We start from the raw sequence: 57,671 nt of genomic DNA on the forward strand, positions 1-57,671 counted from the left end.
CATTTAACGCTTTAGCCGAACCGAACCGTTTTCGTATTGTGAATCTCCTGTTGAAGGGTTCTTTAACGGTAGGAGAAATCGCTGAACGTCTTGACATTCGGCAGCCACAAGCCTCCAAGCATCTGAAGGTGCTGCTGGAAGCCGGTTTGGTAGAGGTAAGGGCGGAGGCGAACCGACGGAGCTACAAGCTGCGGTCGGAGCCGTTTCAGGAATTGGACCGTTGGCTTGATAATTACCGGAGTATATGGAACGAACGGTTTGACAACTTGGATGACTACTTGGAGAAGCTGCAATCGGAGATGAAGAAACGGGATTAAACACCATCTAATTCGAGGAGGAATATATAATGACAAATAAAATGATTACACGGGTAGAAGGTCAAGTGATCGTACTGGAGCGCGTATTTAATGCACCAAGAGAGCTGGTATTCAAGGTGCTCACCGATGGAGAGCATCTGAAGCAGTGGTGGGGACCTCGCGGATGGGAAGTTACCGTATCCGACATGGATTTCCGTCCTGGCGGCCAATGGCATTACTGCATGAAGTGTTTGGATCAGAATCAAGGGGATTTCTACGGTATGGAATCCTGGGGCAAATCGGTTTACCAGGAAATTGATGAGCCCGAGAAAATCGTCTACATCGACTATTTCTCGGATGCGGAAGGTAATATTGCGGAGGGGATGCCCGCAACCACGGTGACGATGACGTTTGAGGAATTGGATGGCAAGACCAAGCTGGTCAATCGAGGGGTATATGAATCAGCGGAAGCTCTTCAATCCGTAATAGATATGGGAATGGAAGAAGGCATTACCCAAACCTGGGATCGCCTGGAGGAATACTTGGCATCGAAACAATAAACCAATTTCAAATGTATCGCTAAATGGGTAGAATGAATGGCCGGAATCCGCGTGGATCCCGGCCATTGTTGTATTTTTTATGTATGGAATCCGCTGAATTCCAGTTATCAGTTAACTTGTAACTTGAAAAACCCGAGCTAAAAGTTCAATATAAAGATAATTGAATGATAGATAACGATGTTGACTGCCCGATGGCATGAAACACGATAACCTTTTTTGCCACGGTTCTGCCTCGCGGCAAAGCATAATAGGAGGAAATTATGATGGAAATTGGGGTTAGCTCGTTCGTAGAGACTTGGCCGGATGTGAAGACAGGCGAAGTGATAAGCCACGCGCAGCGGCTGCGCGAGGTTGTTGAGGAAATCGTCCTGGCTGATCAGGTGGGATTGGATGTGTATGGGGTAGGTGAGCATCATCGTAAGGATTATGCGGCATCATCGCCTGCGGTTGTGCTCGCCGCGGCTGCGTCCCAGACGAAGTGGATTCGGCTGACGAGTGCGGTTACGGTGCTGTCCTCCGCTGATCCGGTGCGGGTGTTTCAGGATTTTGCCACCTTGGATGCCATCTCGAACGGACGTGCCGAGATTATGGCGGGCAGAGGTTCATTCATCGAATCATTCCCGTTATTCGGCTACGATCTGAGCCATTATGATGAGCTGTTCGAGGAGAAGCTGGAGCTGCTGCTCAAAATCCGCGAGTCGGAAAAAGTAACCTGGCAGGGCGGGCATCGCCCTGCGATTCATAACTTAGGCGTCTATCCGCGCCCGGTTCAGAATCCGCTGCCGGTATGGATTGGCAGCGGAGGCAATTCGGAATCGGTTGTGCGCGCTGGCCTGCTCGGTCTGCCGCTGGTACTGGCGATTATCGGCGGAAGTCCCCTGCAGTTCGCGCCGCTGGTTAAGCTGTATAAAGAGGCGGCCGCTCACGCGGGACATGATGTATCAAAGCTGCCGATCGGCTCGCATTCCCATGGATTTATTGCGGAAGATACGGAGATGGCAGCGGACAAGTTCTTCCCATCCACCCAAGCCAGCATGAATGTATTGGGACGGGAGCGGGGCTGGGGATTCTATGACCGCGCAAGATTCGATGCGGCTCGAAGCTTCGAAGGTGCGCTCTATGTCGGAGACCCGGAGACGGTCGCCCAAAAAATTATTCATCTGCGCAAGCATGTGGGCATTACCCGCTTCATGCTTCACGTGCCTGTGGGAACAATGCCTCACGACGAAGTCATGAGAGCCATTGAACTGCTGGGAACCGAAGTCGCCCCTCGGGTGCGCAAGGAAATCGACCGCTGGGAAGCCGCGGGTGAACCTGCGGAGTAAGCTAGCAGCGCTTTTATTCATATGGAATGGAATTACACACGCAACTTTTTTCGGCCCGCATCGTTTATGACGTAAACGGACAAGGCGGTGTACACCTTGCGGGTTGCTAGATATTTTGTGCTGTGGTTCGTCTTTATATTTCTGTTTACCGGTGCGATCGTAGGCATGGAGTATATCGAAGGGTATAAGATTGCAACGACGGAATATTACGGCCTTCGTAATTTGGGTTTCGTGTTGGTGATCATCCCGATCTTACTGTCATCGCTCGTATATCCGGTGATCGTGCTCCCGTTATCGTGGCTAATCGGCAGCATGCGATGGGTTAGAGATTCACTTCTCCTGTATGCTCTGCTGTATGCCGTGATGTGGGCTGGGGTAGGGGGGGTTCTGTTCTACGAATGCTATGATGCTCGATTCATACAGGAATATGAACTCCATGTCAGTACCGCCGTTATTCTGTTCGGTACGGTCGGCTTGGTCTATGCTGGGATCGAGTGGAGATTATTGCGTAGATCCGTTACGACGGTTTAAAGGTCAAGAGACCGCTTCAGGGCCCAGATGGCTGCCCTGGCGGTCTCTTGTTTTCATTCTCATCACTCTTAAACTGTAACTCGACGGACTCGCTTGCCGGAGGCAGCCCCATGCCTTGTTCCCAGATCAGAATTCGGTCATCGGGCGTTCCCAGATAAAGGGCCCTGATCTGAACACCATCGCCAAAGCTCTTCTCATAGGCATTCCGCTCTTCAAGATCATGGGAATAGTACATGTTGGATAGCCCCATACCCGCGAACCTCTTGGATTTGATGATGGGGCGCTTGGGTGTTACATAGAAGTTTCCTTCCGCATCCGTGTCGTAGCTAGCCTGATTGACGTTGAAACCGTCGGTCATCTTCACATGATAGACAATGCTCCCATCCTTCAGCTGGCTAATATCGGATACTTGCATAACACGGGTAGGCACGTTGGTTATGTTCCATTTGAACAGGCCAGCATACACCAGGAACAGTAGTCCAACGGCTAGACAAGTGAGCAACAAACCTTTGGTAAACGCGATCCACTTGGTGCGCGACCATTGGGCGGCAACTTGCCGCAATCCGGCTCCCTCATCATGGTTTTGATCAATCGTTTGGGCTGGCAGCGGCATAGGGGAGCTCATATGGCTTAGCACCTCCCGGCAATCCGGGCAATCGGCTAGATGCTCTTCTACCAGGGCCTTGGTGTCTGCGCTGCACACATGATCATAGTACAAGGGCAGCAAATCCTGAATAATATCACATGAAACTCGGTTCACGGTCGATTCTCCTCCTTGTACAGGCTTTGAATTTTTTGCTTGGCTCGAAAGAAGGTGACTCTTGCCCAGCTCTCGGTTTTTTCGAACAGCTGGCTGATTTCGCCAAAAGACAACTCTCCGAACACCCGCAGCGTGAACACCTCTTTATACGGCTCGTCCATCAAGTGCAGAATCTGGTGGATTCGGAAAGCCTCTGCTTTATCGACGGTTTGCCATTCGATCTCCAGACCGCTGCTGTGCTCGACCTGCGAGGCCGGCTCATACCGCTTTTGTTTATCAAGATAGGAGAAGTATGTATGTTTAGCGATTTGGCAGAGCCAAACGCTTAGTTTGCACGTACCTTGAAACGAATCGATATGCTTCAGCGCTTTGAAAAACGTCTCCTGTGCGAGTTCTTCCGCAACATGCTCATCTCTGCTAAGCGACAGCAGGAACCGATACACGTCTTGAAAGTGCTGATGATAGATCTGGTGCAAATCCGTCACATATTCACCTCCTTGCCTATATGACCGGGTCAGGGCCGATTCGTTACAAGAACTTGAGAAAAAAGTTTCGGCCGGGCGATCTACTCATAGCGGATCCCATTCGATGCCGTCTCCATCGCGTTCCAGTCCAGAATGCGGATGGTCTGTCCGTTTCGCTCCAGAAACCCTTTTTGTGCAAAAGCATGCATGACCCGGTTCAAATGTCGGTGCGTGGTACCAAGCAAGCTGGCGATCTCCCTGATATGGTCGGTCTTCAGCTCCATTCCGAAGGAAGGGCTGGACCCCGGCGACATGGTGGACATAAGATAGCTGGCAAACCGGTTCTCGACCGATGCCAACAGATTGACGCGGGAAGCGGTCGTGCACGTCTGGAGTTTGTAGCTCAGGTGATCCAGCAAGGTGGATGTAAAGCGGGCGTTTGTCATTTCATGCAGCTTAATATAGTCAAAGGGCAGCCCGATAAAGAGGCATTCGTTAACGGCTTCAATCTGCGATTGGACCGGAACGTTTCGAATCAATTCAATATCCCCGATGATGGAAAAAGGATGGCCAAAGCGCAGAAGAAGCGATTTGCCGGTTTCGATGCTGGAGGTCACCTTAATCTTCCCTTGCACGAGGAACAGAAGGGAATTCATGGCGAAGCCTTCATACAGAATGATCTCGCCGGGCTCGTATTGCTGCAATGTAAAAGGCACAGGCCTGCTCAGGTCCAGCATGTTCTCGAATTGAAATTGTTCCAGCTTGGCTTTCAGCAATGGTGCGTCATGAAGTAGTTTCATGGGTCTTGGGGTTGCTCCTTTCTCTCCTGGACAAATGTCCTTCTCATTATACGATCAACTGCTATGATAAGAGCAATGAGAAGATACAGGAGGGCAAGGGCATGAAATTTGTATTCGATCTGGACGGAACGATCTGTTTTAAAGGGCAGCCGGTTTCGGACGAGTTGCTGAAGGCATTGGAGGAGCTGGTGGCGCAAGGGCATGAGGTTATTTTTGCTTCCGCCCGGCCGATTCGCGACTTGCTTCCCGTCCTTCATGAGCGCGTTCATCACTACCCGATGATCGGAGGCAACGGTTCGATGGTGGCGGCAGGGGGAAAGCGGGTCTCCACGACGGGCTTTGACAGCGAGGTGCTTCCGAGCCTTCTTCATCTGTTAACAACGTATAACGTGAGCTATTTGATCGATGGAGAATGGGACTATGCCTATACGGGTCCTGCAGATCATCCGATTCTGCTGAACTTAGACCCGCACAAGCTGGCCAAGAACGTGGCGCTCCAGGAGCTGAATTCGGTTGTGAAAATATTGATGCTGACCTCGGACCATATGGCGGAAGTCGAGGAGAGGCTGAGACAACTGGATGTCGTTGTTCACGTGCATGGAGGGGAAAATGTGCTGGATATCAGCCCTAAGGGGATACATAAATGGAGCGGGCTTCAGCAGCTGGGTGTGAAGGAGGGCGAGTATGTTGCCTTCGGCAACGATGCCAACGATATTACGATGTTCCAGCATGCGCTGCACGCGGTAATGATCGGTGATCATCCGCTGCTGGCACCGTATTCCTCGGAGCACCTTCCGCTGGATCGCGATATCGAGCATGCGATTGCGGAACGGCTGCAGGCGCTCGGGCGTCAATATGCTGCGACAAGTGTGTAGGTCCTGTAAGCTCCTTCGAGAAATAGGATTGGCCTATTTTTTGTTAAATGCTTGACAGAGCATAGTCGAGTGGAATATGATGGGTTCAATAAATGACAGTAAGTACTGACATTCCTAAGGGAAGAGGGAGAGCCTTCATGGAGCATAGTGACAACCTGAGCACGGATGATAAGCTGCTGCTGGCCGCGATCGACCTCATCTCTCGGAAGGGCTACAACGGGGTAACCACGCTGGAAATCGCTACGGCTGCCGGCTTAAGCGAGAAAACCTTGTTTCGTAAATTCGGGAGCAAGCAGAACCTCTTGGAAACAGCCTTTGAGCGCTATCATTATGGTGAAGAAATGACAAAGCTGTTTGAAGAGAAGCTGATAGGAGATTTAAGCGAAGACTTGCTTCTTATCAGCCGGACGTACCATGAGCTGATGATTCGGAATCGGAAGCTGATCACGATCAGCGTGAAGGAGAACGATAACTTACCGGGCCTGCGGGAGATCACCAGTAAACATCCCAAGCAATACATGGATGTATTGACGAAGTATTTTACCGTGATGACCGAGAAGGGCAAAGTGATCGCAGGCGATCCGGAGGTGCGGGCCATTTCGTTCATGATGATGAACTTCGGGGCGTTTATGAATGAGCTGGACTCGGAGGAACTCTTCTCTTCGGTGACGCTTGATGCCTTTATCGAGGAAAGCGTGCGGATTTTTGCTAGGGCATTAACCCCCTAGTATTTTTTTCAAACAGAATGACAGTAAGTACTGACGGTCATAACTGCTGTGTACCGAATTTACAAAAGAAGCCAATGAGAGGTGGTTCAGGAGATGGAAACACAGAGATTAATGCGCGTTGTGATGTTCACCTTATGTCTGTCCGCGATGAGCGGCTTGATGTTTAACTTCGTGCTGCCGGACATGCGGGAGGAATTCGGCCTGACGACGGCTCAAGTCAGCTGGGTCAGTTCTTCATATTCCTTGATCTACGGCGTCGGAACAGTCCTCTATGGGAAGCTCACCGAACGGATTCAACTTCGAAATCTGATTACGATCGGACTGCTCCTGTTCGCGGTCGGATCGCTCGTCGGCCTGTTCTCGCAGGTGTTCTGGATGGTGCTGGTCAGCAGATGTCTGCAGGCCGTCGGAGCCGCGGCGATTCCGGCAACAGCGATGTTAATTCCGATACGCTACATTGCACCCGAGCGAAGGGGATCGGCTATGGCCACGGCATTCGTGGGATTGTCCATCGGCAGTGCGCTCGGTCCCATCGTGTCTTCACTTGTAGCCAGTATTGCGGATTGGCGCTGGTTATTCTGTATTCCGCTGCTGATCTTAATCACGATTCCTTTATATCGAAAATACTTGAAGGAAGAAGAACTTCAGTCCTCCGGCCAATTCGATTGGTTGGGAGGCGGACTGTTAGCGGCTGCAGTCACCTTTCTCCTGCTCGGCGTCACGAACGGATCCTGGTGGCAGCCTCTTCTTGGGCTGTTGGCTATGGGGCTGCTTATCATACGTATTCGTACGGCCTCCGTACCGTTTGTAGATCCGGGATTATTCCGGAACAAAAGCTATACCCTCCGATTAATCGTGATGTTTATCGTTAGCGGCATCGGGTTCTCTCTGCATTTTCTAAGTCCGTTGTTGTTGTCGGAGGTACAGGGGCTCTCGCCAGGGTGGGTTGGTTTTGTCATGGTACCGGCCGCAATCGCGTCGGCCTTGCTAGGTAAAGCAGGCGGAAGGCTTGCGGATGGGAGGGGGAATACGTATCTCTTCCTTGTGGCTGTCGGATTATTGCTGGCATGCTTTGCGCTGTTATCTACTTTCATTGGCATATCGCCTGTTCTGATCGCGATCTTTTTGATTCTCGGACATGTGGGGCAGACGTTTGTCATGATTGCGTTATCCAATTCCGTTTCCCTTAGCCTGCACAAGGAACAAGCGGGAGTCGGAATGGGACTGATGCAGATGCTGAATTTTATATCGGCGGGCATGGCCTCGGGTGTGTACGGCAAGATGCTGGATATCCAGTCCGGCATCCACTGGAATCCGGTCCACTTCTATACGGAAGGGAACCTCTATAGCAATATCTACCTAGCTTTGGCTGTGCTGCTGATAGCCATCATGCTGTTCTATTATGTTCAGTTCGGTCAAAGAGAGTCCAAGGGGATTGTGTTGGAAAGCCCAAATTAAGCATTTCATGTAACATCATCATACATTATGGAGGAGATTTATATGACAACAACCTTATTTATCAAAGCCAATAACCGCCAAGGGTCTGTAACGGGAAGACTATATGACGCGTTTCTGGAGAGCTATCGGGTGGCCCAACCGAAGGATACCGTAATTGAAGTGGATCTGTATAAGGAGCAGATTCCTTATCTGGATGAAGTGATGATTAACGGAAATTTTAAGTCTGCTATGGGCATGGAACTCACACCGGAAGAAAAGGCTATGAGTGATATAGTCACCAAACATCTGGAGCAGTTCATAGCCGCAGACAAGGTGGTGTTTGCGTTCCCGCTATGGAACCTGACCGTCCCGGCTGTATTGCATTCGTACCTGGACTACATGCACCATCCGCGCAAAACCTTCCAGTACACGGAGCAAGGATTGGTGGGGCTCTTATCCGACAAAAAGGCGGCCTTATTGAATGCCAGAGGCGGCGTATATGCGGAAGGAGACACGTCGGAGATGGCGGTGAGCTTCGTTAAGAATCACCTGAACGTATTCGGCATTACGAATGTGACAACCCTTGTGATTGAAGGGCATAATCAATTCCGCGACCGGAGTGAGGAGATCATTGAGCAGGGATTGCGGCAAGCTGCAGAGGCAGCTCAAGGATTTTGAGATAGGGTGTTGCAGAAGGAGGGCCCAGCCAACCATCGGCTGGGCTTTTTTTATTTGCGTGGATGGTGGTGTGCAGAAGGATAATCCGTCACCTTCGAGAATATCAAGTGGCATAGATGTGAGGGGAAACGGGAAGGTGTTGATAGTGGGATGTCGACATACGAGTACTATAAAGAGATTATCGCGGAGATTCCAGGCCGTTCGGAGGAAAGACTGCTTTTGGGGCAGGCTTTTTTTGAATAGTGATGAACCCATATATATGGCGGACTAAATATGTTGAGAAAGGAAATCCTAAGTAGAAAACGAAAAAGGTGAACTCGCATGAAGTCACGATTCTTCTTCTGCCTGCTGCTCGCAGGCGGGCTCCTTCTATCAGCCCCTGGAAGCTCAGCGTATGCAGGACCGGAAGGAAAGCCTAGAGAGCAGCAGCTCGAGAAGGCCTTGCTGCAGCAGTTATACCCGGTTATCCGATCGTCCCTTCAGGACATATATAGGGAGACGTATCCTGCTTTTGGCTGCGAACGAATTGTATCAATCAATGAGCGGACGACGATGGCGAAGGATAACCAACAGGCCCGTCCGGTTGACGCGATGCATGGGGCAAGCTATTTTGAGATTACGGTGGGCCTGTGCAAGGAAAGCGGGGAGAAGATCGAGCTGCGTTTCAAGAATGATACGCCAACAGCGCAGTATTATTTGGACTTGTTCCATGTGAGGTAGACGCCTTTTGCTGACAGGCTAGTCGAGAAAGAATGATTTTAATCATTTTCTGCGAATCACAGGACTTCATCCTATAGTAAAATTAGTCATGATTTGTGATGCTGCTTATTACAAGACTCATGAAGGAGTGAATGACCCATGGCGCATGCAAATGATGTTCTAATGAATCAGCTGTTAGCGAATGCAAATGATCCCAGCTGGCATATCCCGTTCCAGCAATCCGTGGAGCATCTGACCGAGGATGAAGCGTTCTGGACACCTGCCAACGATAGTCACAGCATTGTCGAGATCATACAGCATCTGCTGTATTGGAATGAAACGTGGCAGACGCGGTACCGCGAATCGCGGGTCGACGCCGTTCCTTCTATTGGAGACAACCATAAAAGCTTTATCATTCCGGATAACGCAACCTTTGCCGAGCTAAGAGACCGATTGCTGCAGGTCCTATTGCGTTGGCAGGACCTGCTGTCAGCGACCAAGCTGGAGCAGGAAGTGAATGGATTCCCGGTACCGGCCAAGTGGTGGGAGATTGTGAGCAATGCTGCTACGCATAATGCCTATCATATCGGTCAGATTGCGTATATCCGCAAGCTGCAGAAGAGCTGTACCCCCTTAGAATGGTAACCGATGGTTTTTATCACCCCTTAGAGTGTTCCATGGTTGAAATCTCGTACAGCTTCGTTGCTCTCAGGTTGCTAATGACATCTCCCTGCACACGCAAAATGCATGGATGGTACCCGAATTTTCCCTGGGCCCACCCATGCACCTCGTTTATAACGCTTCTTTAATTACCCGTTTATAGAACATGACCGATAACAACCCGAATATGGAATACAGTGCCGTATACAGCAGCATAACCATGACCATGGGCAGCCAGAGCTCGGTTCCGAAGAAGAACCAGCCGGATTTAACGGCGAAGTAACTGTGGGACAACCCGACAACCAGCGGAATGCCGAAGTTGAACAGCTGCTTGATCTGAATCCCCTTCAGCAGGTTTCCTTGCGTGAAGCCCAGCTTCCGGAGAATGGTATAATTCGGCTTCTCCTCTTCACCTTCATCCATCTGCTTAAAGTACAGGATACATCCTGAAGTAATCAGGAAGGTAAGTCCCAGGAATCCTACGATGAACATGATTAAGCCCATGTTGCTCTTCTGGTTGAAAATCAGTTCCGGCTGTGAGAGGTTCCCTGTTTGCTCGCTAATGCCGAGACTCTTTAAGATCTGATTGGCCTGATCCACAGAGATCGGATCCACAATATCGATGCCGTGATAGACATTGGTCTTCTTCTGGATCTTCGGGTCCAGATCCTGAACCAGCTTATCAAATACGGTCTGGTCCACGATCGCCGTCGGGAGCCCGCCGCTTGCAAAATAAAAGGATACGTAAGCTTCCTTGTCCAAGCCGATTAGCTTCTGCTTAAAGCTTTGTTTAGAGCTTATGAATTCAATTTCCCCTGTGGTCTGAATCGCCATAAATTGCTGGATCGCGTCACTGTATCCCGTGAACAGCGTCTCCTCGGGCGAAACATCCACGCCCTCTACGCTGGCATCGCTGATCACCGGGATGATCATGGAGCTGGAATCCACTTGCCCAGAGATCTCCAGGCTGGCGCCGATAATATTGGATAGGTCGGCATTCACTTGAATCACGTCGCGGTTCGTCTGCTTAAATTCGATGTCTTCATCGGTAAGCGCCTGCATGAAAGCCCCAAGATCCTTCTGGTCCGCAACCGCAAAGTGGTTGGGCACGCTCTGCTCGGCTGATTTCTCCGCAGAATAGTACGAGATATAGCTGAGTGACAATAGTCCGATCGCGAGTGCGGATACGGTCGTGATGATCGTTAACAGCAGCGCATTGGATTTCATGCGGAACATGATCGAGGAGAGGGACAGCACATCGTTCAGGGATAAGTAACCGCCTTTGCTCTTCCGGATTGCGTTGAATAGAAAGCTGACCGACCCTTTATAGAACAGATATGTCCCGATGATAACCGATCCCAAAATCAGGATCATGGCCATGAACAGCTCATTCATGGTGGTGAAATCTCCACTGAACAGCTTGGTCGATACATAATAACCGAGAAGGATGAGTCCGATGCCGAGCAGTCCGAATAACATTTCGGCGAAGGACATTTTCTTAATTTGGTTCTCGGTTGTGGATACGGCTCGGAAGAGGGACAGAATGCTCTGTCTTTTGATGAATGTATAATTCATGATCATAATCAGAACGTAGATGACGGCAAATACAATCACGGTCTGGATCATCGCCTCGGTGGAGAAGGATAGAGCCGCTTCGGTATCTACGCCGGTCACCTTGAACAGAATCATAAGGATTAAGCGCGAAGCCGCGAAGCCGACAAAGATGCCGATGACCATGGAGCCGAAATACAGAATCAGGTTCTCCGCACTGAGGATCCGGAATATCTTGCCTTTGGTCAATCCGATGAGCTGAAACAGCCCGATCTCTTTACTGCGCCGTTTAATAAAAATCGTGTTGGCATACAGCAGGAAGATGGCAACGATCGCCACAAGCAGCACGGAGGCGGCTCCAAGCCCGGCTGCACCCTTGACCGAGCCTTTGACTTCATTCATGGCCGGATCATATTGCAGCGTGACAAACGAGAAATACAGACCCACGCTGAAGATGAGCGCAAATACGTACAGATAATAATTCTTAATATTCTTCTTCAGATTCCGGTAGATCAGATAATTAATGTTCATTCTGAACACCGCCTAGCACGCCCTGAGTTTTGATGATGTCATTGAAGAAGGCCTGCCGGGACTGCTCACCCTTGTTCAGCTGGGTATAAATCTGTCCATCCTTAATGAAGACGACCCGGGTGCAATAACTGGCGGCCACGGGATCATGGGTAACCATGATGATCGTGGAATCGATCTTCTGATTTAATTCGCTTAGCTTGTTCAACAGATCGGAAGCGGACTTCGAGTCCAGCGCCCCTGTCGGCTCATCGGCAAAAATAATGCTGGGATCATGGATAAATGCGCGAGCCGCGGAGGTTCGCTGCTTCTGTCCCCCGGAGATTTGGTTCGGATATTTATCCTTGAGTTCGTAGATGCCAAGCTCGGTCGCGATGCGTTGGAATTTCTGATCCGCTTCCTTTTTCGATACTTTCTTAATGGAGAGCGGCAGCAGCACGTTTTCCTTGACGGTCAATGTATCCAGCAGGTTGTACTCCTGAAAAATAAAACCCAGATGGTGCTTCCGGAACTCCGCCAGCTCCTTCTCCTTCAGGCCCGTAAACTCCTTACCCTCGATCTTGATGCTGCCGAGGCTCACTTTATCGATCGAGGAGAGTACGTTCAGCAGCGTGGTTTTTCCCGAGCCCGATGCGCCCATGATGCTGACAAACTCGCCTTTATCCACGCGGATATCGATACCCTTCAGCACTTCCTGTTTATTGAATTTGTTGCCGTAGCTTTTATGAATTTGGTTTGCTTCAAGAATTGCCAATTTCACTCACTCCTTCGTTATCTGTCCTTATCATAAAGGAGTCGCAGCGCCTTTTCCTTCGATTCGCCGAACAAAGTGCAAAAGCATGTGACATTGTTGTCACATGCCGGTCATGCTAACAAAATCATTCCGTCTCGGAAAGATCAAGGTGAAGGTGGTGCCTGTGCCCGGCTTCGATTCCACCTGAATGCGAATCAGCAGGGCATCGGCTACTTTTTGCGTCAAATAGAGCCCCATGCCGGTTGCGGCACTGTCCTGATGTGAGGTGGTCGAGGTGAAGCCTTTGTCGAAAATACGAGGCATGTCCTTCGGATCAATGCCGCGTCCGGCATCCTGGATGGTAAGTCTGACATGGTCATCCCTGAGATCGCTCTCGATGAGGATGTCCGAAGCGTTGCTGTATTTGACCGCGTTGGTCAGCAGCTGGCGGATGATAAAGCCCAGCCACTTGGCATCGCTGAGCACTTCCGTTACCTCAAGGGAAACGTCGAATCCGATCCCTTTCTGCATGCACCAGGACTTGAGCGCACGTATTTCCTGGAAGATGATCGGCTCGAGCGCGGATTCTTCGATTAGCAGATCATTCCGGATAAAGGGGATGCGCTTCTGGTGCAGCTGCTGGTCAAGCAGCAGGTGGATGCGGAGCCACTCATACTGGAGCTGAGCTTTTAACGTCTCATCTTCCATGCGCTCGATCATCAATTGCATCGTGGTGAGCGGCGTTTTCACTTCGTGAATCCAGGATAACAGCTCGTCCTTCTCCCCTTGTATCTCCATTAGACGCATGGAGGATTCCTTCTTGAAGCGCTCCGTTTGAAGGGAGAGGATATCCATGGCAATCGCCTCAAAGGGGTGCTCCGGCTCGCTGATGGCGGCTAAATCGTAGGTGTCATCCCACGTCTGAAGGCTTTTGTAGAACTTGGTTTCCCGGTTGTACCTCACGAACAGAAACACCAGGAAGAACAGCATCGACAGAAAAACGATATAAAGGATGGGTAAGAACGGGATCTGGGAGTCCACGGCGGCTATGAACAGAAACAGCAGCTGCAGAAACACGAAGAACAGAATCCAGCTTAGTCGTTCCCGGATGTAGGCGATCATCATGCATGCGCCTCTTCCGTGGCGATATAACCTTGTCCCACCTTGGTTTCGATGTAGGGATCAAGCCCGAGGGGCTCCAGCTTCTTGCGCAGCCGATTGACGTTGACCGTTAACGTATTATCGCTGACAAAATGCTCGTTGTCCCATAAGCTCTTGATCAGATCCTCCCGGCTGACGATTTGATTCTTTCGCTCCATGAGGATTTTCAGAATGAACATCTCATTCTTTGTCAGTTCAGCGGTGCCCTGAGGGCTGCTAATGGTATTTTTACCGAATTCGACGGTGGCTCCGCGCCAAGTTCTCAGCTCGGCCCGTTCGGTATTGTAATTGTATACCCGGCGCAGAGTGGCCTGGATTTTGGCAATCAGGACATCAAAGTGGAACGGCTTCTGAATGAAATCGTCGGCTCCAAGCTGCATGGACATCACCATATCGGTCGGATGATCGCGGGAAGACAGGAAGATAATCGGCACGTTCGAGTGGGAGCGAATCATTCGGCACCAATGGAACCCGTCAAACTTCGGCAGCTGGATGTCGATGATGACCAGATCGGGTTGAACCGCTGTAAACTCCTGAAGTACGGCGCTGAAATCGCGTACGCCATAAACGTTATACGACCATTGAGACAGTCGCTCCTGCACTTCATGGAATAGGGTCACATCGTCTTCGATTAACATAATTTTAAACAAGAGATTCACCACGCTTTATAAGGTTGTTCAAAGCCCTTCAGCAAGCTTTCCCGGTGCTAAAAAAGCTGACTATTGCTTGCAAATTACTACAGTTTTCATTCCCAGTGTATAGCAAAATGTCGATATGTGCTATCTGTGGGACCCATCCGCGTGTGCGTATATGACGAGGCTTAAATACCTATTTACAAACATTTCCTACCTTCCCATAATAGAAATGAGCCTATGACCTGGGAGGGGACAAATATCGTTATGTATAAGAAGTTCAAGTGGTTGACTGTACTCATTGCAGCTGTGCTGGTTGTTATGACAGGATGTCAGGCCGTCGGGGGACTGGATATCAACAAGGCGTTGCTTACCAGTCTCGATGTTAAATCCAGCGAATCCAAGGCAAGTATTCGATTCGAGGTGGTGCCATCGGACAAGGCCCTATCGACTGAAGATAAAGAAGCGATTGATCTCATTAATTCGTTATCTCTGAATATGGACCATGCCATCGTGCAGGATAGCAAAACGGTGTCTATTCAGGGCAGTATCCAATATTCGGACAAGAAGATTCCGCTTCATGTGTCCATGGATTCCAAAGGAATGGCGATTCAATTAGAAGGCGCCAAGCAGCCGTTCTATTTATCGATGGATACGACCGTTCCCGGATTGCCTGATACCAGCCAATACGAACAGGCGATTCAGGATGTCGTGAAGAAGGCTGCAGGACTTGTGCTGAAGCATTTTCCAAATCCATCAACCATTGCGGTGAAGTCCGCTCAGGAGAAGGTGAACGGGGAAAGCCTGAACCTGACGCATCTCCACATGGAGCTGACCGGTGAAGAGATCTTGAACATGGTTAAGCCTTTCGCCGAAAGTCTGCTTAAGGATGAAGCCGGCTTGAAGCAAGTGATCGGCGATGCGTATGATGCCATTTATCCGATGATAACCAGCATCGGCGAGGCCTATGGCGAAGACGTAGAACTCCTGCCACAGGAATCCAAGGAGGAGGTCGTCGCATCGCTCTACGAGATCGTGCATGGCGCACTGATCGAATTCACGGAGAACTATGATGAACAGAAGGAACAGTTATTGGAGGTGCTACCGGGATCCGAAACCGTCTTTGGTAAGGATACGATCCTCAAGCTGGACTACTACTTCGATGAGCAGCTGAATACACGCAAGAATGCGCTGGAGCTGACTGTCGCGCTACCGGCTTCCGAGGACCTGCCATTGAAAGCATTCAAGGTGTATTCCGAAGGTGAGGTCTGGAATATCGGCGGCGCAGTGAAGGCCAATCAGGTGGACACGTCCAAAGGCGTGCTGGACGTTCTGAACGATTCGGTGACACCGGGTCAAGTGCTGCGGAACTTTGAGAAGGACTCCCTCATCTATAATGTGTTGAAGGATGATCTGAAGATCACACACAAAACGATGTTTCTTAGTCCCGTAAGCGATGATTATGGATATGGTGTAATCAAGAAGAACAATCAGAGCTTCGTTCCGCTTCGTTACTTGACAGACCAATTGGATGCCGAAGTGAAGTGGAGCAAAGGCTCCAAGAAAATTACAGTCATTAATGATCTGACAGGGGAAGAAATCGTATTGACCGTGGGCTCCAAAACAGCCAGCGTCGGCGGTAAAAACGTGACGCTGCAGGAAGCTCCATTCGTTCATACCAACGGATCTACCTTCGTTCCGCTCCGGTTTATGGCAGAATCGCTCGGTGCGACGCTTCACCTGGAGGGTGATGGCTGGATTTCGATTAAACGTGATTAGCGCTGATTGTTATGGATAACGGGCTGGCCTGGGTATGCCTGTTATGAAACGTATACAAGTTAAAGTATAGCGGGGCTGTTTCCTATCATCTTGGAATGGTGGGAAACAGCCTTTTTGTCATTCCTTCCTTCATCGTATGAACTGTACCGGTACAGTTGCAGTTATTTCAAATCGTAATGGGGTTCTCCCTGCCGTAAGATAAGTAGCAAATGCATCAACCTTCTGGTTGTCCTGCAAAAGAGAAGATGAAGGAGAACACATATTATGAATATACCGCATACAAGCCGTGCCTATGCCGCCGCGTTAGGATATACGGCCATCATTGGTTTTTCGTTTATGTTTGTAAAGCTGGCGCTGATCCATGCTAACCCGCTGGACACGCTGGCACACCGATTCACCATTTCGTTCATTGCCGCATCGCTCGCGCTACTCATAGCCCGTAGAAAGGTCCCGCTGGATCTGAAAAGGCTGCTGACCATCGTGCCGCTGGCGATATTCTATCCGTTCCTGTTCTTTACGCTGCAAACCTTCGGTTTGGTCTACACCTCTTCGGCCGAGGCCGGAATCATTCACGCTACGGTACCGATCTTTACGATGCTCTTGGCATCGCTGCTATTAAAGGAACGCTCCAGCTGGGCACAGAAGCTGTTTACCGTGTTGTCGGTGACAGGGATCATCTCTATCTTCGTGTTGAAGGGGGTTTCCTTCGAGGCCTCGAGTACACTCGGGATTGTGCTAATTCTGCTGTCGGCGCTATCCAACGCCATTTACAGTGTGATGGCCCGCAAGCTGACGCAGAAGCAGCCGGTACTGGATATAACGTTCATCATGTCGATGATCGGATTCGTGCTGTTTAACCTGATGTCGGCCGCTCAACATGCTGCGCAGGGGACGCTTGTACATTATTTTGACCCGTTCATGCATCCGTCCTTCGTATGGGCCGTTTTGTATCTTGGCATTCTGTCCTCTCTCGGGACATCGCTACTGTCGAATTATTCCTTATCCAAGATGGAGGCATCCCGCATGGGCATCTTTAACAATCTGGCTACCGTGGTCACGATCTTTGGAGGTGTCGCCTTCTTGAATGAAGAGCTGGCTTATTATCATGTCATCGGCGCAGCACTCGTCATTGTCGGGGTGATCGGGACCAGCCTTGCCGGGAGATCCAAGAGCGCTAGTCGTAAAACGCTTGGGCGGAATGAATCCAAACCTGCTTAATCTGGTTTGTTGTCGAGACGACTCTCGTTAGCTCCTAAACAAAATTAGGCTTGAGATATTAGGTAGCACCTAATAAAATAAGGTGTGAGCTAATATTTTTCATGGAACGGGAGGGGGACCCTTTGCTCGAATGGATGCTTCGTAATGTGATGGCGGAGAGAGGGATATGGTCGGGAGCGGCTTTGGCGCGGCTGATGAAAGAGAAGGCGAATTACAGCTTATCAGCTGCTTCCATTAGTGCCTTGCTGACGAACCAGCCCAGGCAGATGAAGGCAGAGACGTTAGATGCCCTTTGCACAACCTTAGAGTGTACTCCAGGTGACTTATGGGTGCATACACCTCCTTCTAGAATTAAGGGGGCTTAAGTGAATGACGGTTAAAGCTATTGTGCCATTCGGTGATCCGATCTTACGAAAGAGCGCCCGGCCAGTCGATTCCGTAAACGCCAGAGCATTGAAGATTCTGGATGATATGGCAGAGACGCTGTATGACAGTGAAGGGCGCGCTGGTCTTGCCGCACCCCAAATCGGTATATTACGAAGGCTTATTGTCATGGACTGCGGAGAAGGGTTGATCGAGCTGATTAATCCGGAAATCGTAGAGATGGACGGGGAACAGATGGGCCCCGAAGCTTGTCTGTCTTATCCGGGGTATTACGGATATGTGAAGAGGGCCAATAAGGTTAAAGTAAAGACATTGAATCGTCAAGGCCAGACGGTGATCCTGGAAGGCGAAGATTATCTGGCCAGATGTATGCAGCACGAAATTGATCACCTGAACGGCATATTGTTTGTGGACCATGTTCGGGATGGATGGTTGTATCACGAGGAGACCCATCAACGCATCGAGCTGTTTCCTGTCATTGGATTATCCAATACTGGCGTATAACGGACATGAGGAGACTCTTATAAGGATAGAAATAGAACGGCCGGATGTTTTTATGTCCGACCGTTTTTTTAATATCATTCACGACCTCAATAAGATATTGCATTTAGAAGGTTGACGGCACAGAATTCTCATGATACTATTATCTTAAATTAAAGATGTTTTAAATCAAAATAATAATTTTTGAAGGTCGGGCAAACACTTTCTAAATAGAAGAGACGGAGGAATTTAACCATGAACGGTTTAAAAGGAATTCACCACGTAACAGCCATTACGAGCAGTGCCGAGAAGAACTACGAGTTTTTCACCTATGTGCTCGGCATGCGACTTGTGAAGAAAACAGTTAATCAGGACGATATTCAGACATACCACCTGTTTTTTGCGGATGACAAGGGCAGTGCAGGCACCGATATGACCTTCTTCGATTTTCCGGGTATCCCGCAGGGCAGACACGGTACAGACGAGATTTACAGAACCTCGTTCCGTGTTCCTAACGATGCGGCGCTCGAATATTGGGTCAAGCGATTTGACCGGCTGGATGTAAAGCATCAAGGCATTCAAGAGCTGTTTGGCAAAAAAACACTCGCTTTTGTTGATTTTGACGATCAGCAGTATCAGCTCATCTCGGATGAGAACAATGAGGGTGTGGCTTCAGGAACTCCTTGGCAGAAGGGACCGATTCCGCTGGAGCATGCGATTACAGGACTTGGTCCGGTGTTTGTACGGGTATCCAACTTCGATTATTTCAAGGAAATGATGGAGAAAGTGCTCGAATTCAAGGAGATCGGCAAGGAAGGCTCGCTCCATCTGTTTGAGGTTGGTGAAGGCGGCAATGGCGCCCAGGTGGTTGTCGAATACAACGCCGTGCTTCCAAGAGCTCAGCAGGGCTTCGGCACTGTTCACCACGCGGCTTTCCGTGTCGAGGACCGCTCGGTGCTGGAACATTGGATCAAGCGTCTTGACGACTTCCAATTCCATACGTCGGGCTTTGTAGACCGCTATTTCTTCCAGTCCTTGTATGCGCGAGTTGCACCGCAAATTCTGTTTGAGTTTGCAACCGACGGTCCAGGCTTCATGGGTGATGAGCCATATGAAACACTGGGCGAGAAATTGTCCCTGCCTCCATTCCTGGAGCCAAAGCGCGAACAGATTGAGAGTATGGTTCGTCCAATCGATACCGTGCGCAGCACGAAGGAATTCGTTAAGGAATAATGCAATGAATCTGAAGAAGCAATTCGGCTGTTTAGGACACAGCTGGATTGCTTTTTTCGTTCCGTAGTAAAGGTGTGTGACAGGCAGGGCACGACATATTCTGGATTATTGTACCTTCCTTTCTTTATCCGCATAAACTGAAGTACCGCGATAACCTAAGGGTTATCGACTTTTAGGCAGGGGCAGGTATCGTATAATCCCATGATCATTATGATGGATGCCACCGAGGAAGATACAGCGTTTTTATATGAGCTGTACCGCAGCACACGCCTTAGTGAAGTTTCCTCCTGGGGATGGGGAGACCAGGAAATGGAGGTGTTTCTGCGCATGCAGTTTGATCTCCAGCAGCGCTCCTATGCACTGCAGTTCCCTCAAGCATCGCACCTGATTCTTATGAATAACCAGCTACAGGCTGGGCGAGTCATTGTACATGAGACACCTGCCGAAATTCGCCTGGTCGACATCTCGATTTTGCCTGAATTCGGGAATCAAGGTATAGGAACGGCAGCCCTGGTTCATTTACAGGATATGGCCAGGACAGACTCTAAGCCCATCCGTCTCCATGTTATCCGCTCAAATCCTGCTATAACATTCTATGAACGCATAGGATTCCGGATAAGAGGGGGAGATGATGTTTATGTACACATGGAGTGGAGCGCTTCGACAGAGAGGACAGGAGGTAACATATAATGGCAGATCCGTTCTTAGGTGAAATTCGCTTATTCGCTTTTAATTTTGCTCCCGATGGGTGGGCGTTTTGTGACGGGCAGTTATTGCCGATTGCTCAGAATACAGCCTTGTTTTCTCTGCTGGGGACAACATACGGGGGGAACGGCACGACCCATTTTGCGCTCCCGGATTTAAGGGGGAGAGTTGCTGTTCATCGAGGCACCGACTTCCCGATAGGAGAGAATGGTGGAGAGGAGTTCCATACCCTATCGGACGCGGAGCTTCCCAGCCATACGCATCAAGCAATGGGAAGCGCCAATCCAGCTAATAGCGTGTTACCTGTGGATCGAACATGGGCGCTCTCTGACAGCTTGACGTATCACGAAGTCACTAATTCATTCATGAGCCCGGGCGCTATTGCTGCTGCTGGAGGAAATCAACCGCATAATAACATGCAGCCTTATCTTGTTTTAAATTACTGCATTGCTATAGAAGGGATATTCCCTCCGATTCCATGAAGAACATCCACAAGTAAAATAGGCCGCTTGTTAGTCACCTGACCACCTCTTGTCTGGTCTTGAGTGCATACACTGTGTTGAACGACGGAGGGAGGTAGTGGTCATTTGTTAAGATGTAAAGTTAAACCTGTTTATTCAAGAGGTGTACCCTTACCAAGGGAATATAGTCATAACCGTAATCATTTAAAGAAACGATATTTTCAGTGCAAGAAATCCAAGGTAAGGGTAATCCGGCAACGTGGTCTCCGGGGATTTCGGGGAAGGCCAGGAGCGGTCGGGCCGATTGGTCCCGTAGGGCCTGTTGGCCCTCAGGGTCCTCAAGGTCCTCAAGGGATTCAGGGTATATCGGAAACAGCGGTAGGTTTGATTGGCCCGGCAGGACCACAAGGGCCGCTTGGGCCGCAGGGGATAGATGGTTTGCTTGCTGTTTATGGGGATGGCTCAGCGGGTGAATTGCTCATAAACAGCGGCCAGGTTGTGGATTTAAGTGTTCCAGGCTCTCTTGCAGCATTGCCTTCTGGAACCAATCTGCAGTTCTCCAGAGTGGAAATTGCGGGGACACTTATCATTCCAAGCGGCATCACGATCCAATCATCGGGGGATCTCATGATAAGTGGTGTAGTTACGGTTCTTCCCGGAGCGGCAGACTCTGGCAATGGCTCACCAAACGAGGGAATATCCGCTGCTGCTGCAGGACCATATAACGGCGGAATTGGACTCGGTTCACTGCAAGCAGCACAGGTCATTCCTACAGCAGCTGGTGGTGGGGCTGGAAGCCGACCTTTGTTAGGCAGTGGCGGAGAAGGCGGAGGTAGTTTGATTTTGGCTGCCCAGGGCCAAGTCGTAATTGCCAATGGGGCTCTGATTACTGCTAACGGAAATCATGGAGTAAACCCACTCTCTGCGGGTAGCGGTATAGTCGGTAGCGGGGGCGGTGCTGGGGGCTTTATATTGATTGCTGCTAAGAATAGCATAACCATTGCGGGAACCCTTGCGGCGGCTGGAGGGAACGGGGCTATCGGTTGGGATGGTAATGGCGGAGATGGCGAAGGTGGCGGCGGAGGCGGAAGTGGTGGTGTTATCCACCTTATATCAACCGTTTCTCCTACAGTTACGGGGACACTCCAGCTGAATGGTGGTATAGGCGGAGTGAATGCAATGGGTGTAACAGGCATTGTTACCGTTGGCGGTGGAGGTGGGGCCAACGGCGGAAACGGTGGTAACGGGGGAGGAACTCCTGTTGCCGGACAACCTGCGGTTGATCCGCAGCCAGGCCAAGTTGGCCAAGTGCTTGTGACCATAACACCTGAGCCAGAAAATTGGTTTGTAGCTAGATAGCATAACATGGCTGGTGATCCCTTGATGAATTACCAGCCCGGTTACTAAGGTAATTGTATAATTACCTTCATTCCATAACATCCGAACCAAACGGATGGTCCACAATGTACATCCAGCTTCCATCAGGCTGCTGCCTCACGATCTCGGAGGTATAACCTTGCAGCACCAGAGGTTTGCCATCCGGGTCCACGGTATGCAAGATGAAATGGGCACGCAGCATAGCGATATTTTCAAAGGGGATGCAGTATAGATTGGTGGAGACCATCTTGCCTTGAAGCAGCAGCAGTTCCTCCAGAGTATGGCGGAAGGAATGAATTCCGATCTCCAAGCTTCCATTGCTGTGGACATGAATACTGTTCGGTTCATACAACGCCAGCACTTGATCGATGTCCCCTGAGTTATACGCATCAGCAAATGCGGCATTCATCTCCTCCGGCTTCCAGACTCGGCTTGCGGGTATGGATGGTTTCATTGAATCTCCTCTTTCTGTATGATGATAGCAATAGCCTATCTGAAAATAAAAGCTGTGGTAAGTACGCAGAATTTTATGACATAGTCATCTATTTATGACCAATGACTTAAAGGGGGTTCAGCAATACATATGCCATATCAGGATGAGCGGAATGGGTGCCCGGCTGAAGTAGGCTTGCACATGATTAGTGGAAAGTGGAAGCCTCGAGTACTGTATGAACTGTTTCAGGAAACGCTGCGATTTGGTGAGCTGCATCGGAGAATACCGGAAGTATCAAGGCATGTGCTTACCGTTCAATTGCGGGAGTTAGAGGAGAACGGCATCGTGAAACGGACGGTGTATCAAGAGGTACCCCCCAAGGTGGAATACTCCATAACGGAGTTCGGTATCCATTTCAAAGCAGTGCTCGAGCAAATGGTCATTCTAGGACAACAGTATATCAATACGAAACAGGTTCCTAACGAATAGCACTTCAAGTTGGCCTTGATCTGAAGAATACCCCCTTGCTGCACACATTTACCGATTAAGTACATCAATTCTGGTTTAAATACAGATACTGTATAGGAATGGATGACTTAATAGCCTGAGGTGGAGCATATGAAAGGGAGTTTATTCAAGAATATCGTGTTCACGGTTTCGGCCGTTATCATTGCCATTCTTGCTATTCTAGGGGCTGCTATGCCTGGAGCATTCGGTGAAGTGGCAGGGTATTTGTACAGATTTACGACGAATACGTTCGGCTGGTTCTATCTGCTCTCGATCTTTGTGATTATTATCTTTTTGATCTGGGTGGCAGCCAGTAAATACGGAACGATTCGCCTTGGCGGAGATAAGGAGAAGCCCGAGTATCCGTTCTTCACCTGGATTGGAATGCTGTTCTCTGCGGGGTTTGGTGTAGGGCTGGTGTTTTGGGGCGTGGCTGAACCCATGAGCCATTTTTTTAAGACGCCGTTCGGAGGCGTCGAAGCACAAGGTGTGGACGCGGCGCGTGTGGCTATGGGCTATTCTTTTTTTCATTGGGGGATTAGTCAGTGGTCGGTGTTTGCCCTTGTCGGACTTGTGATCGCGTTTCTTCAGTACCGTAAGCAGAAGGATGGGCTGGTGTCGACAGCGCTGGAGCCTGTCACCGGCTCGAAGCCCGCAGTGAAGAATACGATTGATATCCTTGCGGTGATTGCAACGGTCATGGGCATCGCGACTTCCATTGGACTTGGCGTTCTGCAGATGAGCGGTGGTTTGAACACGATTATGGGAGTGAACAATGGTGTCGGGTTGCAGTTAATGATGCTGGGGCTTATTTTTGTCGCTTATATGATCTCATCCACAACGGGATTGGATAAAGGGATTAAATACTTAAGCAACCTGAACCTCGCGTTGGCGCTCATTTTTTTATTGTTTGTGTTTGTTAGTGGTCCCACTGTTTTCATCTTGGAGACCTTTACATTGGCGCTGGGCGATTACATTACGAATTTCGTATCGTACAGCCTGAGGCTTCAACCCTACGCTGAAGGCACGTGGGTACGGGAATGGACGATCTTTTACTGGGCCTGGGCGATTGCTTGGTCTCCGTATGTGGGAGCTTTCGTGGCGAGGGTGTCCAAGGGAAGAACGATTCGTGAATTCATTGTGGGTGTGATGGTTGTGCCGCCGGTCATTGCCTGTCTATGGATCGCGGTATTCGGCGGGACGGCGATCTGGTTTGATCTGCACGAGAGCACCGGGATTGCTGCAGCCGTTAATGCAGATGTGACATCTGCTCTGTTTCAGCTCTTTAACCAATTACCCTTCTCCATGGTCATGAATGTGCTGGCGATTTTACTCATTCTGACGTTCCTGGTAACATCAGCGGACTCAGCAACCTACATCTTATCCAGCATGACCACCTATGGCAGCCTGAACCCTCCGCACATTGCAAAAATCGTGTGGGGCACGCTCATGGCAGCGATAGCCGGTGTACTGCTGTATGCGGGCGGGCTGGAAGCCTTACAGACGGCTTCATTGATTGCGGCATTGCCGTTTACGGTGCTGCTGCTGTTGTTGGTCATTGCCGTGGTGAAGCTGCTTAGCCGAGAGCCGATTCCGATTCGGAAGGCTGATCTGAAACGGTTCCGGCGTCTGGAAGAGGCGGCCAACAGGGGGAAGAAGTAAAGGGCAAACGCTTAGTGGAACTAGGTTGTTTACTCCCTGCGCGATAAAGAGGGCATCCATGCGGTGCCCTCTTTATTTTGTGAGGAGATAAGCTCGGAAAAGGCGGCAACCATAGCCGAACCAGTCAAAAAAGCCCCTATTACACCTGAAAGAGTGCAATAGGGGCTTAGGCATTCAGTTAAAAAAGAGAATAACGGTTATTTTTTCTTCAGCAGCAAATATACAAAATACGGCGCGCCGATGATGGCGACCATAATGCCTGCGGCGATGCCGTCGGGATCCACGAGGTTGCGTCCGATCGTGTCCGCGAGGAGCAGCAGCCAGCCCCCGATCAATACGGCAATCGGAATGTACATCTGATTCCGCGGGCCGACCAGCGCTTTGGCAATGTGTGGGCCCATGAGTCCGATGAATGTAATCCCGCCCGTAACGGACACCGCGGATGCTGCAAGCGCTACGGCAGCCAGAAGCAGCACGATGCGCTCCTTCTCAATGGATACGCCTACGCCGATGCCCACAGGATCGCTTAATCCCAGCAGATTCATGCGCTGCGCTTTGTACAGGGTGAATGGAATCAGAATGATCAGCCAGGGCAGCAGCGCCACAATGAAGGGCCAATCGGTTCCCCATATCCCGCCCGCCAGCCACTTGGCGATAAAATCGACCTTGGTCCGCTCGGCAGACGACGTGAGCACAATCATGACACCCGAGAGCGCCATGGAGAACCCGACACCGGTAAGCACCAATTTAACGGGCTGCAGGCCTTCGCCTTTTCGGAAAGAGAACAGGTAGATGCCCACGGATGTTAGCACAGCTCCGATAAATGCCGCCAAAGGCAGCATGTAAATAAAGGAGCCGGCTTCGATCGGGAAGAACAGGAAAAATACGGCTACGCCGACCCCGGCCCCCGAGTTAATGCCGATAATACCGGGATCCGCAAGATCATTTCGGGTAATGCTCTGCAGAATGGCACCCGATAAGGCAAGCGCCATTCCGGCCAGCAAAGTAATAAGCATGCGCGGCAGGCGCACATCGAAGATAATGAATTTCTCCTTGAAGCTGCCTTGCCCCAGCAGGGTTGGAATAATCCGGTCATAGCTAACGGATGAATAACCGAGACCCAGACCAACGAGGATAGTAACTACTGTAAGGATCAACAAGACCAGAAATGTAATGCGTTGTTTTCTTATTAACGATGGATGAATCATGACAGTCCCCGCCCTCCTTTGCGTACGATAAACAGGAAGAAGGGCAACCCCATGATGGCGATCAGAGCGGCTACGGGTGTTTCGTAAGGAGCATGCAGCGTTCGTCCGACCGTGTCGGCAAACAGCATGAAGATGGCTCCGACGAGGGCGGACATCGGAATGACATGGCGGTAGTCGGTTCCAACGATCCCGCGTACGATATGGGGAATCATCAGGCCGAGGAAGGCCAGATTTCCCACCAAGGCCACAGAGGTTCCAGCCAGGAGGACAATCACGACAAACAGGATGCCTTTGATAGCGGCAATGTTCTGTCCCAAACCGACGGCGACCTCTTCACTTAGGCTAAGGATGGTCAGCTGTCTTGATAACACGATGGCAATTATAATTCCAATGAGAATAAACGGAAATATTGTCTGTAGCTGTCCCCATGATGTGCCGATCACACCGCCTGCCGTCCACATGGACACATCCTTGGATATTTTAAAATAAATGCCGATTCCTTCAGCGATGGCGTACAGGAATGCGGATACGGCTGAGCCAGCCAGCACCATCTGCAAGGGAGAGAAGCCGCCTTTTCGCATGGCTCCGATGCCAAAGACCATCACGGCGCCGATCGCCGCTCCGATGAAGCAGGCCACCATAATGCCAAAATAATTGGCAGCCGGCATGAAAGCCAGCGTGAAGGCAAGCGCCGCATTCGCCCCGCTGGTAAGGCCGAGCAGGCCGGGATCCGCCAGCGGATTGCGGGTAATGCCCTGCATGATGGCGCCGGAGACCGCAAGCGCGGCTCCGACCAGAATAGCTGCAACCTCACGGGGCAGGCGGATTTCGCGAAGGAGGGATAATTTTTCGCCCTCCATCGAGGTGGTAAGGGCAAACCATACATCCTTGATGCTGGTTTCAGCTGCACCGAACACCATCGCAACAACAAACATGCCCATAAATACGATGATGCCTGCAATCAATTTGATGGAAATAGGAATGGATCGTTTCGTAGGCATTGTCATGGAATCATCTTCTCATCTTAAAGTTGGAATATGCAATCGAAATAAGTCTGAGCAAAGGCAGCCTAAATGCTAGTTGCCCAAAAAGTGTTCCGTAATGAACTCTAGCTGGTACTCCAGCGTGGTGGCATCATTAAAATAAATCCGGTTTCCGTCTGCTTCGTATACGCGGCCATTCTTCACCGCCGGGATTTGCTTATACGTCTCGGTTTGCTGGAAGGACGTATCGGCATCGGCAAATTTGCTTAGAATAACATAGTCGCCGGCATACTCCGGCAGCACTTCCGCGGAAAGGGCATAGTAACCGTCCTTCAATGCCATTTCTTTCACTTTCTCCGGCATTTTCAGCTTCATTTCCTGATACAGGATTTCAGTGCCGCGGCCCCAGTTATCGCCGTATACATAAAGCTGTTTATCAAAGCTCTCAATAACGGATACGGTGGCGTCTTCTCCAATTTTGGCACGGATGTCCTCGCCGGCTTTTTGCGCCCGTTGCTTGAAATCATCGATCCAGGCCTGGGCTTCCTTTTCTTTGTTCACAAGCTTGCCGATTTCAAGATGCTGCGTCAAATAATCGACTTTTCCGTAGGTGAAGGTCACGGTTGGGGCAATCTCTTTCAGCTTATCCACGTTCTTGATAGTGGACAGGCCGATGATGAGGTCGGGGTCCAACTCGATGATTTTCTCCAGGCTTTCATCCGTGACTTCTTCGGCATCCTTGATTTTGTCCGCAAATGCGGGGTTGGCCTTGGACCAGGAATCAACGCCCACCATGTTGACGCCGAGTGCAAGCAGGTCGCCTACATAGGAAGACAGCACAATCACGCGCTGCGGTTTGGCAGGCACTTCGACGGGTCCGTTCTCGGACTCATATGTAATGGTCCCGGATGGAGTTTCGCTTTGTTCCGTTTTAGGTGATTCGGCCGTTCCTGTATTATTGCTGTTTGTCTCCGCAGGCTTGCTGCTGCAAGCGCTAAGAATGAGCAGCAGCGCTATAAACGGGATGAGTAGTTTCTTCGTAGTTGTCGTTTTGCTCCGTTTTGAGTACATCCTCTTTTTCCCCTTTTAATAGATTGTATGTGATACAGATCGGTTTCGCCGTGCGCGGATCGCGGCCGATCTCGGCGTCGATATGGAATACTTTCTTTAATACGTCGTGTGAAATGACGGCTTCCGGATCACCGGCCTGAATGATATCTCCATCCTTCATCGCGATAATGTAATCAGCGAATCTGGCGGCTTGGTTTAAATCATGCAGGACCATAACAATGGTACGTTCTTGCTCGATGTTAAGCCTCTCCAGCAGTTCCAGGATCTCAAGCTGATGCGCCATGTCCAGATACGTGGTCGGTTCGTCAAGGAAGATCATTTCGGTCTCCTGAGCAAGTGCCATCGCAATCCACACCCGCTGTCTTTGTCCCCCGGATAGAGCATCCACCGAGCGATATTTGTAATCCTGGGTTCCGGTAACCTCCAGCGCCCAGTCGATCACTTCCATATCCTGCTTGGTCAAGCGGCCAAAACCGCGTTGATGAGGATATCGGCCATAGGAGACAAGCTCGCCAACCGTTAAACCGCCCGGTCCTTCCGGAGTTTGGGGCAGAATGGCCAGCTTCTTCGCCAGCAGTTTGGTGTTCATCTTGGCGATTTCTTCTCCATCGAGAATGGCAGCACCGGACTGGTAAGGAATAATGCGGGTAACAGCCTTCAAAAGAGTGGATTTGCCGCAGCCGTTCGGCCCAATGATGGTTGTGATTCTTTTATCGGGAATATCTACGTTAAGACGATTCAATATCAGATTCTCGCCGTAACCGACGCTTATTCGATCTGTACTTAGGCGAATCATCATTTCACCTCCAGAGTAGTTAGCTATCAAACGATAATGATTCTCAATTTCATCCATAAATATAATGTGGGGCCGCGTCGTTGTCAATAAATATCTTAATGGAAATTTTAAATAATATTCATGTTTCAGCCGAATAATATCCATATATAGATTGGCAGAGTGATACATGCCTATATGTAGGCGAAATTGTGACAATATGAATTTTTTCTAAATGATTGATTGTAAAACGGTGAAAGGCAACGTATACTAATTGATAATGATAATCATTTACGTTACAAGGTAATCACAAACAGCCTTTTAATTTATAGACCGGGAGTGAAATGCATGAGTGGGAAAGAGATATTTGATGTAACGGTTATTGGTGGAGGACCAGCAGGATTATATTCTGCTTTTTATAGTGGACTGCGCGGCATGAAAACCAAGATTATAGAATATCAACCCATGCTTGGCGGAAAGGTTCACGTCTATCCGGAAAAAATGATATGGGACGTTGGCGGACTGACACCCGTTCCGGGCGCGAAGCTGATCGAGCAGATGGTTCAGCAAGGTCTGACGTTTAATCCCGAAGTGCTGTTAAACGAGAAGGTTGAATCGATCGCCCGCAATGAGGAAGGGCTGTTCGAATTACATACGGCGAATTCCGGCGTGCATCTGTCCAAAACGGTCATCGTGGCGGTCGGCGGAGGTATCCTGAATCCGCAGAAACTGGATATTGAAGGAGCCGAGCGGTTTGAGGTGTCGAACCTGAACTACACGGTGAAGTCCCTGCAGCATTTCAAGGGCAAAACGGTGATTGTGTCCGGCGGAGGAAATTCGGCCGTGGATTGGGCGAATGAGCTGGAGCCTGTGGCGAAGAAGGTGTACCTGGCCTATCGCAAAGGCGAATTGTCAGGCCATGAAGCCCAAGTCGATCAGTTGATGAACAGCAAGGCCACTTGCCATCTCAATACATCGATCACGAAGCTTATTGCTTCGGATAATCATGAGGTGATCGAGCGGGTGGAATTGACCAATAATGAGACGGGGGAAGTTTCCTATCTGGCCGTAGACGAAGTGATCATTAACCATGGCTATGAACGGGATATGTCGCTCTTGGAGAACAGCAAGCTCGATATTCATCGGGTGGATGATTACTATATCGCGGGCAACGCAAGCTGCAACTCTTCCATACCGGGATTGTATGCCGCGGGCGACATCCTGCATTTTGACGGGAAGCTGCACCTGATTGCGGGCGCCTTCCAGGATGCCGCGAACGCGGTGAACAGCGCGAAGCAGTTCATTGAGCCGGATGCCAAAAAGTACGCGATGGTCTCCTCGCATAACGAGGTATTCAAGGAGCGAAACCGCGAATTAGTAAAGCAATTGATCAATTAGCGAAGCAGGCAAAGTGCCTATGTGCCATTAAGCATAGAAGAGAAGCGAGGGAATTCCCCGCTTCTCTTCTTTTGCATTACCTACTGTTTTGGGATGATCCCTGAAGTAATCAACGGGCCGTAGTTGATCAGCTGGGTCATCATGATCGCCATTTCTCTTGCGGACTTATTCATGCCGGACTCGATCCAGTGTATGACCAGGCCGATATTGGCGGAGGTCATATACGCAATCAGGTAATCGCTCGGAATGATTTGATTCTCTGCTACGGGCATTCTGAACGCATGCTTAGCAAACATATGCTCCTTCATGAATTCCCTGAATTGTCGCACGAAGGATATGTCCCCGTTCGGGCCGACAACGGCACGGAAGAAGGAAGCATGACGGATGAGCTCCTCGAATATTTGCTCTGACGCCGGATAAGGCTCGCCCTTTTCCGCATAGTCTCTGGAATCCCTGGGGTCAATATGAACGACGATGTCCTTAATCTTCTGGAGCACCTCTTCTTTGAGTTTATCCAGCATATCCGGCACATCCCGATAATGCAGATAGAAGGTACCTCGGTTGATATTGGCGCGATTGGCGATATCGGTGACGGTAATCGCGTTTATGCTTTTTTCGTCCATGAGCTCAAACAAGGTCTGCCGCAACAGCTGATTCGTCCGAATTTGCCGGCGATCCGTCTTTTTGATCAAGGAATTCCCCTCCAGTATAATTTTGAACACTTAATCAACAGAATGCTTGAACACTGATGAGTAATGAACACTCCGCCGAAAGCTGATGATTGAACAAAAATCTCTCTTCATTATAATTAACGCTGTGATCTTTAATCAACAGTATGTTCATTAATGACGAGGAGTGGTAGATATGGGTTTCTTAAAACAAAACATGCTGTGGATCGGCGCATTGGTTGTCATTCTGGCCCTGTCGGTCTTCGGCGTGGCCATGATGGGATCGATCGCGGGAGCGAAGCCGAAGTCGCTGCCCGTTGCATTGGTCGTCTTGGATCAGCCGGCGGAGTTACCGAACGGCGAACCCCTTGCTGTTGGCGATATGATGAAGGGGATGCTGCAGGGCAACTCACAGCTGCCCATTCAGTGGAAGATCGTGAATTCGGAAGCGGAGGCACGGGAAGGGCTTGACAGCCAGAAGTATTATGGAGCCCTTGTGCTGCCTGAGGACTTAAGCGCGAGCATCTTGTCGCTGCAATCGCCTGCTCCCAAGCCGGCTGTGGTGCAGGTGCTGGTGAACGAGGGGATGAGCACGCAGGCATCCACAGCGGTGAAACAGATGCTCGGGCAAGCGATGAAGATGGCGGGAGGGCAGCTCTCCAACCAGGCATTGACGATGATCAGCACGCAGACGGATATGCTGCCTGTAACAACCGCACAGGCTCTCCTTACCCCGTTTGAGGTTCAGGAGGAGGTTGTACATCCTGTCGGGATTAATCACGCAAGCGGCAATGCGCCGGGCATGCTGGTACAGATTTTATGGATTGGATGTCTGATCATTAGCGTGTTCATGTTCCAGGCGCTGCAGAAAGCCGTAGCTGACGGCAGCGGCAGGGGAACCTCGATTGTGCTGCAAGGCGCTGCCGGTTTGCTGCTGGCGGGTCTGGCTTCCGGTTTCCTAGTATGGATGGCATCCTCCTGGTATGGCATGGAGTTTACCAACGGGGGCCGCGTTTGGCTGATGCTGTGGCTGGCAGGTTCTGCCTTTTTCCTCTTTCAGTCGACCCTGCTCAACTGGATGGGAATCCCGGCTATGGGGATCTTGGTGCTCCTGATGTTCTTCTCGATGCCGCTTCTTAATATGGCGCCGGAGTTTCTGCCGCAGGCAACACAGGATTGGCTGTACTCGTGGACGCCGCTCCGCTTTGCTGCTTCGGCTCTAAGAGATGTGATGTATTTTGACGGCGTTTCCGAATCTTCCGTGAATACTGCCGTACTATGGTCTATCGCTGGAGGTTTCCTTGTTCTGCTGCTTGCCTCGGTGCTGAAGAAGGGGAGCCTTTCCGATAAAAGAAAGTCGATGACCGCTTCTTAATAGAATAGGTTGGCGAATGGGCAGTGTGGGGTGTGTACCCGCACTGCTTTTTTACTTTGCTTAAGCGGGTTGGTCCCTGCGGCTGGGAACATGACATGGCAAAGGTTAGCATCGTGATGGTCCCCCTTTTATTAGGTGAATAAAAATACTGTCGTTCTTCAAGATGACAGCCTGTATAATCCTGAATAAGGGAGTGTGAGCGTAAGTTGAAGATTAAAGTGATCATAGCGGACGATAATTCGTTTATCAGGGAAGGTATGAAAATCATTCTGACTACGTTTGATGAGTTCGACGTCGTGGCGACCGTTGAAGACGGCCAGGAAGCGGTAGCCTATTGCGAAGCGCATGAAGTGGATGTGGCGCTGATGGACGTCCGGATGCCGAATCTGAACGGCGTTGAGGCCGCGAAACAGCTCACGGAGCGTACCAGGACCAAGACGCTGATCTTAACGACCTTCGACGACGATGAATACATTACCGATGCGATCCTGAATGGCGCCAAGGGTTATCTGCTGAAGAATAATGATCCGGAACGGATTCGCGATGCGATCAAAACCGTGTACCATGGCCATCATGTGCTGCAGGACATCGTACTGGATAAAATCAAATCCGGGCTGTCTCCCGGAAAGCCTGACAAGGAAGATAAGGCAGACAAGTTCGACCGGAGTCTATTTACCGAAAGGGAACTGGATATTATGGCGCTCATCGCCAAAGGGCTGGCTAACAAGGAAATCTCGAAGAAGCTGTTTATTTCCGAAGGCACGATTGCCAATCACATCACTTCGGTTCTCAGCAAGACAGGTCTTGAGCATCGAACCCAGATTGCGATTTACTATCTGACGGGGGAAGTGAATAAGTGAGCGAACGCCGAAATTATGCCGAACTGTGGGTCATCGGGTTCAAAAGCATGCTGTTCCTGTATGTGATCAGCCAGTCGTATGCCTCTGATCTTGCAATTACGCCATGGTATATACTGGTCATGCTTCTCTACCTTTCCGTGAGTGTATCCGTCTATATTTTCAAGAGTCGCAATACACAGCCATACTTCATGGTACTGGCTATTCTTGTTGTCGTGGCGTCCTCATTCTACATCCATCCGCTGTTCTTCATGCTGCTTCCCGCGAATCTGTACGAGCTGCTGTCTTTATATCTTCGCAGGAGCTGGATGACCCTGATCCCCCTGCTGGTTCCAGCGCTTATAGTGCCTCACGAGCTTGGCATGACCTATGTCTTTATATCCGTTCTATCCTATATTTATCTCACGATGCTGAGGACTTTTATAAGCCGAGTCACATCCTATCAGGAGCAGAACGAGCAGATGCATCGTGAACTGGATCGGTTGACCCAGCGGCTGAGCGAAAATAATGAGTACATCCGGCAGTTTGAATATATGTTCAAGCTGGAAGAGCGAAATCGGCTGTCCCAGGAAATTCATGATAAGATCGGACATTCCATGACGGGCGCATTGATTCAGATGGAAGCGGCCAAGCGCTTGATGACAACGAATCCGGACAAGTCCGCCGAGCTGCTGCAGAATGCCATATCGATATCGAAAGAAGGTATTGAGAGCATCAGGCTGGTTCTGAAGAACGTAAAGCCTCCGACGGAGCAGCTCGGCATTAACCGAATGCGTTTATTCCTTGAGGAGTTCTCCGCCCAGCACCCGATCAAGACCGTATTAACGCATGAGGGCAATATGGATGTGATTACACCGCTTCAGTGGAAAATCATTCAGGATAACACCCAGGAAGCGTTAACCAATACGATGAAGTATGCGAATGCAACGGCAGTCTCGTTACATATCGAAGTTCTGGGCACCATGATCAAAGCCAAGGTCAGCGACAACGGCAAGGGCATGCAGAAGGTCATCAAGGGTCTTGGGATCATAGGCATGGAGGAGCGCGCCGCGGTTGTGAATGGTACCGTGATCGTGGATGGCTCCGCCGGCTTCTCGGTGACCACTTTAATTCCTTATAGCTAAAACCCGGTAAGCGCATTTGGCGAATTAGGGATATCGGGTCAAAAATGACATTCCCCGCAAGGGTGAAGATTTGGATCGTCAACAACATGAAGATTCTCATGGGTAAGGATGAACTTGTGCACTATCGCAAGGGCATCCTTTTTTCGTACGATAAATGCAGATCAAGTCCACCGGTTGAAGCGTGGATGGAATATGGAGGCGAAAAACGTATGAACGTGCTGGAGATCAAAGGGCTCACGAAGAAGTTTGGGGATTTCATAGCGGTAGACCAGTTGTCGTTGAACATACGGGAAGGCGAGATTTTCGGCTTCCTGGGCGCGAACGGAGCAGGCAAGAGCACAACCATTAATATCATATCGTCGCTCATGCCCATGACCAAGGGAGAGGTCCATGTCCTGGGCAAGAATCTGATGAAGTTTCGAAAGTTCGCGAAGCAGCAGATCGGCATGGTTCCGCAAGAGGTCGCGATATATGAGGATCTGACCGCCTATGAGAATGTTCATTTTTTTGCCGGATTGTATGGACTGAGAGGATCGGAGCTTAGGAGCAGGGCCGAAGAGGCGCTTGCCTTCGTCGGACTTAGCGACAAACATAAGATGTACCCGAAAAGCTTCTCCGGAGGCATGAAGAGACGACTGAATATCGCTTGCGCGATTGCCCACAGACCGAAGCTGATCATCATGGATGAGCCGACCGTCGGCATCGATCCCCAATCGAGGAACTATATCCTGAACTCGGTCAGGAAGCTGAACGAGATGGGCAGCACGATCCTGTACACGAGCCATTATATGGAGGAAGTGGAGGAGCTCTGCACCCGGATTGCCATTATCGACCACGGCAAGATCATAGCGGAGGGCACGAAGGCACAGCTGAAGTCCATTATTACGGACCAGAAGGATATCGGGATCGAGGTGCAAACGGCCGCCTATCTTGAAGCGAACAAGCTGAAGGAGATCTCAGGCGTCAAATCGGTTGAAGTGAAGGAGAATGTCGTGCACATCAGCTCCGACGCAGGAGTCAATAACCTGAATAAAATCATTCAGCAATTCATGGCGCAAGGCATTGAAATTCGTTCCGTTCAAGCGTCCGAGCCGAATTTGGAAACGGTGTTCCTGACGTTGACCGGCCGGAGCCTTCGGGATTAGCGGACCTAGGAAGAGGGAGGTGGAAGTACATGAACGTACTGAGAATCGCGCTGAAGGAGATGAAGATCGCCCGGGAGCCGCAGATGCTGGTATTCATGCTGGCAACCCCGGTGCTGCTCATTCTGATCCTAGGGACGGCGCTTTCGAATGCTTTTAACGGCAGTACCACGATTGGAGACATTCGGGTGTTATACCATAACGACGGAGCAGAACCCGCGCTTACGGAGCAATGGCAGGTTTTCATGCAGGAGGCGGAGCGTTCATCGGGCATGGTCTTTGAGCAAGTCGAGGAAGGCATGGACGGAGGGCAGGAAGTGAGAAACAACCGGTACACCGGTTACGTGGAAATGGACGGCCAAGGCATCCGATATGATGGAAACAGCCGCAACAGTATGGAGAACGGGATTGTGCAAGGGATGCTGTCCGCATTTGCCGACCGGTACCGGCTGTCAGCCGAAGCCGCGAAGATCGATCTGGAATATGAGAGCAAGCCGCTTGTTGATGATGGAGGGAGCTATGTGCTGGAGTCTTCCATTCAAGGAGCGAGGCAGCCGGGTTCGCTTGATTATTTTTCGATTGCAGTCACGACGATGATCATCCTGTATAGCGCCTTGACGGCAGGCGGACTCATCGATAGTGAGCGAAAGCGAAACACCGCAAAGCGCCTATTGGCCTCACCGGTGACGAAAGCCGAGATTTTTGCCGGAAAAATAACGGGCACGCTCGCGATCAATGCCGTATTTGTCATCATCGTTGTGCTGATCAGCAAATATATGTTCAATGCCTATTGGGGGGAGAACCCCATCATGGTATTCCTGGTTTTGTTCACCGAGATCCTATTTGCGCTCAGCCTGGGGCTTGGCATCAGTTACGTGCTGAAGGGAAATGCAGCCGGAGCTGTCATCATGGTCATTATTCAACTGGCTGCGTTCTTTGGCGGAGGATATACGCCGGTTGCAAGCACAACGGGATTCATGAGGGAGGCTGCAACGTATTCTCCCTTGCATTGGTCCAATGAAGCGCTGCTGCAGCTCATCTATTCTGGCAGTGGGTCGGCAGCCATGCATGCAATGATGCTGAATATCGGTTTTTCCATCCTGCTGCTGGCCGTAGCCATGATTTCGATGCGAAGAAGGGAGGGGCTGTAATGTTGAAGGATATGCTCTGGCTCATTCGAAAGACGATGCTGACCTCGTTGAAGGATTATAAAAATCTGCTGCTCGTTATTGCGCTTCCCATTGTCGGCATTTTGCTATCCACCTTAATCTACAAGGGTTCCGGAGAGACTTCCGTTAACATTGGGATCGTGAACCACGATATCGAACAGAAGATCACGCAAGATACGATCGATTTTGTTGCTCAATTGGAGCATACCGAGGCATCGGTCATTAGGGAATCGGAAGCGGATGACTTGGTTGTGTCGGGTGAGCTGGATGCGGTGCTAATCTTCCCCGAGGGGTTTGCGAAAGGCGTAATTCAGGGGACACCCGAGCCGGTCCGGATCGAATCGATTAAGGGCGCTCAAGTTACGGGGTATGTCAAATCGTATCTAAACGCGTACGTCCAGAATATTTCATCCATGGGGGTTATAGCGGGTGGCGATGCCGCCGCGTTTAACGAATTATACAGCGGTTATCGGAGTTCTACGTTTCAATTGTCCACGACCACGGTTGCGGACCAATCGGCCAATCATGATATGACCAACCGGACGATCGGTTACTTGGTTGTGTTCATGTTATTCTCCGCCGTGAATTTATCGGCATTGACGATCCGGGATCGCGAGAATCGTACGTACTATAGACTCTTATCGTCGCCTATTACGGCCCGCAGCTACGTCTTCTCGAATGCCATCGTGAATATCGTTCTGATGATGATCCAGATTGCGGCCACCTTGTTTGTCATGACCCGGTTCTTTCATATCGAGCCTGGCATTCCGCTCTGGCAGATGTTCCTGATTCTGTCGCTGTTCGCTCTGGTCGCGGTCAGTTTATCACAGGTCATTGTCGCGTTCTCGGACAGCACCATGATGGCGAACGGAATCCAGACGATGGTGATCATGCCGACTTCGCTGCTGGCGGGGTGCGTATTCCCGCTTACCGTGATGCCCGAAGCGATTCAGCGAATCGCCGATTTCCTGCCGCAGTATTGGCTGCTCGATACGTTCGGCAAGCTTCAGCAAGGAAGCGGCCTGAACGAGGTGATTCTGAATATGGCGATTCTGATGGCTTTTGCCTTGGCCTTATCGCTGATTGCAACCTACAAGTTCGGACGGAATCGGGATACACAGAGTTATGTATAAAATATAAAGCGGGGGCGTCCCTTGACCTGATTCCTGAGGCAGGATGCAGATATTAAGGGGACGCCCTCTCGGTTCTTTCAGAACGTGACCAATCCCATCGCTTTCTTGGCGGCAAGCAGTGTTGGGCCTGCGGTTTCGGAAGCCCGCTTCGCTCCGTCCATCAAGATGCGATCAAGCTCGGAGGAATTCACGATTTGATGGAACCTCTCCTGGATCGGTTGTAGTTTCTCGATGACCACTTCGGCCAATTCCTTCTTGAACGTGCCGTATCCCTGGCCTTCATACCGTTTCTCGATGACGGAGATGGCTTCCTCGGAGAATACCGAGTAAATCTCGATCAGATTGCTGACCGCCGGCTTCTGCTCCCAGTCATGCCGGACCTCGCCGTCTGAGTCGGTAACGGCTTTCGAGAATTTCTTGCGGATATCCTCCGGCGAATCCATCATGTGGACGCAGCTGTTTTTGTTCGGATTGCTCTTGCTCATCTTCTTGGACGGATCGTCAAGGCCCATGATGCGGGAGCCAATATCCTGAATGATCGGCTCAGGCACCGTAAACGTGCGGCCATACCGGTTGTTGAAGCGTTCAGCCACATCGCGGGTCAGTTCCAGATGCTGCTTCTGGTCGTCCCCGACGGGCACATGCGTTGCCTGATAGAGCAGCACATCGGCAGCCATCAGGACGGGATACGTGAAGAGCGCCGAGCTTACCGTTTCTTGACCTTCGGATTTCTCCTTGAATTGGGTCATCCGTTTTAATTCACCGAAATGCGCCTGCGTCTCCAGCAACCACCCGAGCTCTGCATGCGCGGGGACCTGGGATTGCAGAAAGATCGTCGCTTTATCGGGGTCAATGCCCGACGCGATGTACAGCGCGGCAATGTCTCGCGTGCGCTGGTGCAGCTCCTTTGGATCCTGATAGACCGTGACCGCATGCAGATCCGGCACGAAAAAATAGGACTCGTAATCATGCTGCATTTTCACATATTGACGGAGAGCCCCTCCGTAACCACCGATATTCAAATCTCCGCTCGGCTTAATGCCTGACAATAATCGCTGCATAACACACCTCCTAATTGTTTTGCGAACAACACAAAAACACCTCATCCCACTATGGGACGAAGTGTAACTCCGCGGTACCACCCGAATTCGACTGTACAGTCGCGCTTTAGCATGACGTGGAAATGGGAAAAAGCACCATGATTCCTGCCATATCTCCATAATAACGGTGGAGAACCGTCAAGGCCTACTGCTCCGGCACAGCCGAAAGGTTCGGGTTGAAGCGAGAAGATCCATTCACTTATTCCGGGGTACCGGCCTCGCACCATTCGCCGGTTCGCTTGGACCTCGAGAGATAAGCTACTATTTCTTCTCATAGCCGTGTGGTATGTTGTTCTTAAATTCATCTAACGCAGCTCTTTTCGGATGTGAAGAGAGAACAAGATGATTTGGTGAGTATCATCACACAGGTGTTAGGTGAATGTCAAGAGGAATCGGGTGTCTGAACCGTGCCTGGGAGGCGCCGACGAAGGCAATGGGGAATTTTTGATATATCATCCATCCGGTGCAGAATTCCTGAAGAGAGGTAACCTTTTTCGTTCAGATCGGCACTTAAGGGATAGAGACACCGGGAAGGGAGGTTTAGGTGAACGTGTTCCAGTGGATTGAGGAAGCCCGGCGGGGCAGTGCGGAGGCACAGGGAAGCTTGGTTCGACATTTTACCGGCATGGCGCTGGCCGTGGCCTACGATAAATTGCAGGATCCCCATTTAGCGGAAGATGCCGTGCAGGAGGCCTTTACGGAGGCCTTTGCGAATCTGCATAAGCTGCAGGATCCCCGGCGTTTTCCCGGATGGTTCAAAGTGATCGTGGAGCGGCAGTGTTACAGGGACTTGCGCCGCAAGCAATTTCAGACATTACCGCTGCATGAGGTTGAGCTGCCGGCTGGAGATCAGCGAAGTTTAGATTCGGTCGTGGAAAAGAGAGAGATGATCGGTCAGCTGCATGCCACGATCGCGGATTTGCCAACGAGCATGAGGATTGCAGTCCAGCTCTATTATTTTCAAGGCTACAGCCTGCGGGAGATCTCGCAATATTTGGATATATCCTTGCCCGCTTTGAAGAAGAGGCTCTTTGATGCCCGGCGGAAGCTGAAGAACACGCTTCATGTAGCCGACTTTGTATCAGTGTTCACCGATCTGTATGAGGGAGGCAGGCGTATGTTGCATATTGTTAACGGGGATTCGGTAGGGGATAAGCTGAAACAAGGGAACGTTCAAGGAGATATCCTGGTGTGGAGGGAGCTTTATTCGTTTGGTCCGGTCTTCACGAAGATGGACGAGCCGGATCATCGGAGAACAAGAGCTCGGTATTTGGAGCAAACGCTCGGGATTCCGGAGAAGGAATATATCGAGACCTGCGAATCGCAGGAGAGGAAGCTACAGGATTTTCGTAAATATAATGAAATCGTGTTCTGGTTTGAGCATGATCTGTTTGACCAGACCATGCTGGCCTATTTGCTGCATTGGTTTAAGGAACAGTCACTGGGAAATACGAAGCTTAGTCTGCTGTGCATTGGCGCATACCCGGGCATCGAGCTTTTTCGGGGGCTGGGGCAGCTTAGCACGGAGCAGCTCGAGACGTTATCGGGCACATGGCACACGATTGGAGAAGAGGAACTTATGCTGGGCAGCATGTTGTGGGAAGGCTATACCTCGGATCGGCCGGAGAAACACCAGCGCATGCTGGAGGTGGATTCCTCGGCACTGCCTTTTGCGAGGGCAGCATTCGAAGCCCATCTGGCCCGGCTGCCCTCTGTGAGCAATGGACTCGGGATCATCGAGCAGACGACGTTGGAGGCTATAGCGGGCGGAATCCATAAGCCGTATGAGTTGTTCCGCAAGGTAGGTGACCAACTCCATACACTCGGAATGGGAGATCTGGAGTTCTGGTATTACCTGGCGAAGATGACGGAGGGCCCGGATTCGTTGCTGGTTATTAATGGTACAGCGTCGTTTCCGGACTTTAAACTGGCTGTACCCCATTTCCAAGATCAGCTGCTGCAAGTGACGAGCCTGGGGCATGAGGTATTAGCCGGGAAGACCGACTATGCCTGCTCCGGAACGATCGATAAATGGGTAGGAGGCCTGCATGTGCGGGGCAAGGCTCCGTCATGGCGCTGGGACCCGGAGCGAAAGTCGGTTGTGCGGATGGCTGAATCCGATTAAACAGCAGATACAAGAAAAAGGGCGATCCTGCTTGGCGTTGATGCCAGACACGGATCGCCTCTTTTTAAGATATCAGAAAGCATAAATTTCGGAGGATCTGCTGCCTGATATTGCAAGAAAAACTACCGCTAAACGCGGTCTGTCTTCTTTGAGAGTACGTCGATCGACGTTTTTCTTATCGTTACAGATGAGAGCCTCCGGTAGCGTCAATCATTTGTCCCGTGACCCAGCGCCCGTCGCTTGATGCGAGAAACGCTACGACATCGGCAATATCGGACGGCTGTCCGATTCGGCCAAGCGCGGACATCTCCGCAGCATGCTGCTGTCCTTCCGACGTATGCAGCCAAGATGCGTTCACATCGGTGTCCACGATCCCTGGTAGCACCGCGTTCACCGTAATTCCGCGGGGGCCCAGCAGCTTGGCGAGATGCAAGGTGAACGTATTAATGGCTCCCTTGGTGATGTTGTAAGCCATAATATGCGGATAGGCGATACGCGTAACACCGGAAGAGATGTTGACGATGCGTCCGCTGTCACGCAGGAGCGGCAGCGCCTGTTGGACCAGGAAGAACGGTGCTTTTACATTGACGGCAAGCAGCTCATCGAAGCTTTCCTCGGTCGTCTCTTCAAAGGTGTTGGAGGTTCCGATGCCTGCGTTATTCACCAGAATATCGAAATGGTTGTCCCCCGTTACGCGAAGAAGTTCCTCCTCCAGTGAATGAATGAGTCCTTTTGCTCCGTCTACTGATTCCAGTTTGGCACCTAAAGCGATAGCTCGACCACCCTGATCTTGTATGGTCTGGACAACCTCATCCGCAGCATCCCGGCGGGTTCCGTAATGGACAATGACCAGAGCCCCTTCTTCCGCTAACCGAAGCGCGATTCCTTTGCCGATTCCTCGGCTTCCGCCTGTAACCAATGCGATTTTGTCTTCCAATCGTTTCATGAAATCCCACTCCTCTTGTTCGATTTAACGCTACTGTACACTCTCCTGTTAAGGGGAGAGTCAAGAGGGCGGTTTAGAATTATTCTAGCGTTTTTCATGAACATAAAGGACATCCGGAGTTACTGCTTCTGCAAGTACGGATAGAGACTGAGTCGAGGTTCGTTTCGGTAGCCCTCACGGCAAGGAAGGGTTAATCCGCGTTACCTTGTAGGGGGATAAGCAATTCCGCAGGGCGCTTCTTGCCATAGATATCTTTATCCGAGGTGAGATAGATCTCGCGGATCGGTTCCGATTCCGACTGAACGAGGCCTTGGGACGAAATCCATGCCTTGAGCTCGGGTATGACGGGGCAGGTATAGGCGCACGGATCACAACGATGTACAAGAGATGCGGCAGATATCAGCTGCGGCAGAAAGTCCACACGAACGCGCCCATTAGCAGGTATGTCCCTAGTTATGGGGACTGCGACTTCGATATCGGCGATGTCGGCATTCCCGCTGCCGTGGTCATGCCAAAGAATGGCTAGCTGCCTGGCTTCCTCTTCTCCATAAGAGGCAGCGTATTTCGTAATCTCATCCAGCAAGAGACATAGCTGGCTGCGGGGGACTTGGTCACGAATGAAAGCGGCACGCTGGGATGGGACTTCCCGGATAATGGGGCCACTTGGATTCCCTCCTTCGGCTCGTTCCAAGCGCGTTATCCTGCTGTTCACTTCATCCAACTGCAGCTGGAGGCTCCGCATTGCATGCTGAAGCTCCGTCATTTTATCCGCAAGTTTGTTCTTAACGACATCGGTTCCTATATCCTCTTCAAAAAAAGGCTTGAGCTGTTCCAAGGTAAACCCCTGCTCCTTGTAAGCGGCAATCCGCTTGACGGTCAGAAGCTGCTCCTCGGAATAGTAACGGTATCCGCTTTGTTCATCAATATGGGCCGGCTTCAATAGGCCCAGCTCATCATAATATCGCAATGTTTTGATGGAAATGCCGCTGACCTTGGCAAAAGCGCTGATCTTCATCATGCCGGTTGCAACCTCCTTTACGATTCGGTCTCTCATGGATAACGATATCATATCTCGCGCTCCTGCTTACGTAAAGAACGCAGTTCGCCGGATCTGAAGGAACAACTCGGTCCCAAGACCGAGTCGGTTATCATCCCGGGGCGGGAATTCAGTTCGGCCGGATTATCGTACAATGTGTTCAAAGAAGATTCAGTGATCCATGCTGATCAAGGTGAACGGGGAATGGAAGATATCCGCATTTCACAACTGCCGGATTCAGAAGCCAGGCTGGATTCAGCGGTTGGTGATGCGTTCGAAATCAAAATCCAGCTGATGTAGAGAAAGCGGAGGATTGCTTTGAAGAAGGGTACGCAGATTGGAAAAGGCAGGAGCGCCGAGGTGTATGAATGGGGAGAGTCTCAGGCATTAAAGCTGTATTATGAAGGGTATCGCCGGGAATGGGTGACATATGAGGCGGAGATGGGCCGCATCGTTGCCGAAGCGGGCGTGCCTGCTCCTGCCGTCTTTGACATGGTGGATATCGAGGGACGAACAGGGCTGGTGTATGAACGGGTTACAGGACCGTCGATGCTGCATCAGGTTCAATCGTCACCACTTCAGCTAATGAAGTGCGCTCGTGAGATGGCACAGCTCCAGCATGCGATGCACGGCTGCACAACAACCTTGCTGCCGTCGCAAAAAGAAAGGCTGGAGCATGCAATTCTTGATGCAAGCGGCATCCTGCAAGAAAAAGCCCAGGCCGTATGCAAGGTGCTGGATTCATTTCCGGAAGGCGATTCCATCTGCCATGGCGACTTTCACCCGGACAATGTGATCGTCGCGGAAAGCGGATGCCGGGCGATCGATTGGAATAACGCCACGATTGGTGACCCACTATGCGACGTCGCCAGGACATCGCTCATGTTCCAATCGCCGTTTAACCCGGATGATCAGCCGGGCATTCTGGTGCTTCCGCTTCGGATGGCCCGAATCCTGTGGAATAAAGTATATCTAAATGAATACTGCCGATTATCCCATGCGAAGCAGGAGGATATCGACCGGTGGATGCTGCCCGTAGCGGCAGCCAGGCTGAGAGAGGATGTACCTGGAGAAAGGGAATGGCTGCTGGGTCTAATTGATGATCGGCTGCGTGCATATGCTTGATGGAGATTAGGACTCATAAGATATTGTACTTCCTGGGCTGTCCGCAGGCGGGATTGACGGTCATCGAGCAGGAGATCAGGCACCTGGAGCGGAGGATGAGATAGCGGGAGGGGACAGGAGCGATAAGAAGTGCTATGGAGGGGCACCCTTCACCAAAGTCGGCGGGCAATCTCAAACTTCTAGTTTCAATACGGAACGGGAAGGATAAGGATAAATAGACGACGAAGCAGAAGGTGGGAATCCCTCATGAGCAAATGGAAGGCAAATAACCGAGTTAGCCGTTATGCAGGCATCAGTATTTTATTGGGCGGAGCGCTGTTTGTTACAGCTACACTTATGCACCCTCCAGCTACGGATCCCTGGACGGGTCATCATGTTATTTCGATGATTCCGGACATGTTGATTTATTGGCAATGGGATCACAGCCTGATGCTGGCGGCTATATTATTATGGCTTGGCGGCCTGTCTCTCGGGGAGACTGCGGCTGGTAAACAGCCTTCAGCGATGATGGCTGCCCGCTTGTTCATTGCGGCGATGACGATATGGGTAATCGTACTTGCGATGGAGTTAACCGTTCTCCCCGTGCTGGCCCAGGAATGGGGCTCGGTTCAAGACCCGGGAACGGCAGCCTTGGGTGTCGGGTTATTTGCGTTCGGTATTATGGCCGGGGATTTTGCCATGATGCTGGCCTGGATCGGAATAAGCCTGCTTAGCATTGCGCTGCTCTCTGAAGAAACTGTGAAACCGGTTATGGGATGGATAGGCATAGCAGCAGGGTTGTGGGGAGCGCTTGGCATACCTGCAGCACTACTGCTTCCGAAACTCAGCGTTATCATCTATCCGATCACCTCAGGCCCGGTGTTTATATGGACACTGATATTTGGCGTTTACATGGTAATGGGGCGAAAGACAAAAAAAGCAGGAGACCTATAGGTTTCCTGCTTTTTTGCGAATCGGCACGATCGTCCAATAGGTGCCGCATCTCCACAACCATTCTAGGGGTCCGTATTGGAACCAACGCATCCACAGATTGCTGGCTATGATCTGACAGACTACAATCCCAAGGGAAACGAGTGTAGATACGACATAAGTCGTCGGTGTGGTGTTCAGTATGAAGCGCTGAATACCTACCAGAAAGACGGTTTGTCCGATGTAGTTGGTAAGCGCCATCCGGCCGTATGCCTGTAACGGATACAGCATCTTCGCACCTGCGCGGGTACGCCCAAGCATTAAGAGAGAGCTTAGATAAAATACAGATACGATAGGACCCGTTGCCACCCCGATATGTGCCAGAGTTAAGGCTGCCTGCATGGTCGATGACGGCGATTCGCCTTCTATCATGAATAGAAACGGGGGCATCGGCTCGGGAGGTGCTGCCCACCACATGGCCCCGATCGCAATGACGGTTCCGAGCAATGACAGCAGCCACACCATGTGCAGCTTACTCCATCGTACTCCCTTGCTGATCGCTTCGTGTAATCGGTATTGGCCCGCGGCTAGCCCTAACAGGATCAGAAACGGAATGGTAAGCAGCTTGACTCCTATGACGGCCGCAATCGTAAACCCGACCACTCCAATACCTAGATTAACTCTCCTTGGCGCCCAATAGAGGGGAAGCGCTAGCAGGCCGACAATCGCATAATGAAATAATGCCTCCCCCGATTGATACTGCTGATGGATGACGCCGATCAGCACCAGAATAACTAACCGGCGGATATACAGCCGAAGTCTTGGCTTTCCACCCGTTGTAGCGCTTCGTGATAGAAACATGTAGAATCCTAGTCCGAACAGGAACGTGAAGATTGTATAGAATCGGGCTTCCACAAAAAAGGTAAGCCCGCGCTGCATCCAAAAATCCGCTGAGGTTTTCGGCGTGGCGATGAGCCAAAGCGCCAATACGTTAACAAACGGCAGACCAAGCAGCGCAAAACCCCTGAACTGGTCTAAAAAGTGCAATCGCCCCTTTCCAGTGGCAGGCTGGCGTTTCATCACGGTCTCATTTTTTACAGTAGCCATTAGTTACACCATCATCCTATTCACAGACTTGATATAACGGGCTCTGGCGATCAGGAAATAAATCATTTGAGCGGCCAAGAATGCCGATGAAGCCGCCAATACAGGGCCACTTACATAAGGAGAATCCAGGTATGCAAGAACCGGACCGAGCACGACTAAGGACTGCAGGGCTGCAACCAGAATGGGGATAAAGAACAGCACAGCAATCTGAATCGTCGCGGAGATGTTCATCTCACGGGCGCTGAGTCCGATCTTGGACAGGGAACGGTACATCGTTTGGTCTGTTGAAAGCTCTGTATGCAGTTTAAAGTACAGGAAGCTGGCGGATGAGATCGAGAAGATTAAGGCGACAAACACCCCGATAAAGCTGAATAACGAAAAGCCCTGTTTATTGGTGTAATAGTTCTCCGCTCTGGATTCTATATAACCTTCACTGATTGCACTTCCGTTCCATTCCGACAGCTCAAGGCCGAGCTTGGTTTCAGGATCATCCTTCTGGGGGAGTCCTTGGGAATCGGGAAGAATAAACGGATACGTATGATTCACACTGATTCCATCTGCTTTGTTCCCGCCCCTTAGCTCTTCAAACATGGTGTCCGTAACGACCAGCAATCTGCCGCTATATACCACAGCCGCAATCCGGTCAGTGCGGTTCTCCAAGCTGAAAGAGTAGGGTTGACCGGATAATTCGATATCCGCTTCCGTTAGCTTCCCTTTACTCTTCTTCGCTGCATTCGGGGTTTCTGCCAGTAAGGCTTCATTCTCGCCGAATGTCCCGGTCGGCTTGGTATTCATCAAAGCAGCCAAACGGTCGTAATGGGATTGCGGCATGATGTGTAAGGAGTCCTCTCCATTCGCTGACAAGCGATAATAGATGGTTTCGACCTCCGCCCGTTTATACTCCAGCCCTTCTGTCTGCAGACGATTTTCAATCAGGGCCAGCTCATCCTGCACCTTAGTATCGTCGGCATTGCTATAGTAGGTGTAGCTAAGCGCGTAGGGGTTATCCAAATATACCGATCGAATCGATTGCTGCATGGCCAGCACGAAGCCGGTGCTCATGGAAGCCAGAGCTACGACAACCGTGACCAGAAACAGCATGCGGGCATTATCCTTAATCTTGTAACTCATTTCGGAAATCCACAGCAGGTTTGTTCCTTTCCAGGTGGTTCTGCGATTTCGCTGCAGCATGCGGACAATCCACACGGATAGTTGGGAGTAGAAGAAATACGTGCCCATAATTCCGGTTACCGCAGCGATTATCAATCCAGTCGGGTCTAACTCTTTGACACGAAGGACGGTAAAGCCGATGGTAAGGAGCACCACGCCTAAGAGGGCCAGGAACAGATTGGCTTTTGGCTCGGTTTTTGGTTTGCTGGTTCCTTTGAGAAGCTCCAGAACTTGATTCTTTCGGATAAATAACAAGGTAAAGAGCGAAATGACGAGAAACAGCGCAGCGAACGCACCGGCGGTCAGCAGCATCGCTTTGACCGGCCAATAGAACGGCAGCTCGTCCATATCGATTACTTTGGTGCTGATGAGCAGGAACACCTTAGAAAGCAGCATTCCGCTGGCGATGCCCGTTACGATGGCAATGGCGCCAATCAGAATGTTCTCCAGGAAGATCAGCCAATTGATCTGTTTGGCCTCAGCTCCGAGGATGGTCAGAATACCGAACTCCCGGTTCCGCGACTTCAGAAAGACGCTGATCGAATACAGCACGAATAAGAACGCAAACACGTAGACGATGACCGTGGCGATTGTCATTCCCGTACGCGTCATCGTGCCCATAGGCGAATTCTCAATGGCCGGATGATAGATGAATACCGCATACGTAAAAAAGATCATGACCATGAACGAGCTGCTGAGCAGGTAAGCGAAATATTGACGTGCGTTACGCCGGACGTTGTTAAACGCGAATTGAGGAAAGCTCACTTGTATTCCCTCCCCAGAACGATAGCGTATCGATGATTTTTTGGAAAAAGGCCTGCCGGTTCTCTCCGCGGTGAATTTCGGCGGCCAGCTTGCCGTCTTTAATAAAAACGATGCGGTTGCAATAGCTTGCGGCGAGAGGATCATGCGTAACCAGCATTAATGTGGTACGATCCCGCTCGTTAATCTCGGCTAACGACTCCATCACGATCCGTGAGGAGTTGGAATCGAGTGCGCCTGTAGGCTCATCCGCAAGCAGTAACAGCGGCGCGCTGATGATAGCCCTGGCAATCGCGGTGCGCTGTCGTTGACCTCCCGAAATCTCGTACACGCGTTTATTCAGAATTTCGCGAATGCCAAGCCGTGAAGCGGTTTGCTGCAGCAGCGACTCCATGTCCTTGAGCGGACGGCGGTCCAGCGTAAGCGGAAGCACGATATTCTCGGCAACGGTTAACGTATCGAGCAGGTTGAAATCTTGAAACACAAAGCCGAGCTGTCTGCGGCGGAAGTGGGCAAGCTCGCTTTTTTTCATGGTGTAAGGATTTTTGCCCCCGATCTTGACCTCGCCCGAGCTTGGACGATCGATGGTGGATACCATGTTCAGCAGGGTGGTTTTGCCGCTGCCTGAAGGGCCCATGATGCCGACGAATTCTCCTTCTTTGATGGTGAGATGAATATCGGTAAGAGCTTGTGTCGCCACTTTGCCCGCATATACTTTGTTTAATGCTTTTACTTCAAGAATATCCATAATCCAGAAGCTCCTTTCTGTATACCTTATTAGTGTAGCCTAACTCTATCGTATACTGACCTGACCCTGCTATGGATTTAGGTGAAACGAAGCTTACATCTGCCATAAGGTTATGTTCGCATTTTTTGTTCGTATCTTAAGATTATCGGCGTGAGGTTTGGGGTCATCTCCCGATACAAAGAAGACACACCTAAGGTCCAGATGTGTCTTGGTTTTCGGCTCGGCGCAGCGTCAAGGTAACGGTGGTTCCTTCACCGAGCGTGGATTCCAGTTCTACGGAATGATCAAGCTTATTGGCGATTTCACGCACAAGATACAGGCCCATGCCGGTGGATTCATGATATTGCCGACCGCGCTCTCCGGTAAAGTAGGGATGGAACACCCGGTTGATGTCCTCCGGTGCAATGCCGATCCCCTCGTCGCCGATATAGAGTTTGATGTGTTTCCCCGCTGCTTCTGCTTTTAATTGAATCTTCTTGCCGGGGCTGCCGGAGTAGTTCACGGCGTTCGTCAAAATCTGACCCAGCATAAATCGAAACCATTTGGCATCCGTATAGACGGAGATCCGATCATCGATTTGGAACACCGGCGTAATCCCCTTACGAATGAACAGCTTGCGGTTCTCGACCACGGATTCGCTTACCGCAGCACGGAGCCCGATGGCTTCTACAGCAAAATCCTGCTCAAACCGGTCCAGGCGCGCGGTGTACAGCACCATTTCGAGGCCTTTGCGAATACGATCAAGCTCTTCCCGAATATGCTCGGCGGGTGCCTCTTCGACTTCATCGAGCGTTAGCTGAATAACCGACAGCGGGGTCTTCATCTGATGTACCCAGCGGTTGACGAAAGCCAGATGCTGGTCGGTTTGGCTTTGATGCCGATGCAGCTGTTCGCGGTATAAGCGCTCGTAATGGCCAATCCGCTCGTAGATCGCTTCCGGTAGTGGCGCTTCGCCCAGGGGAGGGCTTAAGAATTCCTTCTCCGAAACCTTCTCGGAAGAAAGCTCTCGATACAACGTGCGATGGGAAAGATACCGGTAAGCAAGATAGAGAAGCAGCACGACACTGCTTAACAGCACACCGTATAGTACGACAGTAAAGGGCCTGCCTTCACCGGTAAGCCAGTACAGCAGGGGGACAAGCAGCATTTGAACGGTAAAAAACAGCATGAGCGGGAGATGCTCCCGCAAGAAAAGTTTCATGGGGTCTCCCTGCCCGTCATGAACCGGTAGCCTGCTCCCCGGACGGTTTCGATAAGATCTCCGGCGCCCAGCTCACGAAGCTTGCGACGAACCCTTGTAATATAAACATTTAACGTATTGTCATCAATGAAGTGCTGATCCTCCCACATCAGGTCCAGCAGCCGCTCGCGGCTGACCACACGGCCCTCTTTTTCCATCAGCATCGTCAGCAGGGCTGCTTCCTTTTGGGTAAGCTCGGCTGATTCGTCTCCATAGGTCACAACGTATCGCTCGGGATAGATGATAAGACCGGCGCTTTCGATGGTATGCTCATCCTCCTGACCGGAGGCATAGGCACCGACCGCACGGCGCAGGTGGCTGCGGATTTTCGCCAGGACAAGCTCCATGTCAAACGGCTTCGTAATATAATCGTCCGCTCCGTTTTCCAAGGCCATAATCTGATCCATGCCGCTGTCTCGCGCCGAGATGAAGATGATCGGGCAGTGCGATTGGGTACGGATTTGCCTACACCAATAGAATCCGTCGAATTTCGGCAGATTGACGTCCAGCAGAACCAGATCCGGCTTCGTATCCGCAAAAATGTCTATCACGCGGCTGAAGTCTTCGGTGATCCGTACGTTAAAATCATATTTGGAAATAGCCGATCTTAATTTATCCGCGATTCGTTCATCGTCTTCCACAATCAGGATGGTATACACGGTTCCAGCTCCTTTGAACTCCTAAACTACATTATGTTCTTACTATACCCGAATTGGAGAGGGCGTTGGAAATCCAGAGATTCATGTTTCTGAACGGAAGGTAACCCATTGTACGATCCCAAATTAACCTTTGCCCAGGCCCATGCATAAGATGTAGTCACATCAAACCTGCTGCCTGGGAAGGGGCGTGATTCATATGGGGATTCATTTAACCGCGATTCACTGGGTGTATCTGGCGTTTATCGTCTTGATCATGACGCTGTTGATCCGGCGGCGCGATACGGCGCTTGTTTGTATTACCGGAATATTTGCGCTTGGCCTTTTGGCAACGGAAACGCTGAGCGGCTCGGTCTCCGGTGTGTTTGATTCATTCATCTATGCGACCAAAGAGCTGATGGGCACCATCATGATTATATCCATCATCGTGGCGATGAGCCGGGTCTTGATCAAGACGGGGATCAACGAGACGATGGTGGCTCCGTTAACCCGTTTTCTGCGTACTCCCGCGATGGCTTACTGGGGCATCGGAATCATTATGATGGTAACGTCCTTTTTCTTCTGGCCGTCACCGGCAGTTGCGTTAATTGGTGCGGTCCTGCTCCCTGTGGCTATTCGTGTCGGTTTGCCGGCCCTCGGTGCAGCGATGGCAATGAATCTGTTCGGGCACGGCATTGCGTTATCGGGAGACTATATCATCCAGGGTGCGCCCAAATTAACCGCGGATGCGGCTGGATTGCCTGTATCCAGTGTCATGGCTGCCAGTGTGCCGCTCGTGATCGTGATGGGACTTGTAACAACCGTGGCGGCATTCTGGATGATGCGCAGAGATCAGCGGAACGGCAGCTGGAGAGATGGACTGGTAACTATTAAAAGCACGGGAGACACGCTCACCACGCGTACCGAAGAGGATGAGGCTGTTGCGGCCATATCCCCGGCTATGAAAAAATGGTTGGCTATCGTCATTCTGCTGTTGTTCGCAGCAGATGTTGTCGCCATGTTCATCCTAAAGCTGCAGGGCGGCGATGCAACAGCCTTGGTCGGCGGCACAGCCGTCCTGATCCTCAGTGTCATTGCCCTGGTAGCACATCGTAATCGGGGATTGGAGAAGGTCACCTCTTATTTGATCGAGGGATTCATGTTTGGATTCAAGGTGTTCGGTCCCGTCATTCCTATCGCGGCGTTCTTCTATTTGGGGGATTCGGCATTTACCGATTTGTTCGGTAAAGTGCTTCCGGAAGCATCCCATGGTATCGTGAACGACCTGGGGGTTGCCCTCGCGAATGCGGTGCCGCTGAACGGCGCGGTAGGTTCGGTGACGTTGACGATCACCGGTGCCATTACGGGTCTGGACGGTTCGGGTTTCTCCGGTATCTCGTTAGCCGGATCGATCGCGCAGCTGTTTGCTACGGCTATCGGCTCAGGTGCGGCTACCCTGACAGCGCTTGGGCAGGTTGCCGCCATCTGGGTAGGCGGCGGCACGCTCATTCCGTGGGCGTTGATTCCGGCTGCAGCCATCTGCGGAGTCAGCCCATTCGAGCTGGCAAGACGAAATTTGAAGCCGGTGCTGCTGGGTCTGACCGCTACTACAGTCGTAGCGATGTTTCTGGTGTAATCAACAGCGAGAACTTAAAGAGCGCTGACCGTCATTGTCAGCGCTCGTTTAATCTGTTGAGGAACCGAAGTCCGTAATGTTCATGTTGATTTCATACGTAATCGGGACTTGGCTGAAGGTTTCATCCCAATTCTCCTGCACTTTTTTCCACACCTTCGGATGTTTGATGCGGAGCTCAGTGCCAAAACCCCCAACGTCCACATGATAGACATGCTGCATTTTGTTCAGGACCTGTTTGATCTGTTTATGGGCCTCTTCTTCAAACTGCTGCTCCATTTCTGAGATGTATCCACCCGATGAGGGGATCTCCGGAAAGCTCCAATCCTCGATTAATCTGCCTTCGGCATTAACCTTGATATGAAATGAAATTTCGTCTCCCTGAATCTTAGGCACGATGGTGCTGTGGGATTTCTTGGGTTCAAAGGTTACGGTATGGCCGGTCTTCGGCGCATACGTCTTCAGCGCGCCCCCCTTCACGTCTGCCGTAATCCAAGACAAGCCTTCCAGATCATATTGGCTTAATTCCCCGATCCATTTCTTGGTCTTGCCTTTGAAAATGGCGGCTCCCGAGAATTTATGCTCGCTTTGAGCGGTAACGACATTTTGCAACAGGAAGCTTTCCCCGGATTGCATGGCGCTGTCAAGCTTAATGAGTGTCACGGGCGGGATGATTTTGTTGGAACGATAACGGTTATCCACGAGTCCCATCAAGTAGAAAGCAGGGATCTCCCCAGGTTCAGTGGAGCTTAACGCTTCGAGCGCGCTTCGGTGGCTTACCACCACTAGGCAGCTGGGGCGGATATCATTATCGCGGAGAATAAAGTCAAATACCTGCTCCAAGCTGTACCTTTTGGCTAATTCGCTTGAAACCACGATGACCTTCAGATGGTGGCCGATAAGGGGCCGGTCTCTACGTAATGCAAACTGGCGAAAGATTTGAATGATGGAGTCCCCCGTCAACTGTTCGTTCAGGTAGGCCTTGCTTGGCGATGAAGAACCGGACCCTCCTTGCTTCTCGTTCTTTCCCGCAATTGGGGGTACGATCTGAACCGTTGCCGTCAGTACTTTCTTCTTCGGATAGGTTGCCCCTTGTTTATTGATATCTCGTTCGAATCTGGATTCATTCGCTGTATCGAGTCCCAATCCAACATAAACGCTGACATCCTCAATTTCGTTGCTGCTCCAGCAGCCGGTAGTCAGAAGCAGCAGGATGCTCGCCGCCAATAATGACGTATATCTTATATACCTGTTCATTTCGGCTTCACACCTTTCTTACGGACGATGCTGATCAGAAGCAAGAGTAATGGCAAAGCGCCAAATAGATAGATAGAGGCATTACCTACCACATCTCCCAGCTTGAATGTTTCCGATACGTCCTTCGGAATCATCGCGATGAGGAAGATGACAGGAAGCAGGATAAAGAGAAAGGGCCGTATTTTCGTCTTAAGCAGCTGGGACCATCCTAGCGAGGCTGCATAATGCGTTATCGCAAAGGTCGAGAATATTTGCATAATCCAGATGACAAGCAGCAGGGACTCAAAACGCTCGAATATCAGTCCCTGCATTTCAAAACTCCGCATTAAGTCCAGTGTCGGCCATGTTCTTGTCTCAACTCCGTTTATGGACAGCCCGCCAATAACCATAATGACGGTGATTAAATAGATCACCAGGGGCACCGTAATGCCGACGAGCATGGCTTTGGTGCCTTTTTTGGGAGCCTTCATAAACGCCATGGCAACAAACATGATCTCGTAACCCGTGAAAGATAGCAGAGATGGCTTTAACCCTCGAATCACGGGCATAAACCCTGTGCCGAGTACCGGCCTTAAATTTTTGATGTCAAAAATGTTGCTGCTCAACAGGATCGCTATGAGGAAAAAAACCAGCGTAATCGGCAGAATGATCTCGCAGATTCTGGCGATGCTGTTGATCCCCCCGGTGGTCAAATACAGACCGATCCACATAAAGGTCATCACGATGGCCCAAACGGGCGTGCCTTCCAGCAGATATAACCCCGTTACCTCCGCCATAATCCGGATCTCAAAAGCGGCAATGGTAATGAAAAAACCAATAAACAGCAGGCCTAGAACAAAAGCCAGCCATTTCCCGGTGATCTCAGGTACAAATTGAAACCATGTTTTCCCTTGAAATCTTTGGCATAACGCCACAACGATCATTCCTGCCAACAGGATGATCAAACCGGAGATGAGAATCGAGATCCACACATCCGGCGTTTTGGCAGCCTCCACCGTCGTTCTGGGGAGTGTCAGGATACCGGCACCCAGCATGTAGTTAATGATCATGACGGCAGCTTGAGACGTGGTGATCTGGTCATGGGTGCTGTTATTTGCACTGCTCATGGTCATAGCCTCATTTCGTGCTTAGGATGATTAATTTCTGCGGTCAGGGTCGTTCGGTTTTAACATTTGAGGTCGTTTCTTCATCACTTTCAGCGGGAACCGAATGAGGAAGTCCTTCAAGTCATTGATCCCATAAGGCACCATTGGACTTGCATAAGGTACGCCGAAGCTCTTCAGTATGACCAAATGACTGCAGAGAAGAAGGAAGAACATCACGACGCCAAACAGTCCAAGCACTGCCGCAAAGAACATCGCGGAAAACCGAAGAACGCGCAGTGTAATTCCGGCACTGTAGACCGGGATCGTGAAGGAAGAGATGGCGGTTACGGCCACGACAATAACGAGAAACGGACTGACAATACCGGCTTGTACGGCAGCATCACCAATAATCAGACCACCGACGATGCCCATCGCAGGCCCGATGGGTTTCGGGAGCCGGATCCCGGCTTCCCGCAATATTTCAATGGCGATTTCCATGATGAGCGCTTCAATGATCGAGGGAAAGGGCACGCCCTGCCTGGTTTCGATAATGGTCAGCGCCAGCTTGGTCGGAATCAGCCCGGGATGAAACGAAATAAACGAAATGTAGAGAGCTGGTGCTAGCAGCGCCAGTAGGGCCGAGAGAAAACGCAATAAGCGGACAAAGGATCCCGAGATCCATCTCTCGTAGTAATCCTCCGGCGACTGCAGCAGCATGCTGAACGTGACAGGGACGATTAGAGCATACGGCGTGCCGTCAAGCAGGATAGCTACCCGCCCTTCCAGTAAAGACCCGATCACCCTGTCGGGTCTTTCCGTGTTTTGTACTTGCTGAAAAGGACTCATGACATTTTCCTCAATTAATTGCTCGATATATCCCGATTCAAGAGGGTCGTCGATTTCGAGTTTCTGAATTCGCGTAACGACCTCATCGACTAGCTTCGGGTCGGCAATATCCTTCATATAGGCGATGACCAGATCTTTTTTCACCCGGTTCCCAACTACAAATCTGGTGAGCAGGAGGCTTTCGTTCTTTCCGTGAAGCCGTAGTAATCCTGTATTGTCTGCCAATCTCTCGGTAAACCCGACACGCGGGCCTCGAAGAAGTGCTTCGGATAGAGGTTCCTCCAGATTTCGGCTCTTCCCCTTGGCAGAACCAACCAGGAAGGCGCCTTGCATTCCATCTACCAATAAACCGGTTGTTCCCGCAAGAACAGATTGTACGAGTTCCAGTAATCTATCGGTATGTTTAATTTCGCTTACAGGGAGCATCTGGCTGCTGATATAGGCTTTGATCGTATCGCTTGAACGATTGAACTGTTCCTGCTCCGTTTCTGGAATTCCGACCATCATGAGGGGGCGTATAAGATGGGTGTCCATAAGATCGTTGTCCATCAATCCGTCAACAAAAACGATGACTGCCCGAGTTCCCGTCCCCCGGATCGTAAATTCCCTGAATTCCACGTCCCCATTGTTACCGATTGCTTTACGGACGGATGTTAAATCCGCATCGTAAAGCCCCGTCATGAGAGCCTGTGGCGGAACGCTATCCTCTCTCTCGGGGGGAGAGGGTTTGTTCGGTTTGAGGGCGTAACTCGAATTAATAGATTTCCGAAACCAATTGGTTAACGCCAGCATGAGGAAAGGCACCAGTACGAGTAGTAAAGCTTGAACCCAAATCGTCCACTTCGGAATATAGGATACAATTACTGACCACAATGAAGTCACCCCGCCATTTCTTAGCAATAGATCATAATGTGAATCAAGTGTATTGTTTCCCGAGGTGATCTTGAAAATTCCTGTTATTTCAATATCAGGAAGAAAAGCCGAGCGTTGAACTTATAAAACCAATTGCTGAAAAACAGGATAACAAAAAAGGGGCATCCCCAGGCCGTTGTCCTGATGGGGATACCCCTTACATGTATGAACTAAGCTGTAATCGTTACTTCTTCGATATCGAGAACGGGAGCTCATCAGAGCTGTAAGCACGGTAGCTTGGTGCCAGTCCGAGACGGAAATCGAGGGACTTGCCTGCCAGAATATCCTCATGCGTAATGTACAGTTTGGTGTAATCCTGTCCCTCTAATTGGACGTTCGCTACGAAGTTGGACTGTGGATTGTTGTTGTCGGTATGAATCAACATCTGTTTACCGTTTGGCAGCTCAATGCTCACACTGTCGAATAGCGGGATACCGAGCACATATTCATTACTGCCCGGACATACCGGATAGAAGCCCATGGAGCTAAACACATACCATCCGGACATGCTGCCGTTATCCTCGTCCCCCGGGAAACCGTCAAAGCCGCTGTTGAACAGGTTCGACATCAGCTGTTTGAGGACGACCTGGGACGATGCGGGCTGCCCGACATAGTTGAACAGATACGGAATATGGAAGCTTGGCTGATTGGATATCGCCAGCTGGCCATAGTCGATGGCAGCCATCTCACTCATCTCATGAATTTCAAAGCCGTAGCCCCGTACGTCGAAGTCCGGTGCTTTATTGCACAATTCGGTGATTTTATCGAAAAAACGTTCCTTAGAACCATACGCCTCGATCAAGCCTTGGAAATCCTGGAATACGGCAAAGCTGGTCTGCCAGGCGCTTCCCTCGGCATAATCAAGCCCCCAGCTCGTATCGTTGAAATCCGGACGGAATTGGCCGTCCTGATCCTTGGCCCGCATAAACCCGGTTTCTGCATCGAAAATATTTCTGTAGTTGAGCGCGCTTTGTCTGTATTGGTCTGCTACATCCGATCGGCCCAAGACATCGGCCACACGGCTGATGCAGTAGTCGCTGTATGCGTAATCCAGCGTGTGATTCACGCTCTCGTGATAGCTGCTTGGAACATAACCGTACTTGATGTAGTCCAGCGTCCCTTGCCGACCATAACAATTCTGTCCGCTCTGCGTAGTGGCTGCAGTCAGCATGGCTTCCAGCAGTTCCGGCAGCAGGTGCTGAGCCAGTCCCTTGGCCGCCGCATCCGCAATGACGGCGTCAATAAGCGTGCCCGGCATCAGCCCGCGCTCATCCGGGGACAACCATTTTGGCAGGAAGCCGGTTTCGCGGTAGGAATTCAGGAAACCTTCCAGCATTTCCTCATACTCCTTGGGCGCGATGATGGAATAGAGCGGATATACGGTTTTGTAAGTATCCCAGAAGCCGTTATTGGTATAGAGAATGCCCTTCTTGACGGATCGGGCCGTTGTATCGTAATGTACCGGCTCCATGTTGGCA

56 protein-coding genes and 1 other annotated feature (2 of these 57 running past the window's edge) are annotated in these 57,671 nt (G+C 50.7%); of the genes, 31 read left to right on the forward strand and 25 right to left on the reverse strand.

The genetic code is table 11. The features are described 5' to 3' along the window. The 4 genes from M4D81_RS04330 to M4D81_RS04345 all read left to right on the forward strand — a co-directional run. A protein-coding gene (locus tag M4D81_RS04330; RefSeq protein ID WP_071220552.1) for an ArsR/SmtB family transcription factor crosses the window boundary here: on the forward strand, positions 1-317 show its 3' portion. Its footprint begins 13 nt before the window's first position; only the last 317 of its 330 coding nucleotides appear in the window; its start codon lies off the left edge, out of view; its stop codon occupies positions 315-317. A 29-nt stretch (positions 318-346) separates the two neighbouring features. Then, on the forward strand, positions 347-856 hold the full coding sequence (locus tag M4D81_RS04335) for an SRPBCC domain-containing protein (RefSeq protein ID WP_071220551.1): 510 nt from the start codon (positions 347-349) through the stop codon (positions 854-856). A gap of 263 nt (positions 857-1,119) precedes the next feature. Beyond that, entirely contained in the window at positions 1,120-2,181 is a 1,062-nt protein-coding gene (locus tag M4D81_RS04340) for an LLM class flavin-dependent oxidoreductase (protein ID WP_071220550.1), read from the forward strand. A gap of 96 nt (positions 2,182-2,277) precedes the next feature. Then, positions 2,278-2,712, forward strand: coding sequence for a hypothetical protein (locus M4D81_RS04345; protein ID WP_260064631.1), 435 nt, complete (start codon positions 2,278-2,280; stop codon positions 2,710-2,712). A gap of 16 nt (positions 2,713-2,728) precedes the next feature. On the opposite strand, the gene M4D81_RS04350 is transcribed toward M4D81_RS04345, so the two are convergent. From M4D81_RS04350 to M4D81_RS04360, 3 genes are all read right to left on the reverse strand, one after another. Continuing rightward, complete coding sequence (locus M4D81_RS04350) at positions 2,729-3,472, reverse strand: zf-HC2 domain-containing protein (RefSeq protein ID WP_260064632.1); 744 nt, start codon at positions 3,470-3,472, stop codon at positions 2,729-2,731. After that, entirely contained in the window at positions 3,469-3,957 is a 489-nt protein-coding gene (locus tag M4D81_RS04355; protein WP_071220548.1) for an RNA polymerase sigma factor, read from the reverse strand. Before M4D81_RS04355 ends, M4D81_RS04350 begins: the two co-directional genes overlap by 4 nt. An 80-nt stretch (positions 3,958-4,037) precedes the next feature. Continuing rightward, on the reverse strand, positions 4,038-4,736 hold the full coding sequence (locus M4D81_RS04360) for a Crp/Fnr family transcriptional regulator (protein ID WP_260064633.1): 699 nt from the start codon (positions 4,734-4,736) through the stop codon (positions 4,038-4,040). Positions 4,737-4,837: 101 nt separating this feature from the next. Between M4D81_RS04360 and M4D81_RS04365 the strand changes: the two genes are divergently transcribed. The 6 genes from M4D81_RS04365 to M4D81_RS04390 all read left to right on the forward strand — a co-directional run bounded on the left by M4D81_RS04365 (position 4,838) and on the right by M4D81_RS04390 (position 9,798). Continuing rightward, positions 4,838-5,611: an HAD-IIB family hydrolase gene (locus M4D81_RS04365; protein ID WP_260064635.1), complete on the forward strand. Its 774-nt coding sequence runs from the start codon at positions 4,838-4,840 to the stop codon at positions 5,609-5,611. 137 nt (positions 5,612-5,748) lie between these two features. Beyond that, the gene (locus M4D81_RS04370) at positions 5,749-6,339 is read left to right on the forward strand and encodes a TetR/AcrR family transcriptional regulator (protein ID WP_260064636.1); all 591 of its coding nucleotides are present in this window, start codon (positions 5,749-5,751) and stop codon (positions 6,337-6,339) included. Between the two features lie 93 nt (positions 6,340-6,432). Beyond that, the gene (locus M4D81_RS04375; protein ID WP_071220544.1) at positions 6,433-7,797 is read left to right on the forward strand and encodes an MFS transporter; all 1,365 of its coding nucleotides are present in this window, start codon (positions 6,433-6,435) and stop codon (positions 7,795-7,797) included. Between the two features lie 42 nt (positions 7,798-7,839). After that, positions 7,840-8,454, forward strand: coding sequence for an FMN-dependent NADH-azoreductase (locus M4D81_RS04380; protein WP_260064638.1), 615 nt, complete (start codon positions 7,840-7,842; stop codon positions 8,452-8,454). A 321-nt stretch (positions 8,455-8,775) separates the two neighbouring features. Beyond that, entirely contained in the window at positions 8,776-9,174 is a 399-nt protein-coding gene (locus tag M4D81_RS04385) for a hypothetical protein (RefSeq protein WP_071220542.1), read from the forward strand. Positions 9,175-9,312: 138 nt separating this feature from the next. Beyond that, positions 9,313-9,798, forward strand: a complete 486-nt coding sequence (locus M4D81_RS04390) for a DinB family protein (protein WP_260064640.1) — start codon at positions 9,313-9,315, stop codon at positions 9,796-9,798. Between the two features lie 147 nt (positions 9,799-9,945). Here M4D81_RS04390 and M4D81_RS04395 read toward each other — a convergent pair whose 3' ends face one another. The 4 genes from M4D81_RS04395 to M4D81_RS04410 all read right to left on the reverse strand — a co-directional run bounded on the left by M4D81_RS04395 (position 9,946) and on the right by M4D81_RS04410 (position 14,436). Then, positions 9,946-11,895, reverse strand: a complete 1,950-nt coding sequence (locus tag M4D81_RS04395) for an FtsX-like permease family protein (RefSeq protein ID WP_260064641.1) — start codon at positions 11,893-11,895, stop codon at positions 9,946-9,948. Then, positions 11,885-12,646, reverse strand: a complete 762-nt coding sequence (locus M4D81_RS04400; protein ID WP_009591195.1) for an ABC transporter ATP-binding protein — start codon at positions 12,644-12,646, stop codon at positions 11,885-11,887. The genes M4D81_RS04395 and M4D81_RS04400 overlap by 11 nt, the downstream gene beginning before the upstream one ends. Positions 12,647-12,745: 99 nt before the next feature. Further along, on the reverse strand, positions 12,746-13,750 hold the full coding sequence (locus M4D81_RS04405) for a sensor histidine kinase (protein WP_260064642.1): 1,005 nt from the start codon (positions 13,748-13,750) through the stop codon (positions 12,746-12,748). Beyond that, the gene (locus M4D81_RS04410) at positions 13,747-14,436 is read right to left on the reverse strand and encodes a response regulator transcription factor (RefSeq protein WP_260064643.1); all 690 of its coding nucleotides are present in this window, start codon (positions 14,434-14,436) and stop codon (positions 13,747-13,749) included. Before M4D81_RS04410 ends, M4D81_RS04405 begins: the two co-directional genes overlap by 4 nt. A gap of 249 nt (positions 14,437-14,685) precedes the next feature. Between M4D81_RS04410 and M4D81_RS04415 the strand changes: the two genes are divergently transcribed. From M4D81_RS04415 to M4D81_RS04455, 8 genes are all read left to right on the forward strand, one after another. Then, positions 14,686-16,197, forward strand: a complete 1,512-nt coding sequence (locus M4D81_RS04415) for a copper amine oxidase N-terminal domain-containing protein (RefSeq protein ID WP_260064645.1) — start codon at positions 14,686-14,688, stop codon at positions 16,195-16,197. Between the two features lie 264 nt (positions 16,198-16,461). Next, positions 16,462-17,415, forward strand: coding sequence for a DMT family transporter (locus M4D81_RS04420; RefSeq protein ID WP_260064647.1), 954 nt, complete (start codon positions 16,462-16,464; stop codon positions 17,413-17,415). 122 nt (positions 17,416-17,537) lie between these two features. Continuing rightward, entirely contained in the window at positions 17,538-17,780 is a 243-nt protein-coding gene (locus M4D81_RS04425; protein ID WP_260064649.1) for a helix-turn-helix domain-containing protein, read from the forward strand. A 4-nt stretch (positions 17,781-17,784) separates the two neighbouring features. After that, positions 17,785-18,303, forward strand: coding sequence for a peptide deformylase (def, locus tag M4D81_RS04430; protein ID WP_260064651.1), 519 nt, complete (start codon positions 17,785-17,787; stop codon positions 18,301-18,303). Positions 18,304-18,534: 231 nt separating this feature from the next. Next, positions 18,535-19,512: a ring-cleaving dioxygenase gene (locus M4D81_RS04435; protein ID WP_260064653.1), complete on the forward strand. Its 978-nt coding sequence runs from the start codon at positions 18,535-18,537 to the stop codon at positions 19,510-19,512. Between the two features lie 201 nt (positions 19,513-19,713). Continuing rightward, the gene (locus tag M4D81_RS04440; RefSeq protein WP_260064655.1) at positions 19,714-20,202 is read left to right on the forward strand and encodes a GNAT family N-acetyltransferase; all 489 of its coding nucleotides are present in this window, start codon (positions 19,714-19,716) and stop codon (positions 20,200-20,202) included. Then, entirely contained in the window at positions 20,202-20,699 is a 498-nt protein-coding gene (locus M4D81_RS04445; RefSeq protein ID WP_260064657.1) for a phage tail protein, read from the forward strand. Before M4D81_RS04440 ends, M4D81_RS04445 begins: the two co-directional genes overlap by 1 nt. 417 nt (positions 20,700-21,116) lie before the next feature. Next, positions 21,117-22,037, forward strand: a complete 921-nt coding sequence (locus M4D81_RS04455) for a hypothetical protein (protein ID WP_260064659.1) — start codon at positions 21,117-21,119, stop codon at positions 22,035-22,037. 67 nt (positions 22,038-22,104) lie between these two features. Here M4D81_RS04455 and M4D81_RS04460 read toward each other — a convergent pair whose 3' ends face one another. Beyond that, complete coding sequence (locus M4D81_RS04460; RefSeq protein WP_260064661.1) at positions 22,105-22,509, reverse strand: YybH family protein; 405 nt, start codon at positions 22,507-22,509, stop codon at positions 22,105-22,107. 129 nt (positions 22,510-22,638) lie between these two features. Here M4D81_RS04460 and M4D81_RS04465 point away from each other — a divergent pair, with 129 nt between their 5' ends. Then, complete coding sequence (locus tag M4D81_RS04465; protein WP_260064662.1) at positions 22,639-22,977, forward strand: winged helix-turn-helix transcriptional regulator; 339 nt, start codon at positions 22,639-22,641, stop codon at positions 22,975-22,977. A gap of 129 nt (positions 22,978-23,106) precedes the next feature. Beyond that, entirely contained in the window at positions 23,107-24,657 is a 1,551-nt protein-coding gene (locus tag M4D81_RS04470) for a BCCT family transporter (RefSeq protein WP_260064663.1), read from the forward strand. A 197-nt stretch (positions 24,658-24,854) separates the two neighbouring features. Here M4D81_RS04470 and M4D81_RS04475 read toward each other — a convergent pair whose 3' ends face one another. The 4 genes from M4D81_RS04475 to M4D81_RS04490 all read right to left on the reverse strand — a co-directional run bounded on the left by M4D81_RS04475 (position 24,855) and on the right by M4D81_RS04490 (position 28,715). Continuing rightward, positions 24,855-25,865: a FecCD family ABC transporter permease gene (locus M4D81_RS04475; protein ID WP_260064664.1), complete on the reverse strand. Its 1,011-nt coding sequence runs from the start codon at positions 25,863-25,865 to the stop codon at positions 24,855-24,857. Then, the gene (locus tag M4D81_RS04480; RefSeq protein WP_260064666.1) at positions 25,862-26,872 is read right to left on the reverse strand and encodes a FecCD family ABC transporter permease; all 1,011 of its coding nucleotides are present in this window, start codon (positions 26,870-26,872) and stop codon (positions 25,862-25,864) included. Before M4D81_RS04480 ends, M4D81_RS04475 begins: the two co-directional genes overlap by 4 nt. A gap of 69 nt (positions 26,873-26,941) precedes the next feature. Next, positions 26,942-27,919, reverse strand: a complete 978-nt coding sequence (locus M4D81_RS04485; RefSeq protein ID WP_260064668.1) for an iron-hydroxamate ABC transporter substrate-binding protein — start codon at positions 27,917-27,919, stop codon at positions 26,942-26,944. Continuing rightward, positions 27,843-28,715, reverse strand: a complete 873-nt coding sequence (locus tag M4D81_RS04490) for an ABC transporter ATP-binding protein (RefSeq protein ID WP_071220524.1) — start codon at positions 28,713-28,715, stop codon at positions 27,843-27,845. Before M4D81_RS04490 ends, M4D81_RS04485 begins: the two co-directional genes overlap by 77 nt. A 324-nt stretch (positions 28,716-29,039) precedes the next feature. On the opposite strand from M4D81_RS04490, the gene M4D81_RS04495 reads away from it, so the two are divergent. Continuing rightward, entirely contained in the window at positions 29,040-30,089 is a 1,050-nt protein-coding gene (locus tag M4D81_RS04495; protein WP_071220523.1) for an NAD(P)/FAD-dependent oxidoreductase, read from the forward strand. 80 nt (positions 30,090-30,169) lie between these two features. Here M4D81_RS04495 and M4D81_RS04500 read toward each other — a convergent pair whose 3' ends face one another. Continuing rightward, positions 30,170-30,781 (reverse strand): TetR/AcrR family transcriptional regulator, encoded by a 612-nt coding sequence (locus M4D81_RS04500; protein ID WP_260064670.1) that lies wholly within the window; start codon positions 30,779-30,781, stop codon positions 30,170-30,172. Between the two features lie 172 nt (positions 30,782-30,953). Here M4D81_RS04500 and M4D81_RS04505 point away from each other — a divergent pair, with 172 nt between their 5' ends. The 6 genes from M4D81_RS04505 (at position 30,954) to M4D81_RS04530 (ending at position 37,557) form a co-directional block, all read left to right on the forward strand. Next, positions 30,954-32,132, forward strand: a complete 1,179-nt coding sequence (locus M4D81_RS04505; RefSeq protein WP_260064672.1) for a YhgE/Pip domain-containing protein — start codon at positions 30,954-30,956, stop codon at positions 32,130-32,132. Between the two features lie 206 nt (positions 32,133-32,338). Further along, positions 32,339-32,992: a response regulator transcription factor gene (locus tag M4D81_RS04510; RefSeq protein WP_260064673.1), complete on the forward strand. Its 654-nt coding sequence runs from the start codon at positions 32,339-32,341 to the stop codon at positions 32,990-32,992. A gap of 47 nt (positions 32,993-33,039) precedes the next feature. Next, complete coding sequence (locus tag M4D81_RS04515; protein ID WP_260065088.1) at positions 33,040-34,113, forward strand: sensor histidine kinase; 1,074 nt, start codon at positions 33,040-33,042, stop codon at positions 34,111-34,113. 209 nt (positions 34,114-34,322) lie between these two features. Next, entirely contained in the window at positions 34,323-35,258 is a 936-nt protein-coding gene (locus M4D81_RS04520) for an ABC transporter ATP-binding protein (protein ID WP_260064675.1), read from the forward strand. A 29-nt stretch (positions 35,259-35,287) separates the two neighbouring features. Continuing rightward, positions 35,288-36,406: an ABC transporter permease gene (locus tag M4D81_RS04525; protein WP_260064677.1), complete on the forward strand. Its 1,119-nt coding sequence runs from the start codon at positions 35,288-35,290 to the stop codon at positions 36,404-36,406. Beyond that, positions 36,406-37,557, forward strand: a complete 1,152-nt coding sequence (locus M4D81_RS04530) for an ABC transporter permease (protein ID WP_260064679.1) — start codon at positions 36,406-36,408, stop codon at positions 37,555-37,557. The genes M4D81_RS04525 and M4D81_RS04530 overlap by 1 nt, the downstream gene beginning before the upstream one ends. A gap of 77 nt (positions 37,558-37,634) precedes the next feature. Here M4D81_RS04530 and trpS read toward each other — a convergent pair whose 3' ends face one another. Next, the gene (gene trpS, locus M4D81_RS04535) at positions 37,635-38,618 is read right to left on the reverse strand and encodes a tryptophan--tRNA ligase (RefSeq protein ID WP_260064680.1); all 984 of its coding nucleotides are present in this window, start codon (positions 38,616-38,618) and stop codon (positions 37,635-37,637) included. A 49-nt stretch (positions 38,619-38,667) separates the two neighbouring features. Next, positions 38,668-38,941, reverse strand: a binding site (T-box leader). 260 nt (positions 38,942-39,201) lie between these two features. Between trpS and M4D81_RS04540 the strand changes: the two genes are divergently transcribed. After that, complete coding sequence (locus tag M4D81_RS04540; RefSeq protein WP_397376656.1) at positions 39,202-40,782, forward strand: sigma-70 family RNA polymerase sigma factor; 1,581 nt, start codon at positions 39,202-39,204, stop codon at positions 40,780-40,782. Positions 40,783-40,963: 181 nt separating this feature from the next. Here the strand turns inward: M4D81_RS04540 and M4D81_RS04545 are convergent, their stop codons facing one another. Together M4D81_RS04545 and M4D81_RS04550 are read right to left on the reverse strand one after the other, a co-directional pair. Next, entirely contained in the window at positions 40,964-41,728 is a 765-nt protein-coding gene (locus tag M4D81_RS04545) for an SDR family oxidoreductase (protein WP_260064681.1), read from the reverse strand. 190 nt (positions 41,729-41,918) lie between these two features. Beyond that, positions 41,919-42,797, reverse strand: coding sequence for a MerR family transcriptional regulator (locus M4D81_RS04550; protein ID WP_260064683.1), 879 nt, complete (start codon positions 42,795-42,797; stop codon positions 41,919-41,921). A 285-nt stretch (positions 42,798-43,082) separates the two neighbouring features. Here M4D81_RS04550 and M4D81_RS04555 point away from each other — a divergent pair, with 285 nt between their 5' ends. Together M4D81_RS04555 and M4D81_RS04560 are read left to right on the forward strand one after the other, a co-directional pair. After that, complete coding sequence (locus tag M4D81_RS04555) at positions 43,083-43,889, forward strand: phosphotransferase family protein (protein WP_260064684.1); 807 nt, start codon at positions 43,083-43,085, stop codon at positions 43,887-43,889. A 246-nt stretch (positions 43,890-44,135) separates the two neighbouring features. Beyond that, the gene (locus tag M4D81_RS04560; RefSeq protein WP_260064685.1) at positions 44,136-44,822 is read left to right on the forward strand and encodes a hypothetical protein; all 687 of its coding nucleotides are present in this window, start codon (positions 44,136-44,138) and stop codon (positions 44,820-44,822) included. Here the strand turns inward: M4D81_RS04560 and M4D81_RS04565 are convergent. From M4D81_RS04565 to M4D81_RS04585, 5 genes are all read right to left on the reverse strand, one after another. Further along, the gene (locus tag M4D81_RS04565; protein WP_260064686.1) at positions 44,817-45,905 is read right to left on the reverse strand and encodes a DUF418 domain-containing protein; all 1,089 of its coding nucleotides are present in this window, start codon (positions 45,903-45,905) and stop codon (positions 44,817-44,819) included. The two genes, M4D81_RS04560 and M4D81_RS04565, sit on opposite strands and share 6 nt — an antisense overlap. 3 nt (positions 45,906-45,908) lie before the next feature. Then, a complete protein-coding gene (locus M4D81_RS04570; RefSeq protein ID WP_260064687.1) occupies positions 45,909-47,840 on the reverse strand; it encodes an ABC transporter permease in 1,932 nt (643 codons plus the stop codon). Then, a complete protein-coding gene (locus M4D81_RS04575; protein ID WP_071220513.1) occupies positions 47,815-48,585 on the reverse strand; it encodes an ABC transporter ATP-binding protein in 771 nt (256 codons plus the stop codon). Before M4D81_RS04575 ends, M4D81_RS04570 begins: the two co-directional genes overlap by 26 nt. A 190-nt stretch (positions 48,586-48,775) precedes the next feature. Beyond that, positions 48,776-49,786 (reverse strand): sensor histidine kinase, encoded by a 1,011-nt coding sequence (locus M4D81_RS04580; RefSeq protein WP_260064689.1) that lies wholly within the window; start codon positions 49,784-49,786, stop codon positions 48,776-48,778. Further along, a complete protein-coding gene (locus tag M4D81_RS04585; RefSeq protein WP_260064691.1) occupies positions 49,783-50,484 on the reverse strand; it encodes a response regulator transcription factor in 702 nt (233 codons plus the stop codon). Before M4D81_RS04585 ends, M4D81_RS04580 begins: the two co-directional genes overlap by 4 nt. Positions 50,485-50,680: 196 nt before the next feature. Between M4D81_RS04585 and M4D81_RS04590 the strand changes: the two genes are divergently transcribed. Continuing rightward, complete coding sequence (locus M4D81_RS04590; RefSeq protein ID WP_260064693.1) at positions 50,681-52,096, forward strand: hypothetical protein; 1,416 nt, start codon at positions 50,681-50,683, stop codon at positions 52,094-52,096. A gap of 48 nt (positions 52,097-52,144) precedes the next feature. On the opposite strand, the gene M4D81_RS04595 is transcribed toward M4D81_RS04590, so the two are convergent. From M4D81_RS04595 to M4D81_RS04610, 4 genes are all read right to left on the reverse strand, one after another. After that, positions 52,145-53,350, reverse strand: a complete 1,206-nt coding sequence (locus M4D81_RS04595; protein WP_260064694.1) for a Ger(x)C family spore germination protein — start codon at positions 53,348-53,350, stop codon at positions 52,145-52,147. After that, positions 53,347-54,456: a spore germination protein gene (locus tag M4D81_RS04600; RefSeq protein WP_260064696.1), complete on the reverse strand. Its 1,110-nt coding sequence runs from the start codon at positions 54,454-54,456 to the stop codon at positions 53,347-53,349. Before M4D81_RS04600 ends, M4D81_RS04595 begins: the two co-directional genes overlap by 4 nt. A gap of 30 nt (positions 54,457-54,486) precedes the next feature. Continuing rightward, entirely contained in the window at positions 54,487-56,154 is a 1,668-nt protein-coding gene (locus tag M4D81_RS04605) for a spore germination protein (RefSeq protein ID WP_071220607.1), read from the reverse strand. 223 nt (positions 56,155-56,377) lie between these two features. Further along, positions 56,378-57,671, reverse strand: the 3' portion of a protein-coding gene (locus M4D81_RS04610) for a GH92 family glycosyl hydrolase (RefSeq protein ID WP_260064697.1). Its footprint extends 899 nt past the window's final position; the window shows 1,294 of its 2,193 coding nt (coding positions 900-2,193); the start codon falls outside the window, past its right edge — the gene reads right to left on this strand; it ends in the stop codon at positions 56,378-56,380.

This window comes from Paenibacillus sp. p3-SID867, from assembly GCF_025142895.1.
GTDB lineage: Bacteria > Bacillota > Bacilli > Paenibacillales > Paenibacillaceae > Paenibacillus_AQ.

Excerpts from the sequence above, each read along its gene's own strand:
- M4D81_RS04335 (WP_071220551.1), top strand. The coding sequence starts at position 347 with ATGACAAATAAAATGATTACACGGGTAGAAGGTCAAGTGATCGTACTG.
- M4D81_RS04340 (WP_071220550.1), top strand. The coding sequence starts at position 1,120 with ATGGAAATTGGGGTTAGCTCGTTCGTAGAGACTTGGCCGGATGTGAAG.
- M4D81_RS04360 (WP_260064633.1), bottom strand. The coding sequence starts at position 4,736 with ATGAAACTACTTCATGACGCACCATTGCTGAAAGCCAAGCTGGAACAA.
- M4D81_RS04365 (WP_260064635.1), top strand. The coding sequence starts at position 4,838 with ATGAAATTTGTATTCGATCTGGACGGAACGATCTGTTTTAAAGGGCAG.
- M4D81_RS04370 (WP_260064636.1), top strand. The coding sequence starts at position 5,749 with ATGGAGCATAGTGACAACCTGAGCACGGATGATAAGCTGCTGCTGGCC.
- M4D81_RS04375 (WP_071220544.1), top strand. The coding sequence starts at position 6,433 with ATGGAAACACAGAGATTAATGCGCGTTGTGATGTTCACCTTATGTCTG.
- M4D81_RS04380 (WP_260064638.1), top strand. The coding sequence starts at position 7,840 with ATGACAACAACCTTATTTATCAAAGCCAATAACCGCCAAGGGTCTGTA.
- M4D81_RS04385 (WP_071220542.1), top strand. The coding sequence starts at position 8,776 with ATGAAGTCACGATTCTTCTTCTGCCTGCTGCTCGCAGGCGGGCTCCTT.
- M4D81_RS04390 (WP_260064640.1), top strand. The coding sequence starts at position 9,313 with ATGGCGCATGCAAATGATGTTCTAATGAATCAGCTGTTAGCGAATGCA.
- M4D81_RS04395 (WP_260064641.1), bottom strand. The coding sequence starts at position 11,895 with ATGAACATTAATTATCTGATCTACCGGAATCTGAAGAAGAATATTAAG.
- M4D81_RS04405 (WP_260064642.1), bottom strand. The coding sequence starts at position 13,750 with ATGATGATCGCCTACATCCGGGAACGACTAAGCTGGATTCTGTTCTTC.
- M4D81_RS04415 (WP_260064645.1), top strand. The coding sequence starts at position 14,686 with ATGTATAAGAAGTTCAAGTGGTTGACTGTACTCATTGCAGCTGTGCTG.
- M4D81_RS04420 (WP_260064647.1), top strand. The coding sequence starts at position 16,462 with ATGAATATACCGCATACAAGCCGTGCCTATGCCGCCGCGTTAGGATAT.
- def (WP_260064651.1), top strand. The coding sequence starts at position 17,785 with ATGACGGTTAAAGCTATTGTGCCATTCGGTGATCCGATCTTACGAAAG.
- M4D81_RS04435 (WP_260064653.1), top strand. The coding sequence starts at position 18,535 with ATGAACGGTTTAAAAGGAATTCACCACGTAACAGCCATTACGAGCAGT.
- M4D81_RS04440 (WP_260064655.1), top strand. The coding sequence starts at position 19,714 with ATGATCATTATGATGGATGCCACCGAGGAAGATACAGCGTTTTTATAT.
- M4D81_RS04445 (WP_260064657.1), top strand. The coding sequence starts at position 20,202 with ATGGCAGATCCGTTCTTAGGTGAAATTCGCTTATTCGCTTTTAATTTT.
- M4D81_RS04460 (WP_260064661.1), bottom strand. The coding sequence starts at position 22,509 with ATGAAACCATCCATACCCGCAAGCCGAGTCTGGAAGCCGGAGGAGATG.
- M4D81_RS04465 (WP_260064662.1), top strand. The coding sequence starts at position 22,639 with ATGCCATATCAGGATGAGCGGAATGGGTGCCCGGCTGAAGTAGGCTTG.
- M4D81_RS04470 (WP_260064663.1), top strand. The coding sequence starts at position 23,107 with ATGAAAGGGAGTTTATTCAAGAATATCGTGTTCACGGTTTCGGCCGTT.
- M4D81_RS04475 (WP_260064664.1), bottom strand. The coding sequence starts at position 25,865 with ATGATTCATCCATCGTTAATAAGAAAACAACGCATTACATTTCTGGTC.
- M4D81_RS04480 (WP_260064666.1), bottom strand. The coding sequence starts at position 26,872 with ATGACAATGCCTACGAAACGATCCATTCCTATTTCCATCAAATTGATT.
- M4D81_RS04485 (WP_260064668.1), bottom strand. The coding sequence starts at position 27,919 with ATGTACTCAAAACGGAGCAAAACGACAACTACGAAGAAACTACTCATC.
- M4D81_RS04490 (WP_071220524.1), bottom strand. The coding sequence starts at position 28,715 with ATGATTCGCCTAAGTACAGATCGAATAAGCGTCGGTTACGGCGAGAAT.
- M4D81_RS04495 (WP_071220523.1), top strand. The coding sequence starts at position 29,040 with ATGAGTGGGAAAGAGATATTTGATGTAACGGTTATTGGTGGAGGACCA.
- M4D81_RS04505 (WP_260064672.1), top strand. The coding sequence starts at position 30,954 with ATGGGTTTCTTAAAACAAAACATGCTGTGGATCGGCGCATTGGTTGTC.
- M4D81_RS04515 (WP_260065088.1), top strand. The coding sequence starts at position 33,040 with ATGCTGTTCCTGTATGTGATCAGCCAGTCGTATGCCTCTGATCTTGCA.
- M4D81_RS04520 (WP_260064675.1), top strand. The coding sequence starts at position 34,323 with ATGAACGTGCTGGAGATCAAAGGGCTCACGAAGAAGTTTGGGGATTTC.
- M4D81_RS04525 (WP_260064677.1), top strand. The coding sequence starts at position 35,288 with ATGAACGTACTGAGAATCGCGCTGAAGGAGATGAAGATCGCCCGGGAG.
- M4D81_RS04530 (WP_260064679.1), top strand. The coding sequence starts at position 36,406 with ATGTTGAAGGATATGCTCTGGCTCATTCGAAAGACGATGCTGACCTCG.
- trpS (WP_260064680.1), bottom strand. The coding sequence starts at position 38,618 with ATGCAGCGATTATTGTCAGGCATTAAGCCGAGCGGAGATTTGAATATC.
- M4D81_RS04545 (WP_260064681.1), bottom strand. The coding sequence starts at position 41,728 with ATGAAACGATTGGAAGACAAAATCGCATTGGTTACAGGCGGAAGCCGA.
- M4D81_RS04550 (WP_260064683.1), bottom strand. The coding sequence starts at position 42,797 with ATGATATCGTTATCCATGAGAGACCGAATCGTAAAGGAGGTTGCAACC.
- M4D81_RS04560 (WP_260064685.1), top strand. The coding sequence starts at position 44,136 with ATGAGCAAATGGAAGGCAAATAACCGAGTTAGCCGTTATGCAGGCATC.
- M4D81_RS04565 (WP_260064686.1), bottom strand. The coding sequence starts at position 45,905 with ATGGCTACTGTAAAAAATGAGACCGTGATGAAACGCCAGCCTGCCACT.
- M4D81_RS04575 (WP_071220513.1), bottom strand. The coding sequence starts at position 48,585 with ATGGATATTCTTGAAGTAAAAGCATTAAACAAAGTATATGCGGGCAAA.
- M4D81_RS04580 (WP_260064689.1), bottom strand. The coding sequence starts at position 49,786 with ATGAAACTTTTCTTGCGGGAGCATCTCCCGCTCATGCTGTTTTTTACC.
- M4D81_RS04590 (WP_260064693.1), top strand. The coding sequence starts at position 50,681 with ATGGGGATTCATTTAACCGCGATTCACTGGGTGTATCTGGCGTTTATC.
- M4D81_RS04595 (WP_260064694.1), bottom strand. The coding sequence starts at position 53,350 with ATGAACAGGTATATAAGATATACGTCATTATTGGCGGCGAGCATCCTG.
- M4D81_RS04600 (WP_260064696.1), bottom strand. The coding sequence starts at position 54,456 with ATGAGCAGTGCAAATAACAGCACCCATGACCAGATCACCACGTCTCAA.